The following is a 56629-nucleotide window of genomic DNA, read 5'->3' on the forward strand; positions in this document are numbered from 1 at the left end:
CCCGCCCATCCCGGGCCAGGACGGCCAGCCGGGGTCGCCAACCGCAGCCGGGCTCCCCGCTACGACGTCGGCAAGACCGCCAAACGAGACACCACCGACCCGAAAATCAAGGGTTAAACGACAAGCTGAGGCCCTGACCGCGCGGGGCGAGGGAGGCGACCTCCCAGAGCCGCAGCCCGATGGCGAACCGGCCGTCGGGGCCGCGCTCCAGAGCTCCCCACGCCTGCAGCCGGGTCGCGAGCCGCAGCGTCGAGCTGGTCGGGATGCCGCTGCGCCGGCTCAGCTCGCCCAGGGTCAGGGAGCGGTGACCGGCGTCGAACGCGGCCAGCAGCGCGAAGGCACGGTCCACGACCGGATCGCCCTGGGGCGGCCGACGCCCACGGGTCCGGACCGGCGCGGAGCGGGGCTCGGTCACCGGGCACCTCCTCCTCCCGAGGCGCGCGCCACAGCGGCGTGCCATTGAGCGGCATCGTGCCTGACGTCGCTGTGACGCTCCCCGCATCGTTTCAGACGAGCCGGGCGGAGGAGGTCCGCACGGCCGCTCGCGGACCGGCGGGCGCGCGGCACACCGCCACCGAACACCACCGGTCATCCGCACACCGCACGAGCGACACCGAACGGGCGGCCGACGGCCGCCTCGAGTTGGAGGAGCCGCACATGACCACCTCGCCCCTGGAGAGCGTGAGCCAGCCGGACCCGGCCGTCCTGGCCGCGGACGACGTCGGCGCGCCGCCCGGCGGCTGGCCCAACCCGCGGCGGGGCTTCCTGTTCTTCCTCGGTCTCGCCTCGATCGGTGCGGGCATGGCCAGCCTGGTGCCCGCGGTGCTGACGCTGTCGCTCAAGGCGCAGCAGATCGACGCGCAGAACGCCACCACCGTCCTGTCGGTCGTCGTCGGTGTCGGGTCGGTGTTCTCCCTCGTCGCGTTCCCGGCCCTGGGCCGGCTCAGCGACCGCACGACGGGGCGCCTGGGGCGGCGCCGGCCGTACCTGCTGCTGGGCGCCCTGTTGTTCGCGCTCGGTGCCGTCGGGATCATCGTCGCCACGAACACGGTCACGCTGACCGTCGCCAACGTCGTCACCGCCGTCGGCTACAGCTCGACCGCGGTGGCGTTCACGGCCGCCATCCCCGACCAGCTGGCGCCGAACCGCCGCGGACCGGCATCGGCGCTGGCCGGGCTGAGCCTGCCGGTCGGGGCGGTCACCGGCCTGTTCATCGCCCAGCTGGTGGCGCCGAACCTGGCCGCGATGGTGCTCCTGCCGGCCGGGGTCGCCGTCGTCGGGGCGGTCCTGTTCGCCCTGCGGTTGAGCGACCGGAAGCTGTCCGCGGCCGAGCGGCCGCACTTCGGGTGGGCGCAGTTCCTGGGCACCTTCTGGGTCAACCCGCTGCGCCACCCGAGCTACGGGTGGGCCTGGTGCAGCCGCCTGCTGCTGTTCCTCGGCGTCGCCGCCATCCAGGCCTACCAGGCCTTCTACCTGATCATGGTGCTGCACTTCGCGCCCGAGGAGGTGGCGGGGGCGGTGTTCCTGTCGACGCTGGTGCTGACCGCGGCCGCGCTGGTCTTCGCACCGATCGCGGCCAAGGCCTCCGACCGGATCGGCCGCCGCAAGCCGTTCGTCGTCGCTGCGGCGGTGGTCTTCGCGGTGGGGCTCGCCCTCGCGTCGTTCGCGCAGTCCTTCCCGGCCTTCCTCGTCGCGATCGGCGTCGTCGGCCTCGGTCAGGGTGTCTACATGGCGGTCGACATCGCCCTGGTCACGCAGGTCCTGCCCGACCCGGGCAATCCGGCGAAGGACCTCGGGATCATGAACCTGGCCAGCACGCTGCCGGGGACGATCGTGCCGACCGTCGCACCGTTCGTCCTCGCCATCGGCGCCACGGCCGCCTCCCCGCAGAACTTCTCGGCGCTGTTCGTCCTCGGCGCCGTCGCGGCCCTGGTCGGCGCGGCCTGCATCCTGCCGATCCGCCGGGTCCGGTGACCCCACGGTGACCAGCGCGCCGACCGGCCCGCGGGCTGGGTCGACGTGCGCCGCACCCCACCAGCTGCGGGTCGAGCACGTGGACCCAGCCCTCGGGATCCGGACGACGGCGCCGCGGCTGTCGTGGCGGCTGCCCGACGGTGCCGGCGAGCAGCTGGCCTACCGGATCACCGCCGACAACGGCTGGGACACCGGCTGGGTCGACGGCGACCGCAGCATCCTGGTGCCCTACGCCGGCCCGCCGCTGGCGTCGTCCCAGCGGGTCGAGTGGCGGGTGCAGGTGCGCACCGACCTCGGCGAGAGCCCCGTGTCGACGCCGGGGTGGTTCGAGACGGGTCTGCTGTGGGCCGAGGACTGGCGCGCCTCCTGGGTCGAGCCGGGCGTGATGCCCGACGGCCCGAAGGGGCACCGTCCCGCCGCGCTGCTCCGGTTCGAGTTCGACGTCGACCGGCCGGTCGTCGCCGCCCGGCTGCACGCCACCGCGCAGGGGATCTACGAGGCGTTCCTCAACGCCGAGCGCGTGGGCGACGCCGAGCTGACCCCGGGGTACACGCAGTACGACGCCCGGCTGCAGGTGCAGACCCACGACGTCACCGCGTCGGTCCGCGAGGGGCGCAACGCCCTCGGCGTGATCCTGGCCGACGGCTGGTTCCGCGGGCAGGTGGGCATCACCCGGGCCGAGCAGCAGTGGGGGAGCCGGCTCGCGCTGCTGGCCCAGCTGCACCTGGTGCACGAGGACGGCGAGGTCACCGTCGTCGGCACCGGCCCCGGCTGGCGCAGCGGGCTCGGCCACGTCGTCGCCGCGGACCTGATCGAGGGCGAGCGGTGGGACCTGACCCGGCTGCCGCGCGGCTGGGACGCCCCCGGCTTCGCCGACGCCGGCTGGGACGACGTCGCCGTGGTGGAGCACGGCTGCGCCGGGCTGGTGGACTCGCCCGCCCCGCCGGTGCGCCGGGTCGAGGAGCTCGTCCCGCGGTCGGTGACCAGGCTGCCGGGCGGCGCGCACCTGGTCGACCTGGGCCAGAGCGTCAACGGCTGGGTCCGGCTGACCGACCTCGGGCCGGCCGGCACCACCACCACCCTGACCCACGGCGAGTGGCTCGGCCCGGACGGCGACGTCACCGTCGCCAACCTCGAGCCGGACCTGCCGTTCCTGCCGCACCCGCTGCCCGCCGGCCAGGTCGACTCCGTCGTCTCCGCCGGCGTCCCCGGCGACGTCTTCGAGCCCCGGCGGACGACCCACGGCTTCCGGTACGTGCGCATCGAGGGCCACCCCGGGGAACTCACCGCCGACGACGTCCGGGGGATCGTCGTGCACACCGATCTGCGCCGCACCGGCTGGTTCACCTGCAGCGACGAGCGGGTCGACCGCCTCCACGAGGCGGCGGTGTGGAGCTTCCGGGACAACGCCTGCGACATCCCCACCGACTGCCCGCACCGGGAGCGGCACGGCTGGACCGGCGACTGGCAGCTGTTCGCGCCCACCGCCGCCTTCCTCTACGACGTCGCCGGCTTCTCCACCAAGTGGCTGCGCGACGTCGCCGCCGACCAGTGGCCCGACGGCACGATCGCCAACGTCAGCCCCACCCCGCGGGACGAGGGCCGCGAGGGCCCGATCGCCTTCCTCAACGGCTCGGCCGGCTGGGGCGACGCGGCGGTGATCGTCCCGGAGGAGGTGTACCGCGCCTACGCAGACGTGCAGCTGCTCGAGGAGATGTGGCCGACCATGGTCGGCTGGCTGGACCGCACCGAGCGGATCGCCCGGGAGCAGCGCCACCCCGCGCGCGCCGAGCGCCGTCCCGAGCCGGCACCGCACGAGGAGTACCTGTGGGACTCGGGCTTCCACTGGGGCGAGTGGCTGGAACCGGGGGACGACACCGCCGCCGACCTCGACGCGTTCGCGAAGGCGGACAAGGGGGACGTCGCCACCGCGTACTTCGCCCGCAGCGCGCGGCTGATGGCGCGCATCGCGCAGATCCTGGGCAAGGAGGCGGACGCCGACCGGTACGCCGGCCTCGCTGACGAGGTGCGCGCCGCGTGGCAGGCCGAGTACCTCCACGCCGACGGCCGGCTGACCCCGGACACCCAGGCCACCCACGTCCGCGCGCTGGCGTTCGACCTGGTGCCCGACGAGCTGCGCCCGGCCGTCGCCGAGCGGCTGGTCGAGCTCATCCGCAAGGCCGACACCCACCTGGGCACCGGCTTCCTCGCCACCCCGTACCTGCTGCCGGTGCTGGCCGACACCGGCCACCTCGACGTCGCCTACGAGCTCCTGCTGCAGGACACCGAGCCGTCGTGGCTGGTCATGATCGACCGCGGCGCCACCACCGTCTGGGAACACTGGAACGGCGTCGACGCCGACGGCGTCCCGCACGACTCGCTCAACCACTACTCCAAGGGCGCGGTCGTCTCGTTCCTGCACCGGTACACCGCCGGCATCGAGCCCGTCGAGCCCGCCTACCGCCGGTTCCGCGTCCGGCCACGCCCCGGCGGCGGGCTGACCCGCGCCGCGGCCGTGCACGAGTCGCCGTACGGCCGCATCGAGTCGGCCTGGCGGATCGAGGACGGCGAGTTCCGGCTGCGGGTCGTCGTCCCCGCCGGCACGCGGGCCGAGGTCGTCCTGCCCGACGGCACCACGCACACCGCCGGTCCCGGCGAGCACACCTTCGAGGGGAGCGCCCGATGACCGCCGAGACGACCGAGTGGGCCGGCCCGGCCCGGTTCCTGCCGCCGCACGAACCGAGCCGGCGGGACGACGGCGCGCTGCACTACAGCGGTCTCACCTACGCCGTCGCCTTCGGGTACCGGCCGCTGCAGCTGGACCTGTGGGTACCGGCCGGGGAGGGCCCGGCGCAGCTGCAGGACGCCAAGGCCGCCGTCCGCTACCTGCGGGCGAACGCCCGCGAGCTCGGCATCTCCACCGAGCGCGTCGGCGCCATGGGCGAGTCCGCCGGCGGGCACATCGTCGCCGTCCTCGGCCTGAGCGCGCACCGGCCGGACCTGGAGGGCACCCACGGCGTCGTCGGCCCGTCCAGCGCGGTCGACGTCGTCGTCGACTGGTACGGACCGGCCGACCTGTCGACCATGCCGCGCACCGCCCCGCCCCCCGAGGTCGCCGCGAAGCTGCCCCCGGAACTGCTCGTGCCGCCGGAGGACCAGCTGACCCGCGGGCTCGAGGGCCAGGCCCTGGCCGACGCCAGCCCGGTCACCCACGTGACGCCGGACGCGCCGCCGTTCCTGCTCGTGCACGGCACCGCCGACCGGCTGGTGCCCTACGCGCAGAGCGAGCAGCTGCACGCCGCGCTGACCGCGGCCGGGGCCTCCGCGCGACTGGTGCCCGTGGAGGGCGCCGGGCACGTCTTCGACGGGCACGACGACGTCGACGGCCTCGTGCGCCTGTCGGCCGAGTACCTCGCGGAGGCCCTGCGGTGAGCGACCCGAGCGTCGCGCCGGTCACCGTCGAGCACCACCGCGAGCCGCTCGGCATCGGGGAGAGCCGGCCCCGCCTGTCCTGGGTCGTGCACACCGACCAGCCCGAGTGGCGGCAGGCCGCCTACGAGCTGGAGATCGCCCCGTCCGACGGCGAGCCCTGGTCGTCCGGTCGGGTCGAGTCGGCCGAGTCGGTGCTCGTCGGCTGGGACGCGCCGCCCCTGGCCAGCCGCGAGCGCCGGACCGTGCGCGTCCGGGTGTGGGGCAGCGTCTCCGGGGAGGGCGCGGCCGAGCCGTCGGCGTGGAGCGGGGACGCCGTCGTCGAGGCCGGGCTGCTCGAGCCGTCGGACTGGACCGCGCAGCTGGTGCAGCCGGTCCTGCCGGACGACGCCGACGAACCCGTGCTGCTGCTGCGCCGGGAGTTCACGCTCGACCAGCCGGTCGCCCGCGCCCGGCTGTACGCCACCGCGCACGGCGTCTACGAGGCCGAGCTGGGCGGCGCGACCGTCGGCGACTCCGTGCTCGCCCCCGGCTGGACCAGCTACCGGCACCGGCTGCGCTACCAGACGTACGACGTCACCGACCTGCTCGGCGCGGGGGCCAACGCCCTCGGCGTGCAGCTGGCCGACGGCTGGTTCCGCGGGTACGTCGGCTTCACCGGCGGCCGCGCGCACTACGGCGACCGCACCGGCCTGTTCGCCCAGCTGGAGGTCGAGCACCCCGACGGCACCCGCACGGTCGTGACGACCGACGGCTCCTGGCGGTCGACCCCGGCGCCGACCACCCGCGCCGGCATCTACGGCGGGGAGACGTTCGACGCCCGCCGCGAGCTGCCCGGCTGGTCGACGGCCGGCTTCGACGACGCCGCGTGGACGCCGGTGCAGACCGGCACCCTCGACGTCGCCACCCTGGTCGCGCCGACCGGTCCGCCGGTGCGGCGCACGCAGGTGGTGCCCCCCGTCGCCGTCAGCGCCTCGCCGTCGGGCAAGGTGCTCGTCGACTTCGGCCAGAACCTGGTCGGCCGCATCCGGTTCGCGCTGCCCGACGCCCCCGCGGGCACGGAGATCACCGTGCAGCACGCCGAGGTGCTCGAGGACGGCGAGCTGGGCACCCGCCCGCTGCGCGGGGCGCGGGCCACCGACGTCGCCGTCCTGGACGGGAACGGCCCGCGGACCTGGGAGCCGCGGTTCACCTTCCACGGCTTCCGCTACGCCCAGGTCGACCGCTGGCCCGCCGAGCTGACCCGCGCCGACCTCGAGGCCGTCGTCGTCCACACCGATCTGCGCCCGACCGGCACGTTCACCTGTTCCGACGCCGACGTGACCACGCTGCACGAGAACGTCGTGTGGGGCATGCGCGGCAACTTCGTCGACATCCCCACCGACTGCCCGCAGCGCGACGAGCGCCTGGGCTGGACCAGCGACCTCGCCGTGTTCGTCCCGACCGCGTCGTTCCTCTACGACACCGCCGGCATGCTGCGCTCCTGGCTGGCCGACCTCGCGGTCGAGCAGCTCGAGGACCTGGACGGCATCGTGCCGCTGTACGTGCCGTGGGTGCACCTGCTGCCGTTCCCCGTCCAGGCCGAGGCCGGCTGGGGTGACGCCGCCGTCGTGGTGCCGTGGACGCTGTACCAGCGGCACGGTGACGCCCGGGTGCTCGCCGACCAGTGGGCGTCGATGACCGCCTGGCTCGACGCCTTCGCCGGGGCGGCCGGCCCGGACCTGGACTTCGCCGGGGTCCCGTTCATGCTCGGCGACTGGCTGGATCCGGCCGCGCCGCCGGACCGGCCCGGAGCGGCCCGGACGCCGTGGCCGCTCGTCGCCACCGCCCACCTCGCCCGCTCGGCGCGGATCACGGCTCGGGCCGCGGCGGTGCTGGGGCGCGACGGCGGCGAGTACGCCGCGCTGGCCGAGCGCGCGGCGGAGCGGTTCCGCGCCGAGTACGTGACCCCCACCGGCCGGGTCGCCTTCCCGGCGCAGACGGCGTACGCGCTGGCGCTCGGGTGCGACCTGCTCACCCCGGAGCAGCGCGAGCACGCCGGCCGGCTGCTGGCCGAGCAGGTGGCCGCCGACGGCTGGCACATCGCCACCGGCTTCCTCGGCACGCCGTTCGTCACCGACGCGCTGACCGACGCCGACGAGGTGGCGACGGCGTACGAGCTGCTGCTGCAGCGGGAGAACCCGTCGTGGCTCTACCCGGTGACCATGGGCGCGACGACGGTCTGGGAGCGCTGGGACTCCATGCTCCCCGACGGGTCGATCAACCCCGGCGAGATGACCTCGTTCAACCACTACGCCTACGGCGCGGTCGCCGACTGGCTGCACCGGGTCGTCGCCGGGCTCGCCCCGGCCGCGCCGGGCTACCGGCGGCTGCGGATCGCCCCGCGGCCGGGCCCGGGGATCACCTCGGCGGCCGCCACGCACGAGACGCCGTACGGCCCGGCCGCGGTCTCGTGGACCGTGGACGGCTCGGCGTTCGTGCTGGAGCTGGCCGTGCCGCCGAACACCAGGGCGCAGGTGGCGCTGCCCGACGGCAGCGCGCCGTTCGAGGTCGGCTCGGGTCGGCACACCTTCGAGCGGACCGTCACCGTCCCGGCCCCGGTCGAGCAGCCGCGGGGGTCCTGGGCCCCGGAGTGACCCCCCTCCTCACCCCGGCGTGGTCCAGCGCGATCATGAAGTCCGGGGAGCGGCGCGCCGTTGACCCACGGCGTGTCGCGTCCCGGACTTCATGATCGTCGCGACGGCGTGCCACGTGCGCAGCGGCACCGTGCGGGCGTCGTCGTCCCGGTCGGCGGCGAGCACGGGACCGACTCCGGGTCGGTCGAGGTCGGGTCGGACGACGCCGGGCCGGTCGAGGTCGGGTCGGTCGAGGTCGGGGCGGTCAGGGCAGGTCGTCGAGGAGGGCTCAGCCGGGCGGCGGGGTCGGCCCGTAGGCGAGCAGCTGCCACGACCCGTCGGCGCGGGTCCACACCGCCAGCGCCAGGCTGTCGATCCGCTTCGGGACGCCGTCGACGTCGACGTCCGCGCTCATCCGGCCGACGACGACCGCGGCGTCCCCGGACACCTCGACCCGCTCGACCGGGTGCTCGGCCCGCCGGTACACGTAGTAGCCCGCCCGGAGCTTGGCCAGGTACTCGTCCCGGGTGTCCCGGACGCCGCTGGAGTGGGTGTAGCACAGCCCCGCGGCCAGCAGCTCCTCGAGCGCGGCGAGGTCGCCGTCGACCATCGCCCGGTAGCGGCGGTCCTCCGCGGCGAGCACCGCGGCCACGTCGTCGGGGGAGTCGGTCACCGGGTCATCGTGCACCGGGCCATCGTGCACCGGGCCATCGTGCACCCGGCCATCGTGCACCCGGCCATCGTGCACCCGGCCATCGTGGCCGCCGGGCAGGGCGCGGCGCACGAGCACCACTCGCTCCTGCTGCCCTGACCGCCCCGGCCGCCCCGGCAGGCGGCGCGACCGGGACGGCGGCCGGCGGGCTCAGCCGCGTTGGGCCTTTTCCTTCTGGTAGCGCTCGGTCATCGTGGCCACGGCCTGCAGCTGGGCGGCGGAGTAGTCCTCGCGCTTGCTGCCGGCGTGCGCCTTGGCGTCGAGCGTCTGCTGGGCGTGCGAGACCTCCCCGCCCTGGAAGTGCGGCAGGACGTGCTGGGCGATCAGCTCCCACGAGCGCTTGGTGGCCTGCGGGTTGGCCCACTCGTGGCCGAGCAGCAGCATGCAGCCGAAGCCGCCGGACTGCTCCTCCAGCCGCTGCACCTGGGCCCGGGCGTCCTCCACGGTGCCGATCGCGCCGATGCCGGCCTCGTTGATGAAGTCGATCATCTCCTTGACGTCGCCGCCCTCGACGGCCATCTGCGGGAAGGCCGCGGTCTTCTGGAAGTAGCGGAACCAGGTCTCGATGCCGTACTCGACGTCCCGGTAGGCCTGCTCGCGGGTCTCGGCGACGTGCATCAGCCCGACCAGCCGCCAGTCCCGGCGCGACACCGTCTGGCCGAAGTGCTCGGCCCGCTCCTGGACGACGTCCCAGTGGTGGGCCAGGGCGTCGAAGCCCTCCTTGGTGAGGGTGGCGCCGATGGAGAGCAGCCCGATGCCGTACCGGCCGGCCATCCGCGGCCCGGTGGGGGAGGCCACGGCCGCGACCGCGATGTCGAAGCGCGGCTGGGTGTAGGGCCGCAGGTGCAGCCGGGCCCCGACCAGGTTGTGCGTCTTGGTCTGCTCGGTGACCGTCTCCCCGCGCAGCAGCCGCATGACGATGTCGAGGTCGACCTCGAGCAGCTCGCGGGTGTCGGTCGGGGTGAGACCCAGCATCATCGAGTCGGTGGGCAGCGACCCGGGCCCGCAGCCCAGCATCGCCCGGCCGCGGGTGAGGTGGTCGAGCAGCACCATGCGCTCGGCCACCCACAGCGGGTTGTGGTAGGCGATCGAGGTGACGCCGGTGCCCAGCTTGATGTGCTTGGTCCGCTCGGCCGCCGCCGCGATGAAGATCTCCGGCGAGGCGATGATCTCCGTGCCGGCGGAGTGGTGCTCGCCGATCCAGGCCTCGTCGTAGCCCAGCCGGTCCAGGTGCTCGACCAGCTCGAGGTCCCGCTGCAGGGCCAGGGTGGGGTTCTCCCCGGCGGGGTGGAACGGCGCGAGGAAGGTGCCGAAGCGGAGCCTGTCCATGTGTCCTCCTGGGGTGGGCCGCGAGGGCCCGAACGTAACGCGGATCACACCGCCGGGGGAGGTCCGTCCCGGGCGGGGTCAGCATCGAAGGATGACCGTCCGCGAGCTCGTCGTCCTCGGCACCGCCAGCCAGGCACCCACCCGCACCCGCAACCACAACGGCTACCTGCTGCGCTGGGACGGCGAGGGGCTGCTGTTCGACCCGGGGGAGGGCACCCAGCGGCAGATGCTGATGGCCGGCGTGCCCAGCAGCGCGGTCACCCGGATCTGCCTGACCCACTTCCACGGCGACCACTGCCTGGGCGTGCCCGGCGTCGTGCAGCGGATGTCGCTGGACCGGGTCGCGCACCCGGTGCGGGCGCACTTCCCGGCGTCCGGCGGCGAGTACTTCTCCCGGCTGCGGGCGGCCTCGGTGTTCCACGACGTCCTGGACCTGCGCGAGGAGCCGATCGCCACCGACGGTCCGGTGGCGTCGGGGCCGTCCTGGACCCTGCAGGCGCGCCGGCTCGACCACCTGGTCGAGGCCTTCGGCTACCGGCTGGTCGAGCCCGACGGGCGGCGGATGCTGCCCGAGGCCCTGGCCCGGGCCGGCGTCGCCGGGCCCGACGTGGGGCGGCTGCAGCGGGAGGGGTCGCTGGACGTCGGCGGGCGGACCGTGCGCCTGGAGGAGGTCAGCGCGCCGCGGCCGGGTCAGCGGTTCGCCTTCGTCATGGACACCCGGCTCTGCGACGCCGTCTGGGCGCTGGCCGAGGACGCCGACCTGCTCGTCGTCGAGGCGACCTTCCTGCAGCAGGACGCCGACCTGGCGCGGGCGTACGGCCACCTGACCGCCCGGCAGGCGGCGACCGTGGCCGCGCAGAGCGGCGTGCGGCGCCTGGTGCTCACCCACTTCTCGCAGCGCTACCCCGAGCCGGTCCGCCACCGCGACGAGGCCGCGGCGGTGTTCGACGGCGACCTGGTCGTCGCCGCCGACCTGCAGACGGTGCCGGTGCCGCGGCGGCGTCCCGGCTGACCCGCCCGGTCAGCCGACCGGGCCGCCGCCGTAGTCGCCGAACGGGGCGGTCGGGGCGGCGGCGACGGGCACCTCGGCGAGCGCCCGGCCGTCGCCGTCGAGCGTGCGCACCGTGCGCGCGCCCTCGGGCAGCCGGCCGACCGCCCCGCCGCCGTCGAAGCGCAGCGTGGCCAGCACCGACCCGCGCCGGTCGAGCACGGCCGCGCCGGCCGCCCCGGGCGGCGCGGTGACCACCAGCCAGCGGCCGCCGTCCTCCGTGGGGGTGGACAGGTCGCAGACCCGCGCCACCACGAGCCCGGCCACGTCGGTGGTGCCCGGCGGGGTGGACACCCCGCACGGCACGGTCCGTCCGGCGCCGCCGGGCCCGACCTGCGCGGCCTCGGTGACGACGAGCAGCCCGCCGCCGGGGCTGCGGCCGACGAGGACGGCGACCGTGCCGGGGACGCCGGCCGGCGGCAGGGCCCCCGACCACAGCAGCTGCGGCTCCAGCGCCGCGGGCTCGGCCCCGAGCGGCACCGCCACCGCGGTGAGCGCCTCGGCCACGGCCCGCGGTGCCGGCCGGACGGCCGACGGGCGCAGCGGGTCGAGGTCCGGCGGGTCGAGGTCCGGCGGGTCGGGAGCGGCCGCGGGCAGCTGCGGGCCGCCGACCCCGGAGCGGTACACCGGCTGCCCGTCGCGCAGCACCCGGACGCTGGCGCCGGTGCCGCCCGCGGTGGTCTGCAGCGGTACGACCGCGACGCCGTCGTCGGCCGGCGCCGGCCGGTAGGTGCGTCCGACCGTGCCCCGCGGCCCGACCTGCAGCCGCGGCGACACCTCGACCGCGTCGTCCCGCCCGGCGACGACCACCAGGGTCGCCGGGCCCGGGCCGCCCAGGACCAGCGCGGCGGGCCGCAGCGGTCCGAGGTGCCGGGGCAGGTGCGGGGCGAGGTCGTCCGGCGCGGCGCCCACCGGGCCGGTCAGCCACGTCCCGCGCACGTCCTCGTCGACCGTCCCGGCCAGCAGCACCACCCGCCCCGAGGGCGTGTCGGTGGCCAGCACGACCCGGCGGTCGGCGACCGGCGGCGCGACCATCGGGCCCCAGTCCACCCGCCGGACCGCCTCGACGAACCCGCGGTCGGCGGCGAGCGACCCGCGGGTCGGCTCGGTGAGCACGGGGACGTCGGCCGGCGCGGTCCGCTGCGGCGCCGGCGGCGCCGGTTCGCCGTGCGGCTGCACGAGCGGGACGGCGAGGGCGGCCGCCGCGAGCGCGGCCGCCGCGGTGGCGACCCGGCGGCGCCGGTGCCGGCGGACGCGGCGGAGGACGTCGGCGACGGCGGCGTCGGTGTCCAGCCGCCACCGCACCGGGGCCGCGGGTGACGGGGACGGCCGGTCGTCGAGGGACTCGAGCACCTGCTCGCCGCCGAGCAGCCGGCCCCGCCGGCCGGCGAGCGCCTCGGCGAGGGCGTCGGCGGCGGCCGCGCGGTCCAGCCGGCGCCCAGCCCGACGGCGTCGACGCACCCGGCTCACCGTGCGGCGTCCTCCGGGGCAGCCTCCCAGAGGACGCCGGGGTTCATGATCCCCAGCGGGTCGACGGCGGACCGGATGCGGCGGGACAGCTCCAGGACGTCCGGTCCGAGCTGCTCGGGGAGGGCGGCGCGCTTGGCCCGGCCGACGCCGTGCTCGCCGGTGATCGTGCCGCCGGCGGCGATCGCGGCCCGCATGACGGCGTCGAACGCGCCCCGGGCCCGGCGGGTGGAGTTCGGGTCCTCGGGCCGGTACGGGATCACCGGGTGCAGGTTCCCGTCCCCGGCGTGGGCGACGACGGGGATCTCGACGCCGAACTCGCACGCGACGGCCTGGATGCGCTCGAGCACGCCGGGCAGCCGGTCGACCGGCACGCAGACGTCCTCGAGCAGCATCGGCCCGCGGGCGTCGAGCGCGGGTCCGGCCGCCCGGCGCGCCTCCAGGAAGGCGTCGCCCTCCTCGGGGTCGTCGGTGGCGAGGACCTCGCGGGCGCCGGTCGCGCGGCAGCAGTCGGCCATGAGCTCGACGTCCGCCGAGCGGACGGGGCCGGGTGCGTCGGTCTGGGCGACGAGCAGCGCTCCCGCGGCGCGGTCGAGCCCCATCGGCCGGAAGTCCTCGACCGCGTTCACCGTCGTCCGGTCGAGCAGCTCGAGCATCGACGGTCGCAGGCGCGCGGTCATCCGCACCACCGCCGCGCCGGCGTCCTGGGGGGTGTCGAAGTACGCCACGACGGTGGCCGCCGGCTCCTGCGGCGGCACGAGCCGCAGCACCACCTCGGTGACGATGCCGAGCGCACCCTCGCTGCCGACGAACAGGTGCAGCAGCGGGAGGCCGGCGACGTCCTTGACGGTGCGGCCGCCGAGCGTGACCAGCCGCCCGTCCGGCAGGACGACGTCCAGCCCGAGCACGTAGTCGCGGGTGACGCCGTACTTGACGCAGCAGATGCCGCCGGCGTCGGTGGCGACGTTGCCGCCGATGGAGGAGATGCGGAACGAGCCCGGGTCCGGCGGGTACCACAGGCCGTGCGCCGCCGCGGCCTCCTTGACCGCCGCGTTGAGCGCGCCGGGCTCGGCCACGGCCACGCGGTTGGCCGGGTCGATCTCGACCGCGGTCATCCGTTCGGTGCTCACCACGACGCACCCCTCGACCGCGGTCGCACCGCCGGCCAGGCCGCTGCCGGCGCCGCGCGGCACGACCGGCACGCGGTGCTCGCTCGCCCAGCGCAGCGCCGTGCGCACGTGGTCGGCGCACCCGGCCCGCACGACGGCGGCCGGCCGCCCGGCGTCCTCGGCGCGGGTCCAGTCCCGCCGGTAGCCCTCCGTCCGTGCCGGGTCGGTCACCACCACGCCCTCGGGCAGGGCGCCGACCAGCTGCTGCACCGTCCGTTCGTCCATCCCCGCACCCAACCACCGCAGGCGGCCGGCGGCCCGGGTCAGCCGCCCGCGACCAGGACGACGGCGTCGATCTCCACCGCGATGTCGAAGGGCAGCTCGGCCATGCCCACCGCGGAGCGCGCGGCGCGCCCGGCGTCGCCGAGGACGTCGGTGAGCAGGTCGGAGCAGCCGTCGACGACCGCGGGCAGCCGGGTGAAGCCGGGCGCGCAGTTCACCATCCCGAACAGCTTGACCACCTGCCGGACGCGGCCGAGGTCGCCCAGCTCCGCGCGCAGTCGGGCCAGGATCTGCAGGCCGGTGAGCCGGGCCGCCTCCCGCCCGGCGTCCTCGTCCAGGCCGCCCGGACCCACCTTGCCGGTCAGCAGGCTGCCGTCCGGCCGGACCGGGCCCAGTCCCGACAGGTACAGCAGGTCGCCGGCCCGGACGGCGGGGGCGTAGTTGCCCCGCGGGCTGATGGGCTCGGGCAGCTCGACGCCCAGCTCGCGCAGTCGCTCCTCGACGCTCATGCCCCGACCCTGGCCTCCCGCGGCCCCCCTGTCAGCCCCGGGCGGTGGCGCCCTCCGACTAGCCTGGCGGCGGTGACGGGCAAGCCGCTGCGCGACGTGGTGGCGCCCGACCTCGACGTGCTCTTCTGCGGGATCAACCCGTCGCTGACGTCGGCCGCCCGGGGGCACCACTTCGCGCGGCCGGGCAACCGGTTCTGGCCGGCGCTGCACCTGGCCGGGCTGACCCCCCGGCTGCTCACCCCCGACGAGGACGCCGAGCTGCCGCGCCACGGCCTCGGGGTGACCAACCTGGTCGACCGCCCCACCCGGACGGCGGCCGAGCTGACCCCCGAGGAGCTGCGGGACGGCGCCGCCGCCCTGACCGAGCTGGTGCGGACCGTGCGGCCCCGGGTGCTCGCCGTCCTGGGGATCGGCGCCTTCCGGACCGGCTTCGACCGGCCGCGCGCGGCCCTGGGCCGGCAGGACGAGCGGATCGGGGGCGCGGTGACCTGGGTGGTGCCCAACCCCAGCGGCCTGAACGCCCACTACCAGCTGCCCGACCTGGCCCGCATCTACCGGCAGCTGCGGGACGGGCACGGCTGACCGGGGCCCTCGGACCCTGGTCCGCGGTGGGCGGACGGCGCGAGCCTGGGGTGCGCCGACCGAGGAGGCGGGCCATGTCGTCCACGCCCGACACCGCCCGCGCGGACGAGGTGGCGTGCTGCATCGCCGGCGGGGGACCGGCGGGCCTGGTGCTCGGGTTGCTGTTGGCCCGCCAGGGCGTCGACGTCCTGGTGCTCGAGAAGCACGCGGACTTCCTGCGCGACTTCCGCGGCGACACCGTCCACCCCTCGACGCTGCGCCTGCTCGACGAGGTCGGGCTGGCCGAGGACTTCCTCCGGCTGCCGCACCAGGAGGTGACCCAGCTCGGGGTCACCACCGACGCCGGCACCTTCCCGCTGGCCGACTTCGGCCGGCTGCCCGGCCGGTTCCCCTTCCTGGCCTTCGTGCCGCAGTGGGACCTGCTGGACCTGCTCGCCGACCGCGCGCAGCGCTACCCGACCTTCTCCCTCCGCATGCAGGCCGAGGCGGTCGGCCTGCTCGTCGAGGACGGCGGAGTGCGCGGTGTCCGGTACCGGGGGTCCGACGGGTCGGAGCACACGGTCCGGGCCCGGCTGACCGTCGCTGCCGACGGGCGGCACTCCGTGCTGCGGGCCGCGTCCGGGCTGCGGTTGCGGGAGTTCGGCGCGCCGATGGACGTGCTGTGGTTCCGGCTGCCGAACCCCTCCGGGGCCGGGCCCTCCGGCTTCGGCGTGGCCGGGCGCATCTCGCGCGGCCGGATGCTGGTGACCATCGACCGCGGCGAGTACTGGCAGTGCGCCTACCTGGTGCCCAAGGGCGGCTACCCGGCGCTGCAGGCGGCCGGGATGGCGGCCTTCCGCGCCGACCTCGCCCGGCTGCTGCCCACCGCGACCGACGTCCTCGACGCCGTCCGGAGCTGGGACGACGTCTCGGTGCTCAGCGTCCGGGTGGACCGGCTGACCCGGTGGCACCGCCCGGGACTGCTGCTGATCGGTGACGCCGCGCACACGATGTCGCCGATCGGCGGGGTCGGCATCAACCTGGCCGTGCAGGACGCCGCCGCGGCGGCGCGCCTCCTGGCCGGGCCGCTGCGGGCGGGAGCGGTCCCTCCCCAGCTCCTCGCCCGGGTGCGGTGGCGCCGGCTGCTGCCCACGGTGGTCACCCAGTGGCTGCAGCGGGTCGTCCAGGCGCGGCTCATCACCCCGCTGCTGGCCGGCACCCGGACCGTCACGACCCCGGGGGTGCTGCGTCTGCTGCAGCGGTACCCGGTGCTGCAGGGGATCCCGGCTCGGGTGATCGGGATCGGGGTGCTGCCCGAGCACGCCCCGCCGGACGCTCGGGCGGCCGCCGGAGTGGGAGCGCGGGAGGGGAGGAGCCGGATCCCGTCGCCCGCGGCCGGCACCCGCGGGCGCTCCCCGGTGAGCGCCGCGAGACGGCGGCGGCCGGCGCTGCGCCAGCCGGCACTGCTCCGCGACGAGGGCGTCGGGGTCGTCCGGCCAGCCGCGACCGGTCTCGCTCAGACCGGCTGCGGGCCGGACGGCGGCGGCGCGGACGGGTCGGTGGGCCCGGGCTGCGGTACGGGGGCCGGGTCGGGCGGCGGCGTCGGGTCCACGGGGGACGGCGAGGGCGCGGGCGGCTGGGGACCCGGTGGTGGCACGGTCACGGGCCGACGCTAGCCCGGACCACGGCGGTCGCGCTGCTCCTGGACCGGCGGGCGCGGGCCGGGTCACCTAACGTCCGCTGGCATGGGCGAACGGGTGGTCGTGGTGGGCGGGGACGCGGCGGGTGGCAGTGCGGCGTCGCAGGCGAAGAAGCGACGGCGCGACCTGGACGTCGTCATGTTCGAGCGGGGTCGCGCGACGTCCTACTCCGCCTGCGGCATCCCGTACTGGATCAGCGATGCCGTGGACTCCGAGGCGGACCTGATCGCCCGCACGCCCGAGCAGCACCGGGCGATGGGCATCGACGTCCGGATGCGCACCGAGGTCGTCGGCATCGACCTCGACCGGCGCGTCGTCCACTGGCGCGACCTCGAGGCCGGCGGCTCAGGGGTCGAACCGTTCGACCAGCTCGTCTACGCCACCGGCAGCGTGCCCATGCGGCCGCCGGTGCCGGGGATCGACGCCGCCGGGGTCTACGGCGTCCAGGTGCTCGACGACGGCGTGGCGCTGCGGGCCGAGCTCGAGCGGGACGAGGTGCACCGGGTGGTCGTGGTCGGCGGCGGCTACATCGGCCTGGAGATCGCCGAGGCCTGCCGGATCCGCGGCCTGGAGGTCACCGTCGTCGACCGCTCGGCCACCCCGGTGGGGACGTTCGACCCGGACGTGGGCGAGTTCATCGCCGAGGCCGTCCGCAAGGAGGGGATCGACCTGGTCCTCTCCGACGGGGTCGCGGCCATCGAGGTCGACGCGCACCACCGGGCACGGGCGGTGGTCACGGCCAGCGGCCGGGAGCTGCCCGCCGACCTGGTGGTGCTCGGCCTCGGCGTCCGACCGGCGGTGCGGCTGGCCGAGGAGGCCGGAATCCCGCTGGGCACCTCGGGGGGAGTCGACGTCGACGTGCGGATGCGCACCTGTGTCGACGGCGTGTGGGCCGCCGGCGACTGCGTCGAGTCCCGCCACCGGCTCTCCGGCCAGCGGGTGGTGGTGGCGCTGGGCACGCACGCCAACAAGCAGGGTCGGGTGGCCGGCATCAACATCGGCGGCGGCTACGCGACCTTCCCCGGCGTCATCGGCACGGCGGTCACCAGGATCTGCGAGACCGAGGCGGCGCGCACCGGGCTCTCCGAGCGGGAGGCGACGGCGGCCGGGTACGAGTTCGTCACCGCCCTGGTCGACTCGACGACCAAGGCCGGTTACTTCCCCGGGGCCCGGCCGATCCGGGTCAAGATGACCGCCGAGCGGCGCAGCGGGCGGCTGCTCGGTGCCCAGATCGTCGGCAAGGAGGCGGCGGCCAAGCGGATCGACGCGCTGGCCATCTGCATCTGGAACGAGATGGCCGTCGGCGACATCCTCTCGCTGGACCTCTCCTACGCCCCACCGTTCTCCCCGGTCTGGGACCCGGTGCTCATCGCCGCCCGCAAGGCGTTCGACGCCGTGGAGGCCGACGTCCGGATGCTCTGAACGGGGAGGACGGGGCCCTCGTTCAGGCCGGCTCGACGTGGTCGGCCTGCAGGCCGCGCTGGCCCTCGCTGGCCTCGTACTCGACCCGCTGGCCCTCCTCGAGGGAGCGGAAGCCGCCCCGGTCGGCGATCGCGGAGAAGTGCACGAACACGTCGGGGCCGCCGTCGTCGGGCTCGATGAACCCGAACCCCTTCTCGGCGTTGAACCACTTGACCGTGCCGTTCCCCCGGCCGGCACGGCCACCGCCACCACCGCCGGCGCCGGCGCGGCCGCCGGCGCCACCACCGCCGCCGGGACGGCCGCCGGTGCGCCCGGCGTCCCGACCGCGGTCGCGGTCGCGCTCGCGGTACCCGCCGCCGGGCCGCTCGAGGGACTGCACGTCCTCGGCCTGCGGCCCGCGCTGGCCCCGGGTGACGTCGAACTCGACCCGCTGGCCCTCCTCGAGGGTGCGGAAGCCGCCCCGGTCGGCGATCGCGGAGAAGTGCACGAACACGTCGGGGCCGCCGTCGTCGGGGGCGATGAACCCGAAGCCCTTGTCGGGGTCGAACCACGAGACCGTCCCGGTGCTGCGCCCACCGCGGGACGACGACCGGCCGCGGGCGGGACCCGGGTCACGGCCGTACCCGGTGTCGGGCCGCCGCGGGCCGCCCCCGCCGGACGGGCGCACCGAGTCGGCCTGCGGGCCGCGCTGGCCCTCGCTGGCCTCGTACTCGACCCGCTGGCCCTCCTCGAGGGTGCGGAAGCCGCCCTGGTCGTCGATCGCGGAGAAGTGGACGAAGACGTCACGCCCTCCGTCGTCGGGGGCGATGAACCCGAACCCCTTCTCTGCGTCGAACCACTTCACCGTGCCCTGCGGCATCAACGTGCTCCTGCACTGCTCGTCGTCGGCGGGTCCGCCCCGCCAGGTCAGTCGGCCCGCCGCCGGTCCGGGCCGGCGCGGCCGTGCACACAGCCTCCCTCATCGGTCGCCGGCCCGGTCGGGCACCCGGGGGCGGCGGGTCACGACGCCGGGCGGGCGGGCGGTGCTCATCAGGTCCAACCGCGCGTCGAGCAGCTCGTCGAGCCGCGCCTCCGCGGCCTGGCAGGCGGTGATGGCCGCACCGCTCGGGGACCGGGCGAACGACGCGCGGGCCACGCCGAGGTCGCGGTGGGCCGCGAGGATGCGGCGGTCGACCTCGGACAGGGGGGCGACGGAGGGGAGCATGCGACTCTCCGCGGGGATCCGGGCCTGGGAGTCCGACTGCCCGAACCCACGGCCGGGCTCCCCATACCCCACCGCACGCGGGGTTCAACCCGGCCGACCGTCTCGGGCGGGTGTCCCGGTCACCGGTCGGGGTACGGGGGAGCGACCCAGGACAGCGACCCATGGACGGGAGAGAACATGACCAGCAGTGACAACCACTTCGTGGCGCAGGCGGTGCACGACCTGGGCTCGGCGCTGTGGCTCGGCGGAGCGGTCATGGGCATCGCCGGCGTCAACAAGTCCGGCAGCGACCTGTCGCAGGGCATCGACCGCATCCGGGTCGCCGGCTCCGCGTGGCGCCGGTACGCCCCCGCCCAGTGGGGCGGCATCGCGGCCACCCTGCTGGCCGGGCTGCGGCTGACCCAGGTCGGCGGCCGGCGGCTCGCCCTGCAGAAGGGCTTCGGTTCGGTCGGCGCCCTCAAGGCGGGGCTGGCGGTGGCCGGCGCGGCCGCCACCGGGTACGCCGCCTACAGCGGCAGCCGGATCGGCAAGCTGGCCGAGGAGGCCCAGCGGCGCGGGGAGCAGGTGGAGGTCAAGGACGCCACGCTGCCCACCGCCGGCACCCCGGCCGAGATCACGAAGTGGCAGCGCCGGCAGCGGGTCACCCAGTTCGCCGTCCCGGCGTTGGCCGGCGCCAACATCGTGTGCGGCTCGTGGCTGGTGCAGTCCTACCGGCTCGGCTCGACCGCCAAGGGCGTGCTGCGCCGGCTGCTCCCCGACTGAGCAGCCCACCGCCGCGGTCCGTGGCACAGTGCCATGACGGGGAGCGCGGGACGGGGAGCGCGGGACGGGGAGCGCGGGACGCGGAGCGCGGGACGGGGAGCGCGGGACGCGGAGCGCGGGACGGGGAGCGCGGGACGGGGAGCGCCCCACCCGTCGCGGGACGAAGCCGGCCGCGTCGCCCTCCCGGCGGCGCGGCCGGCCCGCCGCGGCGGAGGACGGGTGACATCGGACCCAGGAGGGACGACGTGGCAGGACGGGAGCGGGACGGTGCCGTCCCGACCGGGCGAGTCGGCGCCGTCCCCGGGCGGGGGTGAGGGGCGCGTGGCCGCAGGAACCGAGCGCAGCGCGGGGGTGGACAGCACGGGGGTGGACGACGTCGCCGGGGACGGCGTCGCCGCCGTCCGGGCCCGCGTCGGCCGGCGCGTGGTCGGCCGGGAGTCCGAGCTGGACCTGGTGCTGGCCGCGGTCGCCGCCGGCCGGGACATCGTCCTCGAGGGCCCCCCGGGGACCAGCAAGACCACCATGCTCAAGGCGATCACCGCGGAGTGGGGCATCCCGCTGCTGTTCGTCGAGGGCAACGCCGACCTGACCCCGGCCAAGATCGTCGGGCACCACAACCCGGCGCGGGTGCTGCGCGAGGACTACAGCGCGGACAACTTCGTGCCCGGGCCGCTGGTCGAGGCGATGCAGGCCGGCGGCTTCCTCTACATCGAGGAGTTCAACCGGGCGCCGGAGGACACGCTCAACACCCTGCTCACCGCGATCGCCGACCGCTCGATCACCGTGCCCCGGGTCGGCACGGTCACCGCCCGCCCGACGTTCCGGGTCATCGCGTCGATGAACCCCTACGACAACGTGGGCACCACCCGGCTGTCCACGAGCGTCCACGACCGGCTCTGCCGGCTGGCGATCGGCTACCAGGACGAGGAGGCCGAACGCGACATCGTGGCGCTGCGGGCCGGCGGGGGGAAGGGGCCGCTGCGCGCCCGGCTGGTCACCGACGGGGTCGCGGTCACCCGGGCCACCCGGACGCACCCCGACGTACGGCAGGGCAGCAGCGTGCGCGGGGCCATCGACACCGTCCTGGTCGCGCTGCAGCTGTCCGCGCTGCGCGGCATCGGGGACGCCGCCGACGAGCGGTACCCGGAGACCGTCTTCGACGCGATGGTGGTGGCGCTGTCGGGGCGCATCCACCTCGACGAGGCGGCCGAGACCAGCGCGGAGCGGGTGCTCCGCGAGATCTGGGAGGACCACTTCGTGCTGCAGCCGGCCACCGCGGCCCCGGGTTGAAGGGCCGTCGAGGCCGACTCGCCGATCCGCCGTCCCGGTCCGCCGCGGGCGGACCGCCGCCCTCCGCTGCGGCGCCGGCCCAAGCAGCTGACCGAGCAGCCGACCCTCTTCGAGCAGCGCAGCGGCGGAGCCGGCGGCGGCACGGTGCTCACCGCGCGGCCCGGCGGAGGGCGCCGCGGCCCGGCCCCGCCCGGCAGCACCGCCCCGGGCACCACCGACGAGCCGGCCGCACTGGTCGAGCTGCCGGCCGACGGCCCCGGCCCCGACCCGCAGGTGCGCGCCCGCGCCCGGCAGATCGCCGCCCGGCTGGCCGTGCCCCGCCCGCGGCACGACGTGCTCACCCGCCGCGGCGCCGGCGACCTGGCCAGCGTGCCCTACCGCGGCGGCTCGGACGACATCGACCTCGACCGCACCATCGAGGTGCTCGCCGAGCGGCCGGTGCCGGAGGACGAGGACATCGTCGTCCGCGACCGGGTGCGCACCCGCCGGTCGGTGGTGCTCGCCGTCGACGTGTCCGGCTCGATGCGCGGCGAGCGCGTCCGTACCGCCGCCGCGACCGTGGCCGCGCTCGCCGGCGAGCTGTCCCGCGACGACCTGGCCGTGCTCGCCTTCTGGTCCGACGCCGCCGTCCTGCTGCACCTCGGCCAGCCGGTCGCCCCGCTGACGCTGCTCGACCAGCTGCTCGCCGTCCCGGCCCGGGGGTTGACCAACGTCGCCTTCCCGCTGCAGCAGGCCGCCCGGCAGCTGGCCCGGGTCCCGGCCCGGGACGCGCGCGTCGTGCTGCTGTCGGACTGCGTGCACAACGCCGGCCCCGACCCCCGGCCGGACGCCGCCCGGCTGCCCCGCCTGGACGTGCTGCTCGACGTCTCCGGCGAGCACGACCTGCAGCTGGGGCGGGAACTGGCCCGCGCCGGCCGGGGACGGCTGACCCGCATCCGCACCCACCGGGACGTCGCCCCCGCGCTCAGCCGCGCCTTCGCCGGCTGACGGCGCCTGTCGCCCTGCCCGCCGTTCACCCTGCCCGACGTTCGCCCTGCCCGCCGTGATCATGGGGTCGTTGCCGGCCGCTGCGGCGTGTCCGGCCGTGTCACCGACAACAACCCCATGATCACCGCCGACCGTCGCCTCCAGGACACTCCGGGAAGGAGCGCGGCCGCCGCCTGACCGGGCTGCAACCGGCTGCAACGCCTTCCCCCGTCGGGCGGGCCGGGGTGTGCTGGCGGCAGCCTCCCCCGCGGAGGGCCCTCGAGGGACGACAGACAGCGACATGGAGGCAGCGTCGTGAAGGCAGCCCGGTTCCACGGTCGCGGCGACATCCGCATCGACGACGTACCCGAGCCGCAGGTCGGCCCCGGCACGGTGGCGGTCGAGGTCGAGTGGTGCGGCATCTGCGGGTCGGACCTGCACGAGTACCTCGAGGGCCCGATCTTCGTGCCCACCGCCGAGGCGCCGCACCCGCTGACGGGGGAGAGCGTGCCGGTCACCCTCGGGCACGAGTTCGCCGGCGTGGTGGCCGAGGTCGGCGAGGGCGTGGACGACGTGCGGGTCGGCGACCGGGTGGCCGTGGAGCCCTACGTCGTCTGCGGCCGCTGCGACGCCTGCCGGCGCGGCCGCTACAACGTCTGCCGCAGCCTGGGCTTCGTCGGCCTCTCCGGCGGCGGCGGGGGCTTCTCGCCGCTGGTCGTAGCCGAGCGCCGGTGGATCCACCCGCTGGGCGAGCTGGGCACCGACGTCGGCGCGCTCGTCGAGCCGCTCGCCGTCGCCTACCACGCGGTCCGGATCTCCGGCGCCCGGCCGGGGCACTCGGCGGTGGTGTTCGGCGCCGGCCCCATCGGGCTGGTGACCACCGCCGCCCTGACCGCCGCCGGGGTCGAGCAGGTCGTCGTCGTGGAGCCGGCCGAGGCCCGCAAGCAGAAGGCCTCCGTCGCCGGAGCCTCGACCGTGCTCGACCCGCGCACCGTCGACGTCACCGAGGCCGTCGACGAGCTCACCGAGGGCCGCGGTGCGGACGTCACCTTCGAGTGCGCCGGCGTCGACCAGGTGCTCGCGACCGCGATCCGCTGCACCCGCGCCGGCGGGACCTGCGTCAACGTCGCCATCTGGGGCCACGAGGCCAGCGTCGCGGTGAACGACCTGGTGTTCCGCGAGGTCAACCTGCTGGGCAGCCTGGCCTACGCCGGCGACCACCCGGCCACGATCGAGATGGTGGCCAGCGGCCGGGTCGACCCGTTCCAGTTCATCACCGGGCGGATCGGGCTCGACGACATCGTCGAGAGGGGCTTCCGCGAGCTGGTCGACAACAAGGAGAACGTCAAGATCCTCGTGCGACCCCGATGACGACGTCCTCCGGCGGTGTCCGTGCCCGGTCCGGTGCTCACCCGCCGCGGTGCACCCGGCCGCGGTGCACCCTGCCGCGGTGCACCCTGCCGCGTCAGCCGACGACGACGGCCCAGGGCCGGACCACCCAGCTCGTCACCAGGCCGTGGACGACGTAGGGGTCGGACTCGGCGAACCGCTCGACCACCTCGCGCGGCGCGGTCCACACCAGCAGCGCGCGGTCGTGGGGGTCGGGCAGGGCGCCGGCCAGCAGCAGCTCGCCGCGCTCGTGCGCCGCCCTGGCCAGGGCCAGGTGCTCCTCGCGCAGCGCCGCGCGCCGCTGCAGGTAGTCGTCGGCCAGCGTGTACTCGAGCACGGCGTACTGCGGGGCACCGCTCACGCCGACAGCCTGGCACGCACCGGCGGCGCCGGGCGCAGGGTCCGGCCCAGCACCAGCGCGCCCAGCCCGGCGAGGACGACGGTCAGCAGGGCGACCCGCAGGCTGGTGGCGTCGGCGACCGCGCCGACCAGCGGCGGGGAGAGCAGGAAGCCGATCCGCAGCAGCCAGTTGACCACCGTTAGGCCCAGGCCGGCCGGCAGCCCGGGCAGCTCGTCGGCGGCGGCGTAGACGGCGGGCACCAGGGTGGCCACGCCCAGGCCGGCCAGGGTGAAGCCCACCAGCGTGGTCGCCACCGACGGCAGCGCCAGGGCCAGCCCCATCCCGGCGGCGGTGAGCGCGCCGCCGACCCGGACCACCCGGCGCCGGCCGAACCGGTCGACGACGCGGTCGCCGGTGAGCCGCCCGGTGGTCATCGCGGCCTGCAGGGCGACGAACCCGAGCCCGGCCGTGGCGGCGCCGGTGAGCAGCTCCTCGCGCAGGTACAGGGCGCTCCACGAGGCGCCGGCGTCCTCCACGAGCGCGCCGCAGACGGCGAGCACGCCCAGGGCGGCCAGCGCCGCGACGGCCGCCCGGGCGGGGTGCCGGCCCGGGCCCGGTCGTCCGCCGTGCGGCGCGGCGTCGCGGCCGGCGTCGTCCGGCCCGGGCAGCACGGCACGGGAGGCGAGCAGCGCCACCCCGCCGAAGACGGCGGCGGAGATCCCCAGGTGCACGCCGAGCGGGACGCCGAGGCCGGCGGCGGCCGAGCCCAGGATGCCGCCGGCGACCGCGCCGATGCTCCAGATGCCGTGGAAGGCGTTGAGGATCGACCGCCCGTAGCGCCGCTGCACCCGCAGGCCGTGCGCGTTCTGGGCCACGTCGACGACGGCGTCGAGCGCGCCGGCGACGAGCAGCACCGCCGCCAGGGCGCCCCAGCTCGGCGCCACCGCCACCGCCCAGATCACGCCGGCCAGCAGCACCAGGCCCCACGAGGCCACCCGGCCGGAGCCGAGGCGGCGGATCAGCACCGCCGCGGACAGCCCGGCCAGCAGCGCACCCAGCGGCAGCGCGGCCAGGGCGGTCCCCAGGGAGGTCGCGGAGAGGCCGAGCCGCTCCTTCACCTCCGGCAGCCGGGGCACGAGGTTGGCGTAGAGGACGGCGTTGACGAAGAAGCAGGCGCCCACCGCGGCCCGCGCGTTCCGCAGCCGCGGGGAGGGAGCGGTCACGACGTCGTCCCGGAGCGCCATGCCGCGACCGTACGCAGCGCCGGGACGCGGCTGGCACGGCCGGGGGTCGGACGGCGCGCCGTCCAAGGGCGTGGTAGGGCCCCGGCGGGCGTACCGTCCGCAGGGTCTCCCCTCCCGGGAGTGAGGTCCGAGGAGGCCGAATGTCCCTGACCCGCCGCATCCGGTCGGCCCGCACCGCGCTCGGTGCGGCCGCGGGGCTGGCCGGTGCCGGTGCCGGGCTGGCCGCGGGGGTGGTGGGGGGGACGGTCCCCGTGGCCGCCGGGCTCGTGGGGGACACCGCGCGCCGCGGCGCCCGTGCGGCCGTCGACGTCACCGCAGCGGTGGCCGGCGGCTCGCTCTCCCTGGCCCGCACCGCCGCGGTCACCGGCACCCGCGCCGTCGGCACGCTCGTCACCGGCGCCGACCCGCTGCCCGGCGGGCAGCTGCGCGGCATCGTGCAGACCGCGCGCGGGATGGTGGAGCCGCCGCTGGCCCGGCGCACCCGCCGGGTGTGGACCGACCGCGGCCGGGTCCAGGTCGAGCTGGAGGCGCCGGCCGCGGAGGACGCCCCGGAGGTCCGCTCCGCCCTGCGCCGCCAGCTCGAGCGGCTCGAGGGCGTGGAGTGGGCGACGGTGAACGACGTCGTCGGGCGCGTCCTCGTCGCCTTCGACGACCGCCAGGTCACCGTCGAGGACGTCGTCGGCACGGTCACCGCGATCGAGCAGGCCCGCGGCGGCACGGGGGTGTTCCCCCAGCGCGAGGACCACCCCGCCGACCTCGAGCCGCTGCTGGCGGCGCTGATCACCGCCGGGGTCGACCTCGCCGCGGTCGGCGTGGCCTACGCGGCGCGGCTGCTGCCGATCCCGGCGCTCACCCGCCACGCCACCCTCGCCGTCGCCCTGCTGGACTCCCAGCAGTGGGTCAAGCGGGCACTGGCCCGGCGGATCGGTCCGGTCGGCACCGACCTGCTCCTCACCGGCACCAGCGCGCTGCTGCACGCGCTGACCCAGAGCCCCACGGTGCCCGCCCTCAACGCCGCCGCCGCGCTCCAGGAGGTCGCGGAGGTGCGGGGCCGCCGGCAGGTGTGGCGGCGCCGCGAGTGGGAGCTGTGCCGCCCGGAGCCGGACGGCGGCTCGACCGATCCGCTCCCGCCGCCCGGGCCGCGGCCGTGCCCGCTGCCGCCTGGCCCGATCGAGACCTACCGCGACCGGCTGGGCCCCACCGACCTGGCCGCCGCCCTCGGCCTGCTGGGGTTGACCCGCCGGCCCGGCCGCTCGGCCGACCTGCTCAAGGCGCTCACCCCGAAGGTCGCCGTCCAGGGGCGGGAGGCGTTCGCCACCACCCTGGACCTGCTCATGTGCCGCCGCGACGTGCTGCCGATGGACGGCTCGGCCTACCGGCGACTGGACCGCGTCGACGCGGTCGTCGTGGACGGCGCCGCGCTGTGCACCGGCCCGCCGGTGGTCCTCGAGGCCAGCGCCCGGGCCGCGGGGTGGGACGACGCCACCGTCTGGTCGGCCGCGGCGCGCCTGGTCCGCGCCGACGACGGCTCCGCCGGCGGGGAGGACGGCGACGGGGACGGCGCGGGGCGGTTGCGGCTCGGCCCGCCGCGGGAGGCGCCGGACGCACCCGGGGCCGCCGTCCACGCCGTGTTCCAGGGGCGCCGCCGGGTGGGCACGGTCACCGTCGCGGCCGAGCTGGACCCGCACGCCGAGGCGCTGCTCACCGCGGTCGGCGCGGCCGGCCACCGGCTCGTGCTCACCGCGCACGCCGGCACGCGGGAGGTCGCCGCGGCCGCCGACGAGGTGGCACCGGCGGAGGAGGCGCTGGTCGAGACCGTCCGCCGGCTGCAGGACGACGGGCGCGGCGTGCTCCTGGTGACGGCGGTGGACGGGCCCGCGCTGCTGGCCGCCGACGTCGGCGTCGCACCCGTCCGGGCCGGGTCCGCGCCGGCCTGGGGAGCCGACCTGGTCACCCCCCCGGGGCTGGTCGAGGCCTGCCGGCTGGTCGCCGCCACGACCGCGGCGCGCGCGGTGAGCCGGCGGTCGGTGCAGACCGCGCTGACCGGCAACGTCCTCGGCGGGCTGCTGGCCGCGGTCGGCAGCGCCCGCTACGGCCAGCAGCGGGCCACCACACCCGGCAAGACCGCGACCCTGTTCGCGATGCTGGCCGGCACCTGGAGCGCCGTCCGGGTCGACGTCCGCCCGGTCCCGCCGGCGGCGGTGCACACGCCCTGGCACGCGCTGGACCCCGACGAGGTGTTCCGCCGCCTGGCCGACGTCCCGACCCCCGACGAGCGGCGGCCCGGCCGGCTGCTCGGACCGGTGCGGTGGGTGCGCGAGCAGCCCGGGGTGCGGGTGCCGGCCCGGCTGGTGCGCACGGTCGCCGCCGAGCTGGCCGACCCGCTCACCCCCGTCCTCGGCACGGGGGCGGCGGCCACCGCGATGCTCGGCGAGGCCACCGACGCCGTCCTGGTCGGCAGCGTGACCCTCGGCAACGCGCTGGTCAGCGGCCTGCAGCGGCTGCGCGCGGAGACCGTGCTCGAGTCGCTGCTGCTCGAGCAGGACGTGGTGGTGCACCGGGAGGGCGACGGCGGCCGCGAGGACGTCCCGGGCAGCGCGCTGCGGGTCGGCGACGTGGTGCAGGTCGAGGCCGGGGACGTGCTGGCCTGCGACGCCCGCCTGCTGGAGGCGGTCGACCTGGAGGTCGACGAGTCCAACCTGACCGGCGAGTCGCTGTCGGTGGCCAAGTCCGTGCCGGCCACGCCGGGCGCGGAGGTCGCCGACCGCACCTGCATGCTCTTCGACGGCACCACCGTGGTCGCCGGCCGGGGCCGGGCCGTCGTCGTCGCCGTGGGCGCGGCGACGCAGGCCGGGCGGGCGGCCCGGGCGGCCGGCGGCGCGGCTCCTCCCGCCGGCGTCCAGGCCCGGCTCGGCGAACTGACCCGCGCCGTGCTGCCGCTCACCCTCGCCGGCGGCGCCGCGGTCACCGCCCTCGGCGTGCTCTGGCGCCACCCGCTGCGGGCCGCCGTCCGGGACGGCGTGGCGGTGGCCGTGGCCGCGGTGCCCGAGGGCCTGCCGCTGGTGGCGACCGTGGCGCAGCAGGCCGCGGCCCGGCGGCTGTCCGGGCGGGGGGCGGTCGTCCGCAGCGCCCGGGTGCTCGAGGCGCTCGGCCGGGTGGACACCGTCTGCTTCGACAAGACCGGGACGCTGACGGAGAACCGGCTGCGGCTGGCCCGGCTGGTCCCGCTGGACGGCGACCTCGACGAGGACGGGCTGCTGCGGCTGACCGCGGCCGGCGTCGGCGACGGCGACGAGCACGCCCACGAGACCGACCGGGCGGTGGTCGAGGCGGCCGAGGAGCGCGGGGTGGGCGCCGACGGCGAGCCCGGCGAGAGCCTGCCGTTCGCCGCCGGGCGTGGGTTCTCCGCGGCGGTGCGCGACGGCCGGCTGGTGGTCAAGGGCGCCCCCGAGGTGGTCGCCGGCCGCTGCCGGGACGCCGGGGACCTGACGCAGCGGGTGCAGCAGCTCGCCGCCGAGGGGCTGCGGGTGCTCGCCGTCGCCGACCGGGACGCCGACGGTGCCCCCGGCGACCTCGAGGAGGCCGCCCGCGACCTCACCCTGCGCGGCCTGGTCGGGCTGGCCGACACCGTGCGGGAGTCGTCGGCGAGGGCGGTCGAGCAGCTGCGGGCCGCCGGCGTCCGGGTCGTGGTGGCGACCGGTGACCACCCGGAGACCGCCAGCGCGATCGCGCGCGAGGCCGGCGTCCCGGACGCCGAGGAGGTGGTCACCGGCAGCCGGTTCGCCCGGGCCTCGGAGGCCGAGCGGACGCGGATGGTGCGCGACACGGCGGTCTTCGCCCGGCTCTCCCCCGAGCAGAAGGTGTCGCTGGTCGCCGCGCTGCGCCGGGCCGGGGCCACCCTGGCGATGACCGGCGACGGGGTGAACGACGCCGCGGCGATCCGGCTGGCCGACGTCGGGGTCGGCGTCTCCGGCGCCGAGTCGCCCGCTGCGCGGGCGTCGGCCGACCTGGTGCTCACCGACCTGGACCTGACCCGGCTGGTCGACGCCATCGGCGAGGGCCGGGCGATGTGGGCCCGGGTGCAGGACGCGGTCTCCGTCCTGGTCGGCGGCAACGCCGGCGAGGTGGCGTTCACCGTGCTCGGGGCCGCGTTCGGCGGCCGGGCGCCGCTGGGCACCCGGCAGCTGCTGCTGGTCAACCTGCTCACCGACATGTTCCCGGCGCTGGCCGTCGCCGTGGCCGCGCCCGGTCCCTCGCCCGCCCGCCCCGCCGACGACGAGGACGACGGCCCGCTGGCCGGCCACCCGCTCGCCGCGGTGCTGCGGGCCGGGCCCCGACGCGGGTTCGCCCGCGAGGTCCGGCGGATGGTGCTGGTCCGCGGCGCGGCGACGACCGCCGGGGCGACGGCCGCCTGGACCGTCGGCCGGCTCACCGGTCCCGGCGGGCGCGCCGGCACCATGGGCCTGGCCGCGCTGATCACCACCCAGCTGGGGCAGACCGCGTGGGCCGGCCGGCGCAGCCCGCTGGTGCTGGCCACCGCGGCGGGGTCGCTCGCCGTCCTCGCCGCCGTCGTGCAGACCCCGGGGGTGAGCCGGTTCTTCGGCTGCACGCCGCTGGACCCGCTGTCCTGGCTGGTGGTGCTCGGCTGCGCGGCCGGGGCCACCGCCGGCGCCGAGGTGGTTCCGGGGCTGGTGGCGCGCCGCGGAGGAGCGGCGCCGGAGCCAGCGCCGGAGTCGCAGCCGGAGTCGCAGCCGGAGTCGCAGCCCTCGCCGGAGCCGACGACGGCGTCCTGACCGGCGGGCGCTCAGCCGCCGCAGCGCGCCTCCCGGGTGCTCGCCCGGACCGGCCGGGGCCGGCCCCGACTGCCTCCGGCCGGGTACCCGCCGTGGTAGGAGTGCGGGCAGCCGAGCCGACAGGGGTGGGCCATGAGGTGGGCCGAGCGGGTGGACCGGTTCCAGCGACGGCACCCGGCAGCGGGGTTCCCGATCGCGGTGCTCTACAAGTTCCTCGACGACGACGGTCACTTCCTCGCCGCGCTGATCACCTACTACGGCTTCCTGGCGCTGTTCCCGGTGCTGCTCCTGCTGGCCACCGTCCTGGGCCTGGTGCTGAAGGGCAACCCGGAGCTGCAGCAGCAGCTGATCGACTCGGCGCTGGCGGAGTTCCCCGTGATCGGGCCGCAGCTGGCCCGGCCGGAGGGCCTCGGCGGCGGGGCCACCGGGATCGTCGTCGGCGGGCTGGTCGCCCTCTACGGGGCCACGGGGCTGGGCCAGGCGCTCCAGCACGCGATGAACAGCATGTGGGCGGTGCCGCGGCACAGCCGGCCCGATCCGATCACGGCCCGCGGGCGCAGTCTGCTGCTGCTGTGCACCCTCGGCCTGCTGCTGCTGGCCAGCACGGTGATCTCCGCGCTGGGCACCGGCACCGCGGCCTACGGGGGTTGGGTGCACGTGCCGGTCACCGTCGTCACGGTGCTGGCCAACGCGGCGGTGTTCGTCCTGGGCTTCCGCATCACCACCGCCCGCCGGCTCACCACCCGGCAGGTGCTGCCCGGCGCGCTGGCCGCCGCGGTGCTCTGGCAGCTGCTGCAGTCCTTCGGCGGGGTCTACGTCGCCCGGGTCGTCGCCAACGCCAGCGCCGTCGACGCGGTCTTCGCCCTCGTGCTCGGCCTGCTCGCCTTCGTCTACATCGCGGCGATCGCGCTCGTGGTGTGCGTGCAGATCGACGTCGTCCGGGTGGACCACCTCTACCCGCGCGCGCTGCTCACCCCGTTCGTCGAGCACACCGACCTGACCGAGGGCGACGAGCGGGTGTACGCCGAGGCGGCGCGCGCCCAGCAGGCGGTCAAGCACGAGGAGGTCGAGGTGCGCTTCGACGCCGGCGACACCGGGACCGGTGGGGCCTCGGACGGACGTCCCGAGGAGCGGTCGTAGCCGCTGCCGTGCCCGGGGTCCCGATCGGCTCGTCCCGACGGTCGTGGTCGGTCGCGCCGCTGGTCAGGGAGCCGGGTCCGTGACGTCCTCCGTCGACGACGGGTCCACGGCCGTCCGGGCGAACACGACGACGTCGGTCCGGCGTGCCCCGACCTCCAGTCCGGAGCGCAGCACGCCCTCGCGGACGAACCCGCACCTGGCGAGCACTCTCTGCGAGGGGACGTCGTCCGGCTCGACCCACGCCTCCACCCGGGTCGTCCCGCCGCGTCCCAGGGCCCAGTCCGTCGCCAGGCACACCGAGCGCGTCGCCCACCCGCACCGGCGCGCACCGGGGACGACCCAGTAGCCCAGGCCGGCCACCGCGAGCGCCGGCCGGCGGGGACACGACGGCCGCGCAAACCGGTGGCGTCCGCCGGTCCGACCGCGCACAGTCGCGTCGGTGGGTCGGAGGACGCCGCGACGCACCACCCGCGACAGGAGCCGTCATGACAGGGCAGCCCGCACTCGCCGTCGAGGCCACCGGCCTGCAGAAGTCCTTCGGGGACACCCGGGCCGTGGCGGGCATCGACCTCGCCGTCCCGGCCGGCGCCATCTACGGCGTCCTGGGGCCCAACGGCGCCGGGAAGACCACCACGATCCGCATGCTGGCCACGCTCGTCCGACCCGACGCCGGCCGGGCGCGGGTCCTCGGCCACGACGTGGTCACCGAGGGCGACGCGGTGCGCGGCCTGGTCAGCCTCACCGGCCAGCTGGCGTCGGTCGACGAGGAGCTCACCGGCCGGGAGAACCTGGTGCTCATCGGACGCCTGCTCGGCCACCGCCGGCCCGCGGCGCGGGCCCGGGCCGACGAGCTGCTCGAGGCGTTCGGCGTCGCCGCGGCCGCCGGGAAGCTGGTCAAGCACTGGTCAGGGGGCATGCGCCGGCGGCTGGACATCGCGGCGAGCCTCGTCGTCACCCCGCAGCTGGTGTTCCTCGACGAGCCCACGACGGGGCTGGACCCGCGTTCGCGCAACCAGGTCTGGGAGATCGCCCGGGCCCTCGTCGCCGAGGGGACGACGATCCTGCTCTGCACCCAGTACCTGGAGGAGGCCGACCAGCTGGCCGACGGCATCGTGGTCATCGACCACGGCCGGGTGATCGCCGAGGGCACCCCCGGCCAGCTCAAGGCCTCGGTCGGCACCGGCGCCCTGCACGTGCGGCTGGTCGACCCGGCCCGCCGCGCCGAGGCCGCCCGCGTCCTCGAGTCGCTCGTCGGCCCGGTGGCCCTGGAACCGGACCCTGCGGCGCTCTCGGCGACCTGTGCCGACGCCCGGCGCGCCGCGATCGGCATGGGCGAGCTGGGCCGCGCCGGCGTCGGCATCGCCGACTTCTCCCTCGGCCGGCCCAGCCTGGACGAGGTGTTCCTCGCGCTCACCGGTCACCCGGCCCGGACCGGGCCCGCCGCCGGGGAGGAGCCCGCCGCGACCCTGGAGGAGCAGGCGTCATGAGCACGACCACGACACCGGGGGCGGCCGACGCCGCCGCCGTCCGCCGCGCCATCGCCTCCGCCGCCCGGCCGCCGCGGCCCGGTGCGCTGTCCACCGCGCTGGCCTTCGGCTGGCGGGGCGTGCTGAAGATCAAGCACGTGCCGGAACAGCTCATCGACGTCACCGCCACGCCGGTGCTGTTCCTGCTGATGTTCACGTACCTGTTCGGCGGCGCGCTGGCCGGCTCGACGGCCGCGTACCTGGACTACGTCCTGCCCGGGGTGCTGGTCATGTCGGTCGTGTTCACGACCGTCTACTCCGGCGTCGCGCTGAACACCGACCTGACCAAGGGCGTCGTCGACCGGTTCCGGTCACTGCCGATCCGGCGCTCCGCGCCGCTGCTCGGGGCGCTGCTGGGCGACAGCGTCCGCTACGTGCTGGCCGGCACGGTGGTCCTGGGGTTCGGGCTCGTCCTCGGGTACCGCCCGGACGGCGGGGTCCTCGGCGCGGTCTGCGCCCTGGCCCTGGTCGTGGTGTTCTCGTTCGGGCTGTCGTGGGTCTTCACGGTGGTGGGGCTGGTGCTGCGCTCGCCGACCGCGGTCCTCAACGGCGGGTTCCTGGTCCTGTTCCCGGTGACGTTCCTGTCCAACGTCTTCGTCGACCCGGCCACGCTGCCCGGGCCCCTGCGTGCGTTCGTCGCGGTCAACCCGATCTCGGTGCTGGCGACAGCGGCGCGCTCGCTCGTGGACGGCCGCCCGGACGGCACCGCGATCGTCGTCTCGCTCGCCGTCGCCGCCGCCCTCGCCGCGGTCTTCCTGCCGGTCACGACCCGGCTCTACCGCAGCCGCTGAGGGCGGTGACCCGGGGCTAGGGTCGCGGCGTGGCGTCGTCGGAGCAGGACCCGTCGCGATCGGTGCGGCCGCTGGAGAGCTCGATCCGCACCGACCTCGGCACGGCCGCGACCTACGCCGGCTACCTCGACCTCGACCACCTGCTGGCCGCGCAGCACCCGCGGAGCACGCCCGAGCACCACGACGAGCTGCTGTTCATCGTCCAGCACCAGACCAGCGAGCTGTGGCTCAAGCTCGTGCTGCACGAGCTGCGGGCCGCCTGCCGGTACCTGGCCGACGACGAGCTGGCGCCGGCCCTCAAGTGCCTGGCCCGGGTCAAGAACGTCCAGCGCACGCTGGTCGAGCAGTGGTCGGTCCTGGCCACGCTCACCCCGCGGGAGTACGCGCAGTTCCGCGGGGCGTTGGGCAACGCCTCGGGCTTCCAGTCGCACCAGTACCGGGCGGTCGAGTTCGTCCTGGGCAACAAGAACGCCGGCATGCTGCCCGTGTTCGACCGCGAGCCGGTCGCCCACGCACTGCTCGTCGAGCTGCTCGAGTCGCCGACCCTGTACGACGAGTTCCTCCGCCACCTGGCCCGGCTCGGCCTCGCCGTCCCGGCCGCGGTCCTGGAGCGGGACGTGCGGCAGCCGTGGACCTTCCAGCCCGACCTCGTCCCCGTCTTCCGCCGCGTCTACGAGTCCACCGACACGCCGTGGGGCGTCTACGAGGCCTGCGAGAGCCTGGTCGACCTCGAGGACAACTGGCAGCTGTGGCGGTTCCGCCACCTGCGCACCGTGCAGCGCACCATCGGCGCCAGGACCGGTACCGGCGGGTCCTCCGGCGTGGGGTTCCTGCGGCGGGCCCTCGACCTCACCTTCTTCCCCGAGCTGTACGCCGTCCGGACCGTCGTCGGCACCTGAGCGGCGGCCCGCCGGGCCTCGTGGCCGGCGAGCGTGTGGCCGGCGAGCGTGTGGCCGGTGAGCGTGTGGACGGCGAGCTTGTGGGCGGCGAGCCGCCGGGCGGAGCATGGGTGCTCCGGCGCCACCGCGAGGAGGGCTCGTGATGAAGCAGGACCCGTCCGGCGACTACGGCTACGACATGGCCCACGAGGGCACGGGCCCCGAAGGTACGGGTCCCGGCGGGGCGGGGACGCCGTCCGCCCGGCCCGCCCCGGAGCCGACGGGCACCCCGCCACCGGGCGACCCCACCGACGGCGAGGACCTCGGCTACGACGAGGCGCACGACTTCTGACCCCGCGGCCTCCTGGTGCCGCGGCGCCGTCCCCGGGCGGGGCGCCGGCGGCCGCGTGGCAGCGCGGCGAGCGGGTAGGGAGCCGGGACCGCCAGGCCGGCGGCCCGCCCCGTCGTCCCCGGGAGCACCGTGAGCGACCGCACGTCCCCCCGTTCCGTCCTCGGCGCCCTGACCGGGGGCCTGGTGCGCACCCCCGAGCTGCGCACCGACGACGAGCGCTCCGCCTCGCGGCTGGAGCTCTTCTTCGACCTGGCCTTCGTCCTGGTCGTCGCGGAGCTGGCGATCGCGTTCCGCGACGACGTGACCTGGCACGGGGAGCTGGTGTTCGCCGGGCTGTTCACGATCGTCTGGTGGTCGTGGGTGAGCTCCACCCTCTACGCCAACCGCTTCGACTACGACGACGTCGTCTACCGGCTGTTCAAGCTCGGCGGGATGGCCGCCGTCATCGGGATGGCCGCCTCGGCGACCGAGGCGACGGGGGAGCGGTTCGGCGTCTTCGTCGGCTGCAACCTCCTGCTGCGGGTGCTGCTCCTGCTGCAGTACCACCGGGCGTACCGGCACGTGCCGGCCGCCCGGCCGATCGCCCGGCTGTACACGTCCGGCGCGGCCGCCGGGGCGCTGCTGTGGGCGGTGTCGCTGGCCGTGCCGCGCCCGGTCGGCTTCGTCCTCTGGGCGCTCGCCGTCCTGGTGGAGGCGCTGGTGCCGCTGCTGGCCACCCGCTCCTCGGCCGACGTCCCGCTGCACGTCGAGCACCTGCCGGAGCGGTTCGCGCTGTTCGTGATCCTGGTGCTCGGCGAGTCGGTGTCGGGCATCGCGCACGGGCTGTCCGACGCCGGCTGGTCGGGCTCGGCGCTGCCGGTCGCGGTGCTGTGCTTCGTGCTGGCCGCGGCGCTGTGGTGGAGCTACTTCGACCTGGCCGGCGCCCGCGCCAAGCGGCTGCTCGACGAGGTGGGCGGACGGCGCAGCGAGCGCTCGCACGACGTGTACGTCTTCGCGCAGCTGCCGCTGACCCTGGCGCTGGCCACCATCGGCGCCGGGGTGGAGCTGGCCGTCGTCCAGAGCGGCGCCGGCGAGGTGCCCGCCGGCACCCGGCTGCTGCTGGCCGGTGGGGTCGCCGTCTACCTGCTGTCGGTCGCCGTCACCGACACCGGGATGTCCCGGCGGACGCGGCGCGGCTGGTGGTGGCCGGTCGCCGCGGCCGCGGTCGCCGCCCTCGACGCGGTGCTGCAGCTGCCGGCCGTCGTCGTGGTCGGCGCGCTGGCCGCGGTCGTGGTCGCCGTGGTGGTCGTGGGTCAGGTCGAGCGGGCCACCGGCCGGCTCGCCGTCGCCGAGGTCTGACAGCGGCCCGGCTCGGCCGGTTCAGCCCCCGCTGCCCCGCCGGCGGACGAGCCGCCGGTGCACCGGATCGGACAGGAAGAGCAGGAGCAGCGCGAGGTAGCCGATGCCGGGGAACGCGACGGCGACGAGGAGGGCGAGCACGAGCGTGCCCGTGGTCAGCAACCCGGGAGTCGGGTCGCTCTCGTCGTCCCCCAGGCCCGAGCGGCGCAGGTGCGGCCGGCGCCAGACCAGCAGGCCGAGCACGGTCAGGCAGGCCGAGCTGAGCGTCATCGTGCCGATGTAGATGGCGATGGCCGCGCGCACGTTCCCGTAGACCGCCGTGACCTCGGTGGCGAACGGCAGCAGCACGACGGTGAACGCCCAGACGAGGTTGACCAGCACGAACGGGGCGTCGTACGAGCCGACCCGCTCGACCAGCCGGTGGTGCACCAGCCAGAGCTGCGCGATCACGACGAAGCTGAGCAGGAACGTGCCGAACCGGGGAGCCTCGTCGGCCAGCACCGAGCCGAGGTCGGCGTCCGCGGCCCGGTCGGGCAGGAGGTCGACGAGCGGCAGCACGAGCAGGGTGATGGCGATCGACACCACCGCGTCGAGGAGGGCGATCAGCCGGCTCAGGCCCCGGTCGGTGCGCACCGCCGAGAGGCTAGGGGCGCCCTGCCCGCCGCGGGCGGTCACCGGGCCCCGCACCGGGGTACCGGACCGGCATGCGCGAGGCAGCAGGGCACCGTGAGGCAGCAGGGCACCGTGAGGGGCGGCTCCGGCTCCCGGACGGGCGGGTGCTGGCCTGGGCCGAGCACGGCGACCCCGACGGCCGGCCGGTGCTCGGCTGCCACGGCTCGCCCAGCTCACGGCTGGAACGCCACGTCGAGGACGTCGCCGACTACCGGCGCTGGGGGGTGCGGTTCGTCGTTCCCGACCGGCCCGGCTTCGGCCGCTCCGACCCGCAGCCCGGCCGGCGGGTGACCGACTGGCCCGACGACGTCGCGCGGCTGCTCGACCACCTGGGCATCGGCGAGGTCGCCGTCCTGAGCCTCTCCGGTGGCGCGGCCTACGCGCTGGCCTGCGCCGCAGCACTCGGGCCGCGGGTGCGCGGCGTCGGCGTGCTCGGCGGCGCGCCGCCGCCCGACGTCCCGTGGCCGTGGCCGGGGTGGCTGCCCGCGCGGCTGCGGGCGGCCGCGCACCGACCGTCACCGGCGGCGGCGCTGCTGCGGCCCGTGTTCGCCCCGGCCGCGCTGCGCCCGGCCGCCATCCCGCGCTACCTGCAGGCCCGGCTCAACCCCGCCGACCGTCGGGTGCTCGGGCGGCCCGGCGTCCGACGGGTGCTGGCCGAGACCTTCACCGAGGGGCTGCGGGGCGGCCCCGCACCGCTGGCCGAGGACCGCGCGCTGCTGTTCCGGCCCTGGGGGTTCCCGCTGTCCGCGGTGCGCCAGCGAGTGCACGTGTGGCACGGCACGCAGGACTGGCAGGTGCCGGTGGGGCTCGGGCGGGTGCTGGCCGCGATGCTGCCGGCCTGCACCGCGCACTGGCTGACCGGCGAGGGGCACTTCGCCGTGTTCGACCACGCCGCGGAGGTCTACGCCGCGCTGGCGGCGTGACCGGCAGGGGAGGATGTCCGGGTGCCGCGCCTGCTCGTCGTCCACCACACACCCTCGCCGTCCCTGCAGGCCGTGCTGGAGGCGGTGCGCGAGGGCGCCGCGCTGGTCGAGGAGGTCGAGCTGGCCGTGCGGCCGGCGCTGTCGGCGGGCCCGGCCGACCTGCTGGCCGCCGACGGCGTGCTGCTGGGGACGCCGGCCAACATCGGCTACATGTCCGGCGCGCTCAAGCACTTCTTCGACACCGTCTACTACCCGTGCCTGGACGCCACCGTCGGCCTGCCCTACGGCGTGTACGTGCACGGCAACGACGACACCGCCGGCGCGCTGACCGGCATCCGCACGATCACCGGCGCGCTGCGCTGGAAGCAGGTCGCCACGCCGCTCTCCCTCACCGGGACGCCCGGTCCGGCCGACCTCGAGGCCTGTCGGGAGCTGGCGGCGACGGTGGCGGTGCAGCTGTGACCGGGACCCCGTGGCGCGGCGGCACCACGGTGAACAGGTCGACCAGCGCGTCCCAGCGGGTGCGCCGCCCGGCTGGGTAGCGGGCCTGCGCCCGGGCCAGGCGCCGCGAGCCGGCCCGGTACCACCGGCGGGCCCAGGGGGAGCGGGGCCGGGCCAGCCGCACCGCGCCGACGATGGCGACGACCGGGACGAACACCCCGACGACGCCCAGGACCACCCGGCCCTTGAGGATCGCCACCAGCGCGAACGCCAGGTTCGTCAGCACCGTCAACCACAACTCCAGCTCGCCGTGGGCATCGGCGGCGTCGAACGGGTTGGCGCCGATCAGCAGCAGCCCGCCCACGACCAGCGCGACCAGGACGGCGTCGATGCTGCTGCGGCCCTCGCTGCTCCAGTACACGTCCTCCAGGTGCAGCCACAGGGCGAACTCGTCGAGGGTGAGCGCCGCGCCGACGCCGAAGAGGACCGCCAGCACCTGCAGCACCGGTGGGGCCGGCTGGTAGGTGAACTCCACCGTGCCGGTACCCAGCAGCAGGAAGATGCCGTACACCTCGTGGTGCACGTGCACTCCGCCGACGCTCTCGTCGTGGAAGGGGCCGCGGCCGGTCCGGATCGCCCGGGTGACCAGCCGGGTGACCAGGAAGGTCACCAGGAACGCCAGCACCATCCAGGCGACCAGGGTCCGTCGCGCGGCCAGCACCGGCAGCAGTTCCAGGTCGATCCCCACCCCGTCACCGTGGCGCAGGTGTCAAGGCGTCCAGCCGGTGTCGAGGCAGCGGGGCGCCACCCGCGCCGTCCCCCGGTCGGGGCGCTGCGCCCGCCGGCCCGCAGCAGCGCCGCCCAGGCCGGTGCGAGGGAGGCGCCGTAGCGGTGGCCGTGCCCCGGCGGCTGGTCGAGGGCGGCGACCAGGGCGCCGGTGACCTGCCAGAACGTCCCCACGGGAAACCACGGCAGGCCCGGCGTGGGCACGGCCAGCAGCCCCGGGCGCCACCAGCCCACCGGGTCGTCGTCGTTGCGCACCTCGGTGCACCCGGGCACCGGCGGCCGGTGCGCCGACCCGGGCCGACCGGCGAGCAGGCAGCCGTCGACCGGCCCGCCCTCGCGCAGCGCCCCGGCCGGTGCCGCCGGCGGTCGGCCTGAGCGCCTACCGCATCGTCCAGCAGGGCCTGGCCAACGCCGCCGAGCACGCACCGGGGGCGCCGGTGCGGGTGGCGGTGGACGCCGGGGCCGTGCACGTCGAGGTGGTCAACGGCGCCGGCCGCCCGGCCGTGCCCACCCGGCACGACCGCGGCCGCGGAGCCGGCCTGCCCGGCATGCGGGAGCGGGCCGCGGTGCACGGCGGGTGCGTCGACGCCGGCCCGACGCCCGACGGCGGGTTCGCCGTGCGGGCGGCGCTGCCGCTGGCGCCGGCCGGCCGATCCGGGGTGCCGGTGTGATCGGCGTGCTCGTCGTCGACGACCAGTCGATGGTGCGCGAGGGGTTCGCCGCGCTGCTGGCGCCCAGCCCGACGTCGAGGTGGTGGGGACGGCCGGCGACGGGCGGGAGGCGGTGGAGGCGGTGCGCCGGCTGGCTGCCGGCGGCCGGGTGCCCGACGTCGTGCTGATGGACGTGCGCATGCCCCGGCTGGACGGCATCGAGGCCACCCGTCTCCTGCTGGACGGCGGCGTCGACCCGCCCCCGCGGGTGCTCGTGCTCACCACCTTCGACCTCGACGACCACGTCTACGCCGCGCTGCGGGCCGGGGCCAGCGGCTTCCTGCTCGAGCACGCCCCGGCCGCCGAGCTGCTGCACGCGGTCCGGGTCGTGGCCGCCGGTGAGGCCCTGCTCGCCCCGGAGATCGCCTCCCGGCTGACCAGCCACTACCTCGCCACCGGGCCGGCGCTCGCGCCGGCCGGGGCGCGTCCGGCGCGGCTGGCCGCCCTGACCCCGCGGGAGACCGAGGTCCTCGAGCTGGTCGGGCGGGGGCTGTCGAACGCCGAGATCGCCGACCGGCTGGTCGTCGCGGAGCAGACTGCCAAGACCCACGTCAGCCGGGTGTTCATCAAGCTCGGGCTGCGCGACCGCGCCCAGGCGGTGGTGCTGGCCTACGAGACCGGACTGGTCCGCCCCGGCGGCTGAGCCGACCGCCGGGGCGGACCGGCGGTCACGGCCGCGGGATGTTGCGCAGGTTGGCCCGGGCCAGGTCGACCATCTTGCCCACCCCGCCGCCGAGGATCTGCCTGGTCGCCGACAGCGCGAAGCCGCGGATCTGCTCGCCGGTGATCGCCGGCGGGATGGACAGCGCGTTGGGGTCGGTGACGAACTCCATGAGCACCGGCCCGGGCTCGGCCAGCCCCTTCTCCAGCGTGCTGCGCACGTCGCGCGGGTCCTCCACCCGCATCGCCCGGATGCCCACGCCCTCGGCGATCGCGGCGAAGTCCGTCGGCTCGTGGTCGGTCTCGAAGTCGGGGATGCCGTCGACCATCATCTCCAGCTTGACCATGCCCAGCGAGGCGTTGTTGAACAGCACGACCTTCACCGGCAGCCGGTGCAGCCGCACGGTGATCAGCTCGCCGAGCAGCATCGCCAGGCCGCCGTCCCCGCTCATGGAGACCACCTGCCGGCCGGGCGCGGCCAGCTGCGCGCCGACCGCGTGCGGCAGCGCGTTGGCCATCGAGCCGTGCCGGAAGGAGCCGATCACCCGCCGGCGTCCGTTGGGGCTCAGGTAGCGGGCGGCCCACACGTTGCACATGCCGGTGTCGACGGTGAAGACCGCGTCGTCGTCGGCGAGCTCGTCCAGCTGCGCGGCCACGTACTCGGGGTGGATGGGCCGCATCCGCTCCACCCGGGAGGTGTAGGCGTCGACGACCTTCTCCAGCGCGCCGGCGTGCTCGCGCAGCATCGCGTCGAGGAAGCGGCGGTCGGTCTTCTGCCGCACCAGCGGCAGCAGGGCGCGGATGGTCTCGCCGACGTCGCCGTGGACGGCGACCTCCAGCGGGGTGCGCCGGCCCAGGTGCCCGACGTCGGCGTCGACCTGGGCGGTGCGCCGCTGGGGAAGGAAGTTGGTGTAGGGGAAGTCGGTGCCCAGCAGCAGGAGCAGGTCGCACTCGTGGGTGGCCTTGTGCGCCGCTCCGTAGCCGAGCAGGCCGTTCATGCCGACGTCGTAGGGGTTGTCGTACTGGATCCACTCCTTGCCGCCCAGCGCGTGGCCGACCGGGGCGAGCACCTTCGCCGCCAGCGCCATGACCTCGTCGTGGGCGTCCTTGCAGCCGGCGCCGCAGAACAGGGTGACCGTGTCGGCGGCGTCGATCGCCTCGGCCAGTGCGCGCACCTGCTCGGGTGCCGGTCTGACCGGCGAGGGCTCGGACACCATCGCGGTGGTCACGGTGGGACCACCGGACTCCTCGGCGGCCAGGTCGCCGGGCAGGACGACGACGGACACGCCGCGCTTGCCGACCGCGGTCTGGATCGCCACCCGCAGGTTGTGCGGCATCTGCTTGGGCGTGACCACCTCGCACCAGGAGGAGCAGTCCTGGAAGGTGCGCTCGGGGTGGGTCTCCTGGAAGAAGCCCATCCCGATCTCCTGGGACTGGATGTGCGAGGCGATCGCCAGCACCGGCGCGCCGCTGCGGTGGGCGTCGTAGAGGCCCTGCACCAGATGGGTGTTGCCCGGGCCGCACGAACCGGCGCAGACCGCCAGCCGGCCGGTCACCTGCGCCTCGGCGGCCGCGGCGAAGGCGCCACCCTCCTCGTTGCTGACGTGCACCCACTCGATGCCGTCGGTGCGGCGCACGGCGTCCACGATCGGGTTGAGGCTGTCGCCGACCACGCCGTAGATCCGGTCGACCCCGGCCTGGCGTAGCATCTGCACCAGCTGGACGGCGAGCGTGGGGTTGGCCATGGTGGCTCCCTGGGGACGGAACAGGGCGGCTCGGGCTGACCGCCGCCCCGGACGGTACGGGGACACCGCACCCTGGCGGGAGTACGGCGGCGCCGTCCGCCCCCGCCATCCCGCGACCGAGCTGCGGGCGCCGGTGACTCCTGCCGATCCGCACAGCGTCCCGCACCCACCGGCCAGCTGGCGCACCGATGTCAGCGCACTCAGCGGGCGAGGAAGTGCACGCCGACCCACAGCCAGACCAGCAGCACCCCGATCCGGCCCGGCGTGGTGCGCATGGCGGCGCCGACGGCCTGCGCGGCGGTCGCCGGCCCGGCTCCCCGGCGCGCGGCCAGCTCCAAGCCCAGGCCTGCGAGCAGCAGGACGGCGAACCCGAGGACGCCGGTCACCGGACTGGGCCCCGCGGCCGCGCGATCAGCCAGGCGCCGGCCGCCAGCCAGCCGAGGGTCGCGACGCCCCGCACCGCGGGCGAGGCGAGCAGCGGGTCGGCCAGGTCGCTGAGCGTCGGCCGGCCGACGTCGGCGAGGGTGACCACCTCCCAGGCGGCGGCCGCCGCCAGCCAGCCGAGCCACGGCAGCCCGCTCCGGCCGACCGCGGTGGCCGCCGCGCCCGCCCGCCGGGCCAGCCCCACGGCGAGGACGGTGAGCCCCACGGCGGCCACGGTCAGCAGCGCACCCAAGGAGAGCTCGCCGCAGATCCCCACCGCGAACGTGCACGCGACGGCCGCTGCCCAGGTGAGCCCGCGCCGCATCCAGGAACACCGCATCCGTGCACACTGGCGCAGCCGACCGCAGCAGGGTGCTGGTCCTCGTCGCGGTGCTGGTGCCGGTGCTCGCTGCCCGGCGTCCGCCCGCTGCCCGCCGACGTCCGGCCCACCCTCGACGCGCTCGCGGCCAACGACCGGGTCGACGGCTCCGGGCGCCCGCCGCGGAGGTGGCGCTGGTCCTGCTCGCCGCGGCCGTCGGGCACCGGACGGGCCGAGCCCGAGCGCCCCTCACAGGTGTCGATCACGGGCTTGTTGCCGACGACACGGCCCGACACGCCGTGCGGACCGGTGACGAGCCCATGATCGATCCGAGGGCGGGCGCTTCGAGGGCGGGCGCTTCGACGGTGGGTCGGGATGGGGGTCGGCGCAGTTCTCCTCCGCCGACGGCGCACCGAGCACGGGCTCCTACACTCCCGCGGGATGACCAACGTGCGGTGGCGGACGGCGCTCGCCCTCCTCGCCCTGGTGTCCGGTGCGGCGGCGGTGCTGACCAACCTGGCGCTGTTCCCGCTCTACTCGCTCAACCGCGACGACTCGGTGTACGTGGCCATGGCCCGGCTGATGGAGACCGGCGCGGTCACCCTCCCCGCCGACGCCGACGCCTTCCGGCCGTGGGCCTCGGCCGTGGTCGGCGATCGGATCGTGCTCAAGTACACCCCACCCTGGCCCGCGGTGATCGCCGCTGCCGACGCGGTCACCGGCTCGCCGCGGGCGGCGCTGGCCGTCACCGCCGCCGCGACCGTGGTGCTCGCCGCCCTGCTGACCGCGGAGGTGCTGCGCGACCGGGTCGCCGGCGTCGTCGCCGGGGCGCTGCTGGCGCTCTGCCCGGTGTTCGTCGTGCAGAGCGCCACGTTCCTGCCCTACGTCTTCCAGCTGACCCTCGGCCTCGGGTTCGCCGTCCTGCTGCTGTCGGGCGTGCGGCTGGGCTCGACCGCCCGGTTGGTCGCGGCCGGCGCGGTGTGGGGTGTGGCCGCCTTCGCCCGGCCGTTCGACGCGCTGCTGTTCGCGCTGCCGTTCGTGCTCGTCGTCCTCGTCGGCCGGTGGCGGGCCCGCGCCGACGGCGGACCGACCGTGGTCGGTGTCGTGGTCGGCCTGGCGGGCGGCGCGGTCCCGCTGCTGGCCGGATCGCTGCTCTACAACGCCGTGGTCATGGGCAGCCCGCTGCGGCTGCCGTTCACGGTGACCGGCGCCCAGGACACATTCGGTTTCGGCCGGCGGGGCGTCTTCCCCCGGTACACGATCGACTTCACGCCCGCCGACGGCGTGGCCGGTCTGCTGGCCAACCTGCGCTGGACGCCGAGCTGGGTGTTCGGGGGGATCGTGCTCGTGGCGCTGGCCGTCCTCGGGCTGGCCCGCAGCAGCGGCCCGGCGCAGTGGGCGGTGGCGGCGCTGGCGGTCGTCGTCCCGCTGGGCTACCTGCCGTTCTGGGGGCCGTACGCGATGAGCGCGCAGTGGGAGGGCGTGCAGCTGTTCGGCCCCTTCTACCACCTGCCCGTGGTGGTGCCCCTGGTGGTGTTCGGGGCCGCCGGGCTGGTCGGGCTGGTGCGGCGGACGGCGGCCGGGGCGCGCCCGCTGGCCGCGGTCGTGGTCGTGGTCGCGGCGATGGTCGCGCTCACCGCCGTCTCGGTGCCGGACCCGGTGACCGGCAACCGCGCCGTGACCGACGACTTCCGGGCGGTGCAGCGCTTCGTCGACGACCAGCACCTCGACGACGCGATGCTGCTGCTGCCGCGCCGCGGCGACCTCGGGTTCGAGAGCGACACGCCGTTCCTCGAGAACACCCCGTCGCTGCGCCAGCCGGTGCTCTACGCCGAGCAGCGGGGCGCGGCCGACCTCGCGCTCGCCGCCCGCTTCCCCGACCGCGCGCTGTACCGCCTGTCGGAGGACCTGCCGCCCGGCGAGGACACCGGCGGGCGGCTGACGATGGACCGGCTGCGGGTCGACGCCGGGCCGACGGTGACCCTGCGGCTGCGGCTGACCAACCCCACCGACCGTCCGGTGGCCGTGGCCTACCTCAGCGACGGCCGGCGGGTGTGGTCGCGCACTCTCGACCGGGCCTCGTCGCGCGGCCGGGTCTACGAGGTGACCTGGACCCTCGCCGCGCCCGGCGCCGCGTCCGCCGACCCCGACGCGGTGCGGCTGCCCGACGCCGGCGTGCTGGCGGCGGGCCTGGACGTGCGGGAGGCGGACGACGCCGGGCGTCCGGGCCGGCGGTGGGAGCGGCGGGTGGCGCACCGGCCGGTGGACGGCGGCGCGCGGCTGGAGCTGCTGCGGCCGGGTCAGGGCTGGGCGCGCGACGACGCTCCGGGCAGCGGCTGGGTGCAGGCCGCCGTGGGCAACCCGGTCGAGGACCTCGGTCAGGCCACCTGACGCTCCGGCCAGTCGAACACCCGCTCGCCGCGCAGGCCGACGTCGAGCGGCTCGCAGTGGGCCCCGGCGCCCTCGGCCTCGGTGGACGACACGAGGTCTCCGGCGCCGGGCAGCAGGTCGTAGCGCCGTCGGAACTGGCCGGGCCGGAACCGCTCGTGCTCGGGCCGGTGACCAGGACCGGGCAGGTGATCGGCCGCACCACGTCCTCGGTCAGCGTGTACGCCCGGTCGCCGGCGTCGAGCAGCCGGAGGGGGTGGCGCGGCAGCCGGCCGAGCATCGTGGGCCGCGGCGGCACACCCTCCCGCGCGGCGAGCGGAGCGGGACCCCTGGTGCCGGGGCGGCGGTGGCGGCAGGGTCCGCGGAGCACCGGACACACGGAGGGGGACCCCGAGATGGGACAGCCGCGCCCGCGTCACGCCGTCCGCCGGGTCGTCGCCGGCCTCGCCTGCGCGCTGGTCCTGGGCGCCTGCGACGCGGGCAACGACGCCGAGACCGCCCAGGAGACCCCCGACGTCGCGGGCGTCGACGGCTCGGTGGGCCAGGTCTCGGTGGACGACGTCTTCATCGACACCGACGGCACGGTCCAGGCCGGGGGGTCGGTGCCGCTGCGCGGCGCGCTGACCAACGACGCCGAGCAGGCCGACCGGCTCGTCGAGGTGACCACCGCGGCGGCGCAGTCGGTGCAGCTGCTCGACGAGGACGGCAACCCGAGCGCCGACGGCATCGAGCTGCCGGCAGGGGAGCAGGTGGACGCCACGACCGGCGCCGTCCGGATGCGCCTGGAGGGTCTGACCGGCCCGGTCGACACCACCGACACGGTGCGGGTCACCTTCGCCTTCCAGACCGCCGGCCGCCTGGAGCTGGACGTACCCGTCGGCCCACCCTCCTGACCGCCGGCGCAGCGGACCGCGCCGGCGGCCGCGCGGACCGGAGCCGCCGGTCAGGCGCCGCGCGCCCGGCGCGGGGAGCGGCGCAGGAAGTCCTGGGCGATCTGGTCGAACGTCGCCCAGCGGACGCGCTCGTGGCGGTTGACGTGCTCGATGATCCGCTCCAGCGCCAGCAGCACCTGCGGGCGGCCGGACACGTCGGGGTGGATGGTCATGGTGAACACGGCGGAGTCCAGCTCGCGGTACACCCAGTCGAACTGGTCGAGCCACATCCGCTCGATGTCGCGCGGGTTGACGAAGCCGTGGCTGTTCGGGCTGGCCTTGACGAACATCATCGGCGGCAGGTCGTCGAGGTACCAGTTCGCCGGGATCTCCACCAGGTCGGTCTCCCGGCCGCGGGCCAGCGGCCGCATCCAGGTCTCGGCCGGCCGGGAGTAGTCGATCGTCGTCCAGCTGTCGCCGACGCGGACGTAGTAGCACTCGAAGTCGCGGTGCATGAGCGAGTGGTCGTAGGTGATGCCGCGCTCCAGGAGCAGCTCGTTGGTGACGGGCGAGAACTCCCACCACGGGGCGACGTAGCCGGTAGGCCGCCGTCCGGCCCGCTCCTCGATGAGCGCGATGCAGCGGTCGAGCACCGCCGCCTCCTGCTCGCGGGTCATCGCGATCGGGTTCTCGTGGCTGTAGCCGTGGACGCCGATCTCGTGGCCGGCCGCCACGCAGGCGTCGAACTGCTCGGGGAACGTCTCGATCGAGTGGCCCGGCCAGAAGAACGTCTGCACCAGGCCGTGGCGGCCGAACAGGTCGAGCAGGCGCGGGACCCCGACCTCGCCGGCGAACAGGCCGCGGGAGATGTCGTCCGGCGAGTCCTCCCCGCCGTACGACCCGAGCCAGCCGGCCACCGCGTCGACGTCCACGCCGAAGGCCACGAGGACCTCGCCGCCGTTGTCCGTACTGGTCATCCCTGGGCTCCTCTCCGGGCGGGGCCGCGCACCGCCGGGTCGGTTCTGCAGCGGTCAGGGGACGAGCGGGCGGCCCGGGACCGCCGGGGGCCGCGCGGGCGCGGCGGCGTGCGGTCCCAGGTGACCACGGCGGCCCGCGGCCCGCACGGCGAGCGCGCCGACCGGCTCGGGCGCAGGCTGGTCGGCAGGTGCCCGATCCGCGCCCGCCGGACGACCCCGAGGAGGCTCCGTGCCGCGTCGACGTACCGCCCTCGCCGCCCTCACCGGGCTCACCACCGGCGTCCTGGCCGCCGTCGCCCCCGCCGTCCCCGCGGGGGCCGCCGTCCCGGCCCCGGAGAAGGTGCCGCGCGCGGTCGGGACCGGCGGCGCGGTCGCCACGGTCGACCCCGACGCCACCCGGGTCGGCCTGGAGGTGCTGGCCGCCGGCGGCAACGCCGCCGACGCCGCGGTGGCCGCGGCCGCCGCGCTCGGGGTCAGCGAGCCGTACTCGGCGAGCGTCGGCGGAGGCGGCTTCTTCGTCTACTACGACGCCGCGACCGGAGAGGTGTCCACCGTCGACGGGCGGGAGACCGCGCCGCAGGCGATGGACGCGGACGCCTTCCTCCTCGACGACGCCGGCGCGCCCCTGCCGTTCCAGGAGGCGGTGCAGAGCGGGCTGTCGGTGGGCACGCCCGGCACCCCGCTGACCTGGCAGCGGGTGCTGGACGAGTTCGGCACGCTGTCGCTGGCCGAGGCGCTGCAGGGCGGCACCCGGCTGGCCGACGAGGGCTTCGTCGTCGACGAGACGTTCCGGCAGCAGACCGCCGACAACGAGGCCAAGTTCCGCCGGTTCGCGCCGAGCGCCGAGCTGTTCCTCCCGGGCGGAGCGCTGCCCGAGGTGGGGTCGGTGTTCCGCAACCCGGACCTGGCCGGCACCTACGAGCTGCTGGCCGCCAAGGGCGTGGACGCCTTCTACACCGGCGAGCTGGCCGGCGAGGTGGTGCGCACCGCCCAGGACCCGCCGGTGGCGGCCGGCGCCGCGCCGGTGCGCCCCGGGCTGCTCGAGGAGTCCGACCTGGCCGCCTACGACGCGCCGCTGCGCGAGCCCACCGCCGTGGAGTACCGCGGCCTGGAGGTCTACGGGATGGCCCCGCCGTCCAGCGGCGGCTCCACCGTGGGGGAGGCCGTGGACGTGCTGGAGCGCTCCGACCTGGCCGCGCTGCCCGACGGGGCGTTCCTGCACACCTACCTGGAGGCGAGCGCGCTGGCCTTCGCCGACCGCAACGTCTACGTCGGCGACCCGGCCTACACCCGGGTGCCGCTGGCCGAGCTGCTCTCCGCCGGGTTCGCGGCGGAGCGGGCCTGCGGCATCGACCCGGCCCGGGCGGCGGCCAAGCCGGTGCCGGCCGGCGTCCCGGACGGCGAGTACGGCCCGTGTCCCGCGCCGGGCACGGGGACCGGGGGCGAGGGCACCGAGGGGCCGTCCACCACGCACGTCACGGTCGCCGACGCCCAGGGCGACGTGGCCAGCTACACCCTGACCATCGAGCAGGCCGGCGGCAGCGGGATCACCGTCCCCGGCCGCGGGTTCCTGCTCGACAACGAGCTCACCGACTTCACCTTCGCGCCGGCCGACCCGGCGCGCCCCGAGCCGAACCTGCCCGCTCCCGGCAAGCGGCCGCGCAGCAGCATGGCCCCGACGATCGTCCTGCGCGACGGCGCACCGCTGCTGGCCCTCGGCTCACCCGGCGGGGCCACGATCATCACCACCGTGCTGCAGACGCTGCTCAACCGCGTGGACCGCGGGATGGACCTGGCCGACGCCATCGCCGCGCCCCGGGCCAGCCAGCGCAACAGCGCGACCGCCGACGCCGAACCGGCCTTCCTCGACGCGTACGGCGACCAGCTCACCGCCCTCGGGCACACCTTCGCCCCGGTACCGGAGATCGGGGCGGCCACCGGCGTGGAGTTCCTGCCCGGCGGCCGGCTGCTGGCCGCCGCGGAGCCCCAGCGGCGCGGCGGCGGCAGCGCCGGCGTCGTCGACCCCGAGGACGGCTAGCTCGGCGCCTCGCGCCGGGCGAGGTGGACCAGCGCCCCGACCGCGAGGGCGAACGACCACCCCAGCTGGACGGCGACGAGGACGGCGGCGGGCTCGCCGTGCAGCAGCGCGAGCAGCAGCGGCAGGCTGCCGACGACGCCGAGGTCGACGCCCTGCACCAGCGTGGCCCCGACCCCCGCCGGGAGGATGCCCATGGGCGTGGACACGACCGGGCCCGCCCAGTCCGGGTCGGGGCGGTAGGCGGCCCGCAGCGCTCCCGCGGCCCAGACCGGGGCGGTGGCCAGCCCGAGCGCCGCCCAGTCCACGGCCCGCCCCGTGCCGATCCCCAGCAGCAGGCCGGTGAGCCCGCAGACGGCCGTGGTCAGCAGCAGCGGGACGCAGGCGCGGGCGAGGACCACCCGGGCCGCGGACAGCGGCAGCAGCCGGTCGAGCACCGGCGCCGCCTGCGCCTCCCGCCCGGGGCGGCCGGCGGCGGCCGCCGCCAGCGCCCAGCCCAGCAGGCAGGCGCACCACACCGCCAGGGGGAGGGCCCCGAGCCCGGCCGTCCGGGCGACCACCACCGGCAACGCGACGGCGACGACCAGCTGCCCGGCCGGCCACCGGCCCCGGGCGAGCACGGCCAGGTCGGCGGCGACCACGGCCTGCTCGGGGCGCCGCACCCAGCCGAACCGGCGGCTGCGCCGCGGCGGCCGCGGCCGGCCGGACAGCGCCCGGCCCAGGTCCCGGGTGTCCAGCGAGAGGACCGAGGCGCCGGCGTACTGCACCGTGGCGCCGCCGGCCCGCAGCCGCCCGGCGTCCAGCCGGCCCAGTCCCCGCTCGGCGGTCAGCAGCAGGACGACGGCGGCGGCCGCCGGCAGGGCCACCAGCCAGGCCGGGGGAGCGCCGGGGCGGGGGACGGCGAGCGGGACGTGGCCGACCGCGGCCGCGGTGCCCGCGGCGGCGGCCAGGACGGCGACCGCCACCACGGCCGAACCCGCGACGGGGGCCAGCCGGCCGCCGCGTCCCCGGGTCTGCAGCAGGGCGGTGCCCCCGACCGCGGCGGCAGCGAGCGAGGCCGCCCAGCCCAGACCGGTCAGCACCGACACCGGGGTGGGCTCCGCCGGGAGCCCGAGCGCGACCGGCAGGGTCAGCACGGTGGCGACGGCGGCGACGACGGCCGTGATCCGCACCAGCTCTCCGCGCAGCAGGCCGCGCCGGTCGGCGGGCAGGGGCAGCCACCAGGCGGCCGCCGCGGGGGTGCTGCTCACCGGCCCGAGCCGGTCGAGCAGGACGCCCAGCCCGGCCAGGGCGAGGACCCCGACCACCACCGCCGCGGCGGAGGCCGGGAGCGTGGCCTCGGTGACCGGCGCGCCGGAGACGCTGATCCGCTCGCGCAGCGACGCGAGGCTGCCGCCGAGGACGGCGACCCCGACCCCGACCGAGGCCAGCGTCCCCCAGACCTCCTGCAGACGGGTCCACAGCGTGACCCCGGCGCGGGCGGCGGTCGCGCGCCGGGTCACCCGCCGGACCTCGGGCCCGCCCAGCTCCGCCCGCGGGTCGGCGGTGAGCAGGACGTCGGCGGTCACGGCTCACAGCTCCTGGACCAGCGCGGCGGCGTCGGCCGCGTCGACCAGCCGGCACGCGTCGTCGGCCACGGTCAGCACCCGGTCGGCCACCGCGCCGACCAGGTCGGGGTCGTGGCTGGCGAACAGCACCGCGGTGCCGGCGTCCCGCCGCGCGGCGAGCCGGGTCGCCAGCCGGGCTCGCATGCCGGTGTCCAGCCGGCGCTCGGGCTCGTCGAGGAGCAGCAGCCGCGCCGGGCGGACGAACGCCGCGGCCAGCGCCAACCGCCGCCGCTGCCCCGAAGACAGCGCCGAGGGCAGCGCGTCGACCCGGTCGGCCAGGCCGAACGCCGCGATCTCGGCGTCCACCACCTGCTCGGCGGCGACGACACCGTGCCCGCGGGCGGTCAGCAGCAGGTGCTCGCGGCCGGTCAGGGCGGCGAAGAAGGCGTCGTCGTCGAGCACCGCGGCCACGTCGCGGCGGAAGCCGGCCCGCCGCTCGTCGACCTCCTCGCCCGCGAAGACCACGGTTCCTGCCAGGGGGGGAGCAGCCCGGCCAGCGTCTGCAGCAGGGTCGACTTGCCCGAGCCGTTGGGCCCGACGACGGCCAGCGCCCGGCCGGCGGGCAGGTGCAGGTCGACCGGTGCGCACACCGGGACCTCGCCGTGGCCGACGAGGAGCTGCTCGGCCACCAGCACGCCGGTCGGGTCGCCCATGGTCGACCAACGTAGGGGTCACGGACGCCGTCCCCCGGCGCGGGACACCGGCCGGACACGGGTTGGCCCCGGCCGGACACGGCATCGTTGGTTGACGCGGTCGTGCCCGGCTCCGGCTCCCTCCGGAGCGGCGACCTCGTCAGGCTGTCCCCGCAGTCCCTGGTCGGCTCTCACCTGCATGTTCGTTGTACCCGGTCTTGCATCGTCTCGTATTCGAACGTATGATCGAGTACATGGCGGACGGGGTTGCGGTCGAGGAGGGCAGCTCCTCCCGCGCGCCGTCCGCCGTCATGTCCTCTCCGTCGGTGGGCTGGGCGTCGGGTCCGTTGGGGGCGGTGCAGGCCGCCGATCGGGAGATCGCCCGGCAGACCGCGCGGCGGGCGCGGGCGGTGGCCGCCTTCGCCGCGACCCGGCCGGCCACCACCGACCGCCAGCAGGGTGAGCGCGGGGCGATGTCGGCGGAGCGGTGGGCGGCGCGGGCCGAGGTGCTGCGGCCGGTCAGCGAGTGGGCCGCACCGGAGCTGTCGGTGGCGCTGAGCATCACCGCGCAGGCCGCGGAGGCCGAGCTGGAGCGGTCGCTGACGCTGGTGCAGCGGCTGCCGCGGGTGCTCGATGCCCTGGAGGACGGGGTGCTGCACCCGGGGCATCTGTGGTGCCTGCTCGAGCACGTCGCCCCGATCGGCGACGAGCGGCTGCGCGTCGAGGTGGAGGCCGAGCTGCTGGGCTGGGTGCGCGGTCGCTCGGTGACCACGCCGGCGCAGCTGGGTGACAAGGCCCGCCGGGTGGTGGCCCGCCGCGATGCACGAGCCGCCGCGCGCCGGCTGGCCACGGCACTGCGCGAGCGCGGGATCAGCCTGCGCCCGGAGCGGGCCGAGGGGATGGCCGCGCTGACGGTGGTGTGCACCATGCCCGAGGCGCAGGCGCTGTACCGGGCGCTGGGCGCCTACGCCGACGCCCTCGCCGACGCCGCCGATGGCGAGGAGACCCCGCGGACGCGGGGGCAGAAGATGGTCGACTGCCTGCTGGACCTGGTGCTGCGGCCCGGGGAGGGCGAGCTGCCGCCGGTGCAGGTGTTGCTGACCGTGGTGGCCTCCATCGGCACGCTGCTCGGCGGCGACGCGCCCGGTGAGGTGGACGGGCAGCTGGTGCCCGCCGAGATGGTCCGCCGGCTGGCCCGCGCCTTCGCCGGCCTCGACCCTCGACCCACTGCCACCGATGCCGGCCCGGCCGGCTCGGACACCGCTGCACCGGCGGGAACGTCCGCCGCGACGACCTCCGGCGGCGCCGGGCCGGACCTCAGCGCCGGCACCACGGCCGACACCGCCACCGCATCCGACGGGGATCCGGACGACACCGAGGGCGGCCCGGTCGATCGGGCCCGCGACCAGCTCAGCGCGGATGAGTTCGACCGCTGGCTCGACGAGCTGACCGGCCGCGCGTTCGGAGACGCCCCCGCCTCCGGCGAGGCGGGCTGGCCGCCAGGGCATCCGCCCGACCCGTGCGGGTGCGGCGACCCCGACGACGCCCGTGCGTGGGAAGAGCCGGACACCGACAGGCCATGGGGACGAGCGGACACGCCGGCGGAGTCTGCACCGGAGGTCGGACCCCCGCTGGAGCCCACGGGCACACCCACGGATGCTGAGGATGCGGGCGGTGGCTGGTGGGCGGCAGCGGATCGGGCGGTCGAGGACGCCGGGACGGCGGTGCACGCCGCCCGCCTGGCCCTCGGGCGCGCCGAGCGCATGGTGCGCACCGCGCAGCGCGCCGACGCCGCCGACGAGGCCACCTGGCAGGCCAGTGCGGCCGGGCGGGTCACCGCCGCCGGCGACGCGCTCGGCGCACTGGCCGCCGCCGCGGAGGCGCAGCGGGAGGAGCTGGCCGCGCTGCTGGCGGCCACCGCCGGCGGGGGGCTGGCCGAGCGGCCCCGGATCGCGGTCACCGATGCGGTCAGCGGCGCGCTGCTGGCGCTGACCGACCTGCCCGGGCTGCGCCGCGCCGGCGCCTGCGGCCGACCGGCTTGCCGGCGCACCCCCGAGCGCTGCGGCCACGACCTGTCCGGGCGGCCCGGCCTGGGCCCGCCCCAGCCCACCGACGGCTACCGGCCCGACGCCGAGCTGGACGGCTACGGGCGCGCCCGGGATCGGCGGTGCCGCTTTCCGGGGTGCCGCCGCCGGGTGCCCGCCGGCGGCCAGCTCGACCACGTCCACGCCTGGCCGCACGGGCCCACCGCAGCGCGGCCAACCTGGCCGGCTACTGCGGCACCAACCACCGCGGCAAGCACCAGGCCCCCGGCTGGCGCTACCAGCTCGACCCCGACGGCACGTTGACCGTCACCACCCCCACCGGCCTGACCGCCACCACCACCCCACCGCCCTACTGAACCGCCGCCGGCGGAGCTCGGGCGACCGCGCCACCAGAGGTGTGCAGGGCTCCGCCTCCCGCTGTTCGGAGCACGGCACGGGATCGCTACCGGGCCACCCACTGGTCCCGCATGAGTGCGTACTCGACCTCGCCGAACTCGCTGTCCGGCAGCGGCTCGTCGACGTCGAGGACGAAGGTCCGGACGTACTCCAGCCCGACCGAGGTCATCGTCGCGCGGGACGCGGCGTTGACGGCCATCGTCTCGGCGAAGACCCGCACCAGGCCCAGGTCCTCGAACCCGTGACGGACGAGCTCGCGCGCGCCCTCGCTGGCCAAGCCCCGGCGCCAGTGCCGGCGCAACAGCCGGTAGCCCAGCTCGGCCTGCCCGACGGCCGGGCCCTGATCCGGGCGCGTCGGTGGCTCGAGGGCCCACCAGCCGACGAACTCGTCGTCGGCGAGACCCACCCAGGACCCCAACCCGGGCACGCGGTCCGCGACCGCGAGGCGGTCCCGGTGCAGCTGCTCGACCTCCCGGCGACTGCGCGGCCGGCCGGCCAGGTAACGCACCACCTCCGGGTCGGAGTCCAGTTCGACCTCGTGCTCGAGGTGCTCGTCCGACAGCGGCAGCAGTCGGAGGCGAGCGGTGTGCAGCACTGCCTGACCCACGCGGGCATCCTCACCCAGGACCTCCTCGCACCTCCTGCCTCCGCTACGGACGGCCGGTGACGGCGCGCGAGGTGATCCCGCCCGGGCGGTGCCCCGGCCGATGCCCGCCGGACACGGACGATCAACGGCCGGAGACCGGGAAGCCGGCGTCGTGGCGGCGACGATCGCGCCGGCCCGGTCGCGGGCGCCGAGCTCGGTGAGGATGACCGACACGTGGGACTTCACCATCCGCTCACCCGTGCACAGGGCAGCGACGGCGATCTGGGAGTCGCTCGCTCCGCGGCGGACCAGGTGCAGCACGTCCTCCTCCCGCGGGGTGAGCCGCAGCAGCGACCGGGCCTGGCGGCGGAGGTCGCCTGGCGTCCGCGGCCAGGGCCCGGGCCGACACGCGCAGCAGCACCCGGGGGTCGGTCCAGGCGCCACCGCGCTCACCCCGGCCGTGCTCGCCCTCCCGTACGCCGCCCACCCCGACCACCGCCCGCAGTGGCGCCCCTGAGCACCGGTGGGCCCGCGGCCGAGGACGGTGATCAGCAGCGGGGACGGCGGCCCGCCACGTCCACCAGCTGCTCGGCGATCTGCCCGACGACCGCGGACGGCGAGTACCGGGCGGCCCGCCGCTGCAGCTCGCGAGCGACGGCGCGCCGGTGGTCCGGGTGGGCGAGGAAGTGCCGCAGCCGCTCCTCCAGCCCCTGCTCGCCCCACTCGTAGAGGACGTCGGGGTGGTCGCCGCAGATCTCCGGATAGCTGCCCAGCCGGGGCAGGATGCAGCAGTTGCCCGTGTACATCGCCTCGAGGGTGGAGACGCCGAGGCTCTCGTGGGTCGCGGTGGACACCTGCAGGTCGGCGTCCCACAGCGCGGCGAAGTACTCGTCCAGCGGCAGGTCGTGGCCGAGGACCACCTGCTCCGGGAACCGCTTGGCGAGGTCGGCGATCGCCTCGCCGCCCGGCTGCTCCGGCGCGAACTCGCGGGTGACCAGCACGGCGACGTCGGAGCGCGGCAGCACGCGGGACATCACCCGGGCGAACAGGTCGGGGTTCTTGCTGGACACCGGGGCGTGGTTGAAGACCACGGTCGGGTGGGTCGGCCGCCGCTCGGTGCGGCGGGCGTCGACCCGGGCGGCCTCTATCCGGGCGGTGTCGATCCGGGCGGTGTCGATCCGGGCGGCGTCGATCCGGGCGGTGTCGAGGGGCAGCCCGACCACGGCGGCGTGCCGGTCGACGTGCTCGGCCACCGCCGGGGCGAACGCGCCGATCGTCTCCCGCAGCGTCGTCCGCATGTACTGCGAGACCAGCAGCACCCGGTCGAGGACGTGCAGGTTGGCCAGGTCGGCCAGCTCCATCCCGGGGTAGGCCTCGGTGCGGAAGGTGTCGGTGGGGTCCCAGTGGCTGCCGTGCGTGTAGCCGACGAGGGGCACCGGCCGGTCGAGGTCGAGCAGCATCCGCCGGATCTCGACCGGGAAGGCCGCGAAGGCGTGGAAGCAGAAGACGGCGTCGGGCGGGTCCTCGACGAGGGCGTCGAGCACCCCGCGGTAGGTCGACAGGATCCACGCCAGCCGGCCCACGGCACCCCCGGACCCGCCCGGCGCGGGGTCGATCCGCGGACGGACGACGTCGAAGCCGAGCGCGCAGAGCCCCTCGCGGATCGCCGTGGACGCGGTGATGCCGTACCCGATCGCGTCGCTGGACGGCGCCCCTGCGCTCGGGTCGGCCACCGTGTAGCCGTCGAGGTAGAGCAGCCGCAACCGGTCGCGCGCCTGTCGGTCCATGGGCGCGGCCTCACCGGGCGCCGGCGGCGGGCTCGCCCCCGCGCACCTCGTACCCCAGCACCGCCTTGTATCCCAGCACCGCGTAGTCCTGCGGGCCGAACAGCCGCTGCGTCACCAGGTCGCGCAGCCCGGCGCAGCCGTCCGCGCCGCCGGTGAGCGCCGGCGGCGGCGTCGCGGGGTTGCGCGGCCGCACCTCGACGTCCACGAAGCCCTGTGCGCTCATCAGGAACTCGGTCAGCGCGGGTGGCAGCGGCACCCGGTGGGTGGGGTCGTTGTGGAAGTCGCACGCGGCCATGACCAGGTTGGTGGGGTTGGGCGTCTCCAGCAGCAGGCAGCCGCCGGGCCGCAGCGCCTCCCGGGCGGCCTCCATCAGCGCCAGCAGGGCCTCGGTGGGCAGGTGCTCGGCGAGGTGGAAGGCGGTCACCACGTCCACCGAGTCCGGCGGGAGGGACCGC

Annotated in this window: 50 protein-coding genes and 5 pseudogenes (1 of these 55 cut by a window edge); 28 read left to right on the forward strand and 27 right to left on the reverse strand. The window is 76.6% G+C overall.

The annotated features are described in order from the left end of the window. Positions 1–106: 106 nt before the first annotated feature. Positions 107–349: a helix-turn-helix domain-containing protein gene (locus DQ238_RS14990; RefSeq protein ID WP_233495988.1), complete on the reverse strand. Its 243-nt coding sequence runs from the start codon at positions 347–349 to the stop codon at positions 107–109. A 308-nt stretch (positions 350–657) separates the two neighbouring features. On the opposite strand from DQ238_RS14990, the gene DQ238_RS14995 reads away from it, so the two are divergent. The 4 genes from DQ238_RS14995 to DQ238_RS15010 all read left to right on the forward strand — a co-directional run bounded on the left by DQ238_RS14995 (position 658) and on the right by DQ238_RS15010 (position 8039). Continuing rightward, the gene (locus tag DQ238_RS14995; RefSeq protein WP_113782082.1) at positions 658–1974 is read left to right on the forward strand and encodes an MFS transporter; all 1317 of its coding nucleotides are present in this window, start codon (positions 658–660) and stop codon (positions 1972–1974) included. A gap of 79 nt (positions 1975–2053) precedes the next feature. Beyond that, positions 2054–4660, forward strand: a complete 2607-nt coding sequence (locus DQ238_RS15000) for a family 78 glycoside hydrolase catalytic domain (protein ID WP_233495989.1) — start codon at positions 2054–2056, stop codon at positions 4658–4660. Continuing rightward, a complete protein-coding gene (locus tag DQ238_RS15005) occupies positions 4657–5406 on the forward strand; it encodes an alpha/beta hydrolase (protein ID WP_113782084.1) in 750 nt (249 codons plus the stop codon). The genes DQ238_RS15000 and DQ238_RS15005 overlap by 4 nt, the downstream gene beginning before the upstream one ends. Next, positions 5403–8039, forward strand: a complete 2637-nt coding sequence (locus DQ238_RS15010) for an alpha-L-rhamnosidase (protein WP_113782085.1) — start codon at positions 5403–5405, stop codon at positions 8037–8039. Before DQ238_RS15005 ends, DQ238_RS15010 begins: the two co-directional genes overlap by 4 nt. A gap of 268 nt (positions 8040–8307) precedes the next feature. Here DQ238_RS15010 and DQ238_RS15015 read toward each other — a convergent pair whose 3' ends face one another. Beyond that, entirely contained in the window at positions 8308–8691 is a 384-nt protein-coding gene (locus DQ238_RS15015) for a nuclear transport factor 2 family protein (RefSeq protein ID WP_199506360.1), read from the reverse strand. A gap of 9 nt (positions 8692–8700) precedes the next feature. Here DQ238_RS15015 and DQ238_RS24140 point away from each other — a divergent pair, with 9 nt between their 5' ends. Next, entirely contained in the window at positions 8701–8829 is a 129-nt protein-coding gene (locus tag DQ238_RS24140; RefSeq protein ID WP_255418060.1) for a hypothetical protein, read from the forward strand. 51 nt (positions 8830–8880) lie between these two features. Here the strand turns inward: DQ238_RS24140 and DQ238_RS15020 are convergent, their stop codons facing one another. Continuing rightward, positions 8881–10059, reverse strand: a complete 1179-nt coding sequence (locus DQ238_RS15020) for an LLM class flavin-dependent oxidoreductase (RefSeq protein ID WP_113782086.1) — start codon at positions 10057–10059, stop codon at positions 8881–8883. Positions 10060–10150: 91 nt separating this feature from the next. Here DQ238_RS15020 and DQ238_RS15025 point away from each other — a divergent pair, with 91 nt between their 5' ends. Beyond that, a complete protein-coding gene (locus DQ238_RS15025) occupies positions 10151–11071 on the forward strand; it encodes a ribonuclease Z (RefSeq protein WP_113782087.1) in 921 nt (306 codons plus the stop codon). A 9-nt stretch (positions 11072–11080) separates the two neighbouring features. Here the strand turns inward: DQ238_RS15025 and DQ238_RS15030 are convergent, their stop codons facing one another. Genes DQ238_RS15030 through DQ238_RS15040 form a run of 3 tightly spaced genes read right to left on the reverse strand, consistent with a single transcriptional unit; the run spans position 11081 to position 14474 of the window. Next, positions 11081–12568, reverse strand: a complete 1488-nt coding sequence (locus DQ238_RS15030; RefSeq protein ID WP_147263088.1) for a hypothetical protein — start codon at positions 12566–12568, stop codon at positions 11081–11083. Between the two features lie 5 nt (positions 12569–12573). Continuing rightward, entirely contained in the window at positions 12574–13968 is a 1395-nt protein-coding gene (locus DQ238_RS15035; RefSeq protein ID WP_113782089.1) for an FAD-binding oxidoreductase, read from the reverse strand. A gap of 38 nt (positions 13969–14006) precedes the next feature. Beyond that, positions 14007–14474 carry a RidA family protein gene (locus DQ238_RS15040; protein ID WP_113782090.1) on the reverse strand — a complete coding sequence of 156 codons (468 nt, stop codon included), beginning with the start codon at positions 14472–14474 and terminating at the stop codon, positions 14007–14009. Positions 14475–14546: 72 nt separating this feature from the next. Here DQ238_RS15040 and mug point away from each other — a divergent pair, with 72 nt between their 5' ends. The 3 genes from mug (at position 14547) to DQ238_RS15055 (ending at position 18157) form a co-directional block, all read left to right on the forward strand. After that, the gene (gene mug, locus DQ238_RS15045; RefSeq protein WP_113782091.1) at positions 14547–15056 is read left to right on the forward strand and encodes a G/U mismatch-specific DNA glycosylase; all 510 of its coding nucleotides are present in this window, start codon (positions 14547–14549) and stop codon (positions 15054–15056) included. Positions 15057–15130: 74 nt separating this feature from the next. Next, a complete protein-coding gene (locus tag DQ238_RS15050; protein WP_199506361.1) occupies positions 15131–16711 on the forward strand; it encodes an FAD-dependent oxidoreductase in 1581 nt (526 codons plus the stop codon). Positions 16712–16780: 69 nt separating this feature from the next. Continuing rightward, positions 16781–18157, forward strand: coding sequence for an FAD-dependent oxidoreductase (locus DQ238_RS15055; RefSeq protein ID WP_113782092.1), 1377 nt, complete (start codon positions 16781–16783; stop codon positions 18155–18157). Positions 18158–18179: 22 nt separating this feature from the next. On the opposite strand, the pseudogene DQ238_RS23810 reads toward DQ238_RS15055, so the two are convergent. The 4 genes and pseudogenes from DQ238_RS23810 to DQ238_RS15065 all read right to left on the reverse strand — a co-directional run. Next, positions 18180–18377 (reverse strand): annotated as a pseudogene (locus DQ238_RS23810) (cold-shock protein); the annotation flags it as partial. A 156-nt stretch (positions 18378–18533) separates the two neighbouring features. Further along, positions 18534–18725 (reverse strand): annotated as a pseudogene (locus DQ238_RS23815) (cold-shock protein); the annotation flags it as partial. A gap of 93 nt (positions 18726–18818) precedes the next feature. Beyond that, a pseudogene (locus DQ238_RS23320) lies at positions 18819–19016 on the reverse strand (cold-shock protein); the annotation flags it as partial. Between the two features lie 99 nt (positions 19017–19115). Beyond that, positions 19116–19361: a hypothetical protein gene (locus DQ238_RS15065; RefSeq protein WP_113782094.1), complete on the reverse strand. Its 246-nt coding sequence runs from the start codon at positions 19359–19361 to the stop codon at positions 19116–19118. Positions 19362–19538: 177 nt separating this feature from the next. On the opposite strand from DQ238_RS15065, the gene DQ238_RS15070 reads away from it, so the two are divergent. From DQ238_RS15070 to DQ238_RS15085, 4 genes are all read left to right on the forward strand, one after another. Beyond that, the gene (locus DQ238_RS15070; RefSeq protein WP_113782095.1) at positions 19539–20123 is read left to right on the forward strand and encodes a hypothetical protein; all 585 of its coding nucleotides are present in this window, start codon (positions 19539–19541) and stop codon (positions 20121–20123) included. Between the two features lie 321 nt (positions 20124–20444). After that, entirely contained in the window at positions 20445–21413 is a 969-nt protein-coding gene (locus tag DQ238_RS15075) for a MoxR family ATPase (RefSeq protein ID WP_233495990.1), read from the forward strand. A gap of 144 nt (positions 21414–21557) precedes the next feature. Continuing rightward, on the forward strand, positions 21558–22400 hold the full coding sequence (locus tag DQ238_RS15080) for a VWA domain-containing protein (RefSeq protein ID WP_233495991.1): 843 nt from the start codon (positions 21558–21560) through the stop codon (positions 22398–22400). 294 nt (positions 22401–22694) lie between these two features. After that, complete coding sequence (locus DQ238_RS15085) at positions 22695–23750, forward strand: 2,3-butanediol dehydrogenase (protein WP_113782098.1); 1056 nt, start codon at positions 22695–22697, stop codon at positions 23748–23750. 94 nt (positions 23751–23844) lie between these two features. On the opposite strand, the gene DQ238_RS15090 is transcribed toward DQ238_RS15085, so the two are convergent. After that, positions 23845–24129: a YciI-like protein gene (locus DQ238_RS15090; RefSeq protein ID WP_113782099.1), complete on the reverse strand. Its 285-nt coding sequence runs from the start codon at positions 24127–24129 to the stop codon at positions 23845–23847. Then, positions 24126–25352, reverse strand: coding sequence for an MFS transporter (locus tag DQ238_RS15095; RefSeq protein ID WP_113782100.1), 1227 nt, complete (start codon positions 25350–25352; stop codon positions 24126–24128). Before DQ238_RS15095 ends, DQ238_RS15090 begins: the two co-directional genes overlap by 4 nt. Positions 25353–25492: 140 nt before the next feature. On the opposite strand from DQ238_RS15095, the gene DQ238_RS15100 reads away from it, so the two are divergent. Both DQ238_RS15100 and DQ238_RS15105 read left to right on the forward strand, forming a co-directional pair. After that, positions 25493–30145, forward strand: a complete 4653-nt coding sequence (locus DQ238_RS15100) for a cation-translocating P-type ATPase (protein ID WP_113782101.1) — start codon at positions 25493–25495, stop codon at positions 30143–30145. 132 nt (positions 30146–30277) lie between these two features. Continuing rightward, entirely contained in the window at positions 30278–31285 is a 1008-nt protein-coding gene (locus tag DQ238_RS15105) for a YihY/virulence factor BrkB family protein (RefSeq protein WP_113782102.1), read from the forward strand. Positions 31286–31348: 63 nt separating this feature from the next. On the opposite strand, the gene DQ238_RS15110 is transcribed toward DQ238_RS15105, so the two are convergent. Continuing rightward, entirely contained in the window at positions 31349–31753 is a 405-nt protein-coding gene (locus DQ238_RS15110) for a GNAT family N-acetyltransferase (RefSeq protein WP_370447520.1), read from the reverse strand. 17 nt (positions 31754–31770) lie between these two features. On the opposite strand from DQ238_RS15110, the gene DQ238_RS15115 reads away from it, so the two are divergent. The 5 genes from DQ238_RS15115 to DQ238_RS15135 all read left to right on the forward strand — a co-directional run bounded on the left by DQ238_RS15115 (position 31771) and on the right by DQ238_RS15135 (position 36170). Continuing rightward, positions 31771–32772, forward strand: a complete 1002-nt coding sequence (locus DQ238_RS15115) for an ATP-binding cassette domain-containing protein (protein WP_113782104.1) — start codon at positions 31771–31773, stop codon at positions 32770–32772. Further along, positions 32769–33602 (forward strand): ABC transporter permease, encoded by an 834-nt coding sequence (locus tag DQ238_RS15120; protein WP_113782105.1) that lies wholly within the window; start codon positions 32769–32771, stop codon positions 33600–33602. Before DQ238_RS15115 ends, DQ238_RS15120 begins: the two co-directional genes overlap by 4 nt. 29 nt (positions 33603–33631) lie before the next feature. Further along, the gene (locus DQ238_RS15125; RefSeq protein WP_113782106.1) at positions 33632–34501 is read left to right on the forward strand and encodes a tryptophan 2,3-dioxygenase; all 870 of its coding nucleotides are present in this window, start codon (positions 33632–33634) and stop codon (positions 34499–34501) included. Positions 34502–34643: 142 nt separating this feature from the next. Further along, positions 34644–34832 (forward strand): hypothetical protein, encoded by a 189-nt coding sequence (locus DQ238_RS15130; RefSeq protein WP_147263089.1) that lies wholly within the window; start codon positions 34644–34646, stop codon positions 34830–34832. 129 nt (positions 34833–34961) lie between these two features. Beyond that, a complete protein-coding gene (locus DQ238_RS15135; RefSeq protein WP_113782108.1) occupies positions 34962–36170 on the forward strand; it encodes a low temperature requirement protein A in 1209 nt (402 codons plus the stop codon). Positions 36171–36191: 21 nt separating this feature from the next. On the opposite strand, the gene DQ238_RS15140 is transcribed toward DQ238_RS15135, so the two are convergent. Next, positions 36192–36803: a TMEM175 family protein gene (locus DQ238_RS15140; RefSeq protein ID WP_113782165.1), complete on the reverse strand. Its 612-nt coding sequence runs from the start codon at positions 36801–36803 to the stop codon at positions 36192–36194. Between the two features lie 143 nt (positions 36804–36946). Between DQ238_RS15140 and DQ238_RS15145 the strand changes: the two genes are divergently transcribed. Together DQ238_RS15145 and DQ238_RS15150 are read left to right on the forward strand one after the other, a co-directional pair. Then, complete coding sequence (locus DQ238_RS15145; protein WP_233495992.1) at positions 36947–37765, forward strand: alpha/beta fold hydrolase; 819 nt, start codon at positions 36947–36949, stop codon at positions 37763–37765. A gap of 21 nt (positions 37766–37786) precedes the next feature. Beyond that, on the forward strand, positions 37787–38227 hold the full coding sequence (locus DQ238_RS15150) for a flavodoxin family protein (RefSeq protein WP_113782110.1): 441 nt from the start codon (positions 37787–37789) through the stop codon (positions 38225–38227). On the opposite strand, the gene DQ238_RS15155 is transcribed toward DQ238_RS15150, so the two are convergent. Beyond that, positions 38154–38954 (reverse strand): hypothetical protein, encoded by an 801-nt coding sequence (locus DQ238_RS15155; protein WP_113782111.1) that lies wholly within the window; start codon positions 38952–38954, stop codon positions 38154–38156. The two genes, DQ238_RS15150 and DQ238_RS15155, sit on opposite strands and share 74 nt — an antisense overlap. Continuing rightward, on the reverse strand, positions 38873–39418 hold the full coding sequence (locus DQ238_RS24440) for an alpha/beta-hydrolase family protein (protein WP_113782112.1): 546 nt from the start codon (positions 39416–39418) through the stop codon (positions 38873–38875). Before DQ238_RS24440 ends, DQ238_RS15155 begins: the two co-directional genes overlap by 82 nt. On the opposite strand from DQ238_RS24440, the gene DQ238_RS15165 reads away from it, so the two are divergent. Further along, positions 39346–39663: a sensor histidine kinase gene (locus DQ238_RS15165; RefSeq protein ID WP_199506365.1), complete on the forward strand. Its 318-nt coding sequence runs from the start codon at positions 39346–39348 to the stop codon at positions 39661–39663. The two genes, DQ238_RS24440 and DQ238_RS15165, sit on opposite strands and share 73 nt — an antisense overlap. An 82-nt stretch (positions 39664–39745) precedes the next feature. Beyond that, positions 39746–40345, forward strand: coding sequence for a LuxR C-terminal-related transcriptional regulator (locus DQ238_RS15170; protein ID WP_370447521.1), 600 nt, complete (start codon positions 39746–39748; stop codon positions 40343–40345). A gap of 25 nt (positions 40346–40370) precedes the next feature. On the opposite strand, the gene DQ238_RS15175 is transcribed toward DQ238_RS15170, so the two are convergent. The 3 genes from DQ238_RS15175 to DQ238_RS15185 all read right to left on the reverse strand — a co-directional run bounded on the left by DQ238_RS15175 (position 40371) and on the right by DQ238_RS15185 (position 42855). Next, a complete protein-coding gene (locus tag DQ238_RS15175) occupies positions 40371–42107 on the reverse strand; it encodes a pyruvate dehydrogenase (RefSeq protein WP_113782114.1) in 1737 nt (578 codons plus the stop codon). A 200-nt stretch (positions 42108–42307) separates the two neighbouring features. Next, positions 42308–42493, reverse strand: a complete 186-nt coding sequence (locus tag DQ238_RS15180; protein ID WP_113782115.1) for a DUF6186 family protein — start codon at positions 42491–42493, stop codon at positions 42308–42310. Beyond that, positions 42490–42855, reverse strand: a complete 366-nt coding sequence (locus DQ238_RS15185; protein ID WP_233495993.1) for a hypothetical protein — start codon at positions 42853–42855, stop codon at positions 42490–42492. Before DQ238_RS15185 ends, DQ238_RS15180 begins: the two co-directional genes overlap by 4 nt. 435 nt (positions 42856–43290) lie before the next feature. Here DQ238_RS15185 and DQ238_RS15190 point away from each other — a divergent pair, with 435 nt between their 5' ends. Together DQ238_RS15190 and DQ238_RS22575 are read left to right on the forward strand one after the other, a co-directional pair. Next, complete coding sequence (locus tag DQ238_RS15190) at positions 43291–45240, forward strand: glycosyltransferase family 39 protein (protein WP_158550799.1); 1950 nt, start codon at positions 43291–43293, stop codon at positions 45238–45240. Between the two features lie 392 nt (positions 45241–45632). Next, complete coding sequence (locus DQ238_RS22575; protein ID WP_147263091.1) at positions 45633–46130, forward strand: copper chaperone PCu(A)C; 498 nt, start codon at positions 45633–45635, stop codon at positions 46128–46130. A gap of 50 nt (positions 46131–46180) precedes the next feature. Here the strand turns inward: DQ238_RS22575 and DQ238_RS15200 are convergent, their stop codons facing one another. Then, positions 46181–47086: a polysaccharide deacetylase gene (locus DQ238_RS15200; protein WP_113782119.1), complete on the reverse strand. Its 906-nt coding sequence runs from the start codon at positions 47084–47086 to the stop codon at positions 46181–46183. 229 nt (positions 47087–47315) lie between these two features. Here DQ238_RS15200 and ggt point away from each other — a divergent pair, with 229 nt between their 5' ends. Next, positions 47316–49124: a gamma-glutamyltransferase gene (gene ggt / locus DQ238_RS15205; protein WP_113782120.1), complete on the forward strand. Its 1809-nt coding sequence runs from the start codon at positions 47316–47318 to the stop codon at positions 49122–49124. Here ggt and DQ238_RS15210 read toward each other — a convergent pair. The 3 genes and pseudogenes from DQ238_RS15210 to DQ238_RS24250 all read right to left on the reverse strand — a co-directional run. After that, positions 49121–50689 (reverse strand): DUF6297 family protein, encoded by a 1569-nt coding sequence (locus DQ238_RS15210; protein ID WP_113782121.1) that lies wholly within the window; start codon positions 50687–50689, stop codon positions 49121–49123. The two genes, ggt and DQ238_RS15210, sit on opposite strands and share 4 nt — an antisense overlap. 3 nt (positions 50690–50692) lie before the next feature. Further along, positions 50693–50950, reverse strand: coding sequence for an AAA family ATPase (locus tag DQ238_RS24445; protein WP_370447522.1), 258 nt, complete (start codon positions 50948–50950; stop codon positions 50693–50695). A 3-nt stretch (positions 50951–50953) separates the two neighbouring features. Further along, positions 50954–51381 (reverse strand): annotated as a pseudogene (locus tag DQ238_RS24250) (ATP-binding cassette domain-containing protein); the annotation flags it as partial. A 233-nt stretch (positions 51382–51614) separates the two neighbouring features. On the opposite strand from DQ238_RS24250, the gene DQ238_RS15220 reads away from it, so the two are divergent. Beyond that, positions 51615–53708 (forward strand): DUF222 domain-containing protein, encoded by a 2094-nt coding sequence (locus DQ238_RS15220; RefSeq protein WP_158550802.1) that lies wholly within the window; start codon positions 51615–51617, stop codon positions 53706–53708. A gap of 139 nt (positions 53709–53847) precedes the next feature. Here the strand turns inward: DQ238_RS15220 and DQ238_RS15225 are convergent, their stop codons facing one another. The 4 genes and pseudogenes from DQ238_RS15225 to DQ238_RS15235 all read right to left on the reverse strand — a co-directional run. Beyond that, positions 53848–54408, reverse strand: a complete 561-nt coding sequence (locus DQ238_RS15225) for a GNAT family N-acetyltransferase (protein WP_233495994.1) — start codon at positions 54406–54408, stop codon at positions 53848–53850. Between the two features lie 168 nt (positions 54409–54576). Then, positions 54577–54840, reverse strand: a pseudogene (locus DQ238_RS24450) (helix-turn-helix transcriptional regulator); the annotation flags it as partial. A gap of 95 nt (positions 54841–54935) precedes the next feature. Continuing rightward, positions 54936–56174 carry a glycosyltransferase family 4 protein gene (locus DQ238_RS15230; protein WP_113782125.1) on the reverse strand — a complete coding sequence of 413 codons (1239 nt, stop codon included), beginning with the start codon at positions 56172–56174 and terminating at the stop codon, positions 54936–54938. 10 nt (positions 56175–56184) lie between these two features. Then, on the reverse strand, positions 56185–56629 hold the end of the coding sequence (locus DQ238_RS15235) for a bifunctional 2-polyprenyl-6-hydroxyphenol methylase/3-demethylubiquinol 3-O-methyltransferase UbiG (protein WP_158550804.1). 479 nt of this gene lie beyond the right edge of the window; the window shows 445 of its 924 coding nt (coding positions 480–924); the start codon falls outside the window, past its right edge; the stop codon is at positions 56185–56187.

Origin of the sequence: Geodermatophilus sp. TF02-6 (assembly GCF_003319115.1) — a bacterium.
GTDB lineage: Bacteria > Actinomycetota > Actinomycetes > Mycobacteriales > Geodermatophilaceae > Geodermatophilus.

Bases quoted from the DNA above. Each gene is read 5' to 3' on its own strand.
- DQ238_RS14995 (WP_113782082.1), top strand. From the start codon at position 658: ATGACCACCTCGCCCCTGGAGAGCGTGAGCCAGCCGGACCCGGCCGTC.
- DQ238_RS15005 (WP_113782084.1), top strand. From the start codon at position 4,657: ATGACCGCCGAGACGACCGAGTGGGCCGGCCCGGCCCGGTTCCTGCCG.
- DQ238_RS15020 (WP_113782086.1), bottom strand. From the start codon at position 10,059: ATGGACAGGCTCCGCTTCGGCACCTTCCTCGCGCCGTTCCACCCCGCC.
- DQ238_RS15025 (WP_113782087.1), top strand. From the start codon at position 10,151: ATGACCGTCCGCGAGCTCGTCGTCCTCGGCACCGCCAGCCAGGCACCC.
- DQ238_RS15035 (WP_113782089.1), bottom strand. From the start codon at position 13,968: ATGGACGAACGGACGGTGCAGCAGCTGGTCGGCGCCCTGCCCGAGGGC.
- DQ238_RS15040 (WP_113782090.1), bottom strand. From the start codon at position 14,474: ATGAGCGTCGAGGAGCGACTGCGCGAGCTGGGCGTCGAGCTGCCCGAG.
- DQ238_RS15050 (WP_199506361.1), top strand. From the start codon at position 15,131: ATGTCGTCCACGCCCGACACCGCCCGCGCGGACGAGGTGGCGTGCTGC.
- DQ238_RS15055 (WP_113782092.1), top strand. From the start codon at position 16,781: ATGGGCGAACGGGTGGTCGTGGTGGGCGGGGACGCGGCGGGTGGCAGT.
- DQ238_RS15065 (WP_113782094.1), bottom strand. From the start codon at position 19,361: ATGCTCCCCTCCGTCGCCCCCCTGTCCGAGGTCGACCGCCGCATCCTC.
- DQ238_RS15070 (WP_113782095.1), top strand. From the start codon at position 19,539: ATGACCAGCAGTGACAACCACTTCGTGGCGCAGGCGGTGCACGACCTG.
- DQ238_RS15095 (WP_113782100.1), bottom strand. From the start codon at position 25,352: ATGGCGCTCCGGGACGACGTCGTGACCGCTCCCTCCCCGCGGCTGCGG.
- DQ238_RS15100 (WP_113782101.1), top strand. From the start codon at position 25,493: ATGTCCCTGACCCGCCGCATCCGGTCGGCCCGCACCGCGCTCGGTGCG.
- DQ238_RS15105 (WP_113782102.1), top strand. From the start codon at position 30,278: ATGAGGTGGGCCGAGCGGGTGGACCGGTTCCAGCGACGGCACCCGGCA.
- DQ238_RS15115 (WP_113782104.1), top strand. From the start codon at position 31,771: ATGACAGGGCAGCCCGCACTCGCCGTCGAGGCCACCGGCCTGCAGAAG.
- DQ238_RS15120 (WP_113782105.1), top strand. From the start codon at position 32,769: ATGAGCACGACCACGACACCGGGGGCGGCCGACGCCGCCGCCGTCCGC.
- DQ238_RS15130 (WP_147263089.1), top strand. From the start codon at position 34,644: ATGAAGCAGGACCCGTCCGGCGACTACGGCTACGACATGGCCCACGAG.
- DQ238_RS15175 (WP_113782114.1), bottom strand. From the start codon at position 42,107: ATGGCCAACCCCACGCTCGCCGTCCAGCTGGTGCAGATGCTACGCCAG.
- DQ238_RS15185 (WP_233495993.1), bottom strand. From the start codon at position 42,855: ATGCGGCGCGGGCTCACCTGGGCAGCGGCCGTCGCGTGCACGTTCGCG.
- DQ238_RS15190 (WP_158550799.1), top strand. From the start codon at position 43,291: ATGACCAACGTGCGGTGGCGGACGGCGCTCGCCCTCCTCGCCCTGGTG.
- DQ238_RS22575 (WP_147263091.1), top strand. From the start codon at position 45,633: ATGGGACAGCCGCGCCCGCGTCACGCCGTCCGCCGGGTCGTCGCCGGC.
- DQ238_RS15200 (WP_113782119.1), bottom strand. From the start codon at position 47,086: ATGACCAGTACGGACAACGGCGGCGAGGTCCTCGTGGCCTTCGGCGTG.
- DQ238_RS15220 (WP_158550802.1), top strand. From the start codon at position 51,615: ATGGCGGACGGGGTTGCGGTCGAGGAGGGCAGCTCCTCCCGCGCGCCG.
- DQ238_RS15230 (WP_113782125.1), bottom strand. From the start codon at position 56,174: ATGGACCGACAGGCGCGCGACCGGTTGCGGCTGCTCTACCTCGACGGC.